At 65.4% G+C, this 49,087-nt stretch carries 47 protein-coding genes (1 of these 47 running past the window's edge); 15 read left to right on the top strand and 32 right to left on the bottom strand.

The genetic code is table 11. The features are described from left to right. Positions 1-499 precede the first annotated feature (499 nt). A complete protein-coding gene (locus tag Q4543_RS06910) occupies positions 500-1,612 on the bottom strand; it encodes a Gfo/Idh/MocA family protein (protein WP_303437058.1) in 1,113 nt (370 codons plus the stop codon). 315 nt (positions 1,613-1,927) lie between these two features. Here Q4543_RS06910 and Q4543_RS06905 point away from each other — a divergent pair, with 315 nt between their 5' ends. Genes Q4543_RS06905 through Q4543_RS06890 form a run of 4 tightly spaced genes read left to right on the top strand, consistent with a single transcriptional unit; the run spans position 1,928 to position 5,161 of the window. After that, positions 1,928-2,788, top strand: a complete 861-nt coding sequence (locus Q4543_RS06905; protein ID WP_303437063.1) for a formate dehydrogenase accessory sulfurtransferase FdhD — start codon at positions 1,928-1,930, stop codon at positions 2,786-2,788. Continuing rightward, the gene (mobA, locus tag Q4543_RS06900; protein WP_303437057.1) at positions 2,785-3,408 is read left to right on the top strand and encodes a molybdenum cofactor guanylyltransferase MobA; all 624 of its coding nucleotides are present in this window, start codon (positions 2,785-2,787) and stop codon (positions 3,406-3,408) included. The genes Q4543_RS06905 and mobA overlap by 4 nt, the downstream gene beginning before the upstream one ends. Further along, positions 3,405-3,896 carry a molybdopterin-guanine dinucleotide biosynthesis protein B gene (gene mobB, locus Q4543_RS06895; RefSeq protein WP_303437056.1) on the top strand — a complete coding sequence of 164 codons (492 nt, stop codon included), beginning with the start codon at positions 3,405-3,407 and terminating at the stop codon, positions 3,894-3,896. The genes mobA and mobB overlap by 4 nt, the downstream gene beginning before the upstream one ends. Continuing rightward, on the top strand, positions 3,893-5,161 hold the full coding sequence (locus Q4543_RS06890; RefSeq protein ID WP_303437055.1) for a molybdopterin-binding protein: 1,269 nt from the start codon (positions 3,893-3,895) through the stop codon (positions 5,159-5,161). The genes mobB and Q4543_RS06890 overlap by 4 nt, the downstream gene beginning before the upstream one ends. Here the strand turns inward: Q4543_RS06890 and Q4543_RS06885 are convergent. Continuing rightward, positions 5,158-5,385, bottom strand: a complete 228-nt coding sequence (locus Q4543_RS06885) for a sulfurtransferase TusA family protein (RefSeq protein ID WP_216001753.1) — start codon at positions 5,383-5,385, stop codon at positions 5,158-5,160. The two genes, Q4543_RS06890 and Q4543_RS06885, sit on opposite strands and share 4 nt — an antisense overlap. A gap of 9 nt (positions 5,386-5,394) precedes the next feature. After that, a complete protein-coding gene (locus tag Q4543_RS06880; protein WP_303437054.1) occupies positions 5,395-7,365 on the bottom strand; it encodes a cache domain-containing protein in 1,971 nt (656 codons plus the stop codon). Positions 7,366-7,590: 225 nt separating this feature from the next. Between Q4543_RS06880 and Q4543_RS06875 the strand changes: the two genes are divergently transcribed. The 4 genes from Q4543_RS06875 (at position 7,591) to Q4543_RS06860 (ending at position 13,224) form a co-directional block, all read left to right on the top strand. Further along, on the top strand, positions 7,591-8,295 hold the full coding sequence (locus Q4543_RS06875) for an ABC transporter permease (RefSeq protein WP_303437053.1): 705 nt from the start codon (positions 7,591-7,593) through the stop codon (positions 8,293-8,295). Between the two features lie 32 nt (positions 8,296-8,327). Continuing rightward, the gene (locus Q4543_RS06870; protein ID WP_303437062.1) at positions 8,328-9,005 is read left to right on the top strand and encodes an ATP-binding cassette domain-containing protein; all 678 of its coding nucleotides are present in this window, start codon (positions 8,328-8,330) and stop codon (positions 9,003-9,005) included. Beyond that, positions 9,002-9,808: a substrate-binding domain-containing protein gene (locus Q4543_RS06865; protein ID WP_216001756.1), complete on the top strand. Its 807-nt coding sequence runs from the start codon at positions 9,002-9,004 to the stop codon at positions 9,806-9,808. Before Q4543_RS06870 ends, Q4543_RS06865 begins: the two co-directional genes overlap by 4 nt. A gap of 389 nt (positions 9,809-10,197) precedes the next feature. Next, complete coding sequence (locus Q4543_RS06860; protein ID WP_303437052.1) at positions 10,198-13,224, top strand: transporter substrate-binding domain-containing protein; 3,027 nt, start codon at positions 10,198-10,200, stop codon at positions 13,222-13,224. Positions 13,225-13,353: 129 nt separating this feature from the next. Here the strand turns inward: Q4543_RS06860 and Q4543_RS06855 are convergent, their stop codons facing one another. From Q4543_RS06855 to Q4543_RS06785, 15 genes are all read right to left on the bottom strand, one after another. Beyond that, a complete protein-coding gene (locus tag Q4543_RS06855; protein ID WP_303437051.1) occupies positions 13,354-13,620 on the bottom strand; it encodes a hypothetical protein in 267 nt (88 codons plus the stop codon). 557 nt (positions 13,621-14,177) lie between these two features. After that, a complete protein-coding gene (locus tag Q4543_RS06850) occupies positions 14,178-15,134 on the bottom strand; it encodes an NAD(P)-dependent oxidoreductase (RefSeq protein ID WP_303437049.1) in 957 nt (318 codons plus the stop codon). A gap of 91 nt (positions 15,135-15,225) precedes the next feature. Beyond that, complete coding sequence (locus tag Q4543_RS06845) at positions 15,226-16,224, bottom strand: NAD(P)-dependent alcohol dehydrogenase (RefSeq protein ID WP_303437061.1); 999 nt, start codon at positions 16,222-16,224, stop codon at positions 15,226-15,228. Positions 16,225-16,324: 100 nt separating this feature from the next. Then, a complete protein-coding gene (locus tag Q4543_RS06840) occupies positions 16,325-17,065 on the bottom strand; it encodes a class II aldolase/adducin family protein (RefSeq protein WP_303437047.1) in 741 nt (246 codons plus the stop codon). Between the two features lie 14 nt (positions 17,066-17,079). After that, positions 17,080-18,501, bottom strand: a complete 1,422-nt coding sequence (locus Q4543_RS06835; RefSeq protein ID WP_303437046.1) for a carnitine 3-dehydrogenase — start codon at positions 18,499-18,501, stop codon at positions 17,080-17,082. Then, on the bottom strand, positions 18,498-19,421 hold the full coding sequence (locus Q4543_RS06830) for a 3-keto-5-aminohexanoate cleavage protein (protein WP_216001763.1): 924 nt from the start codon (positions 19,419-19,421) through the stop codon (positions 18,498-18,500). The genes Q4543_RS06835 and Q4543_RS06830 overlap by 4 nt, the downstream gene beginning before the upstream one ends. Positions 19,422-19,435: 14 nt before the next feature. Beyond that, on the bottom strand, positions 19,436-20,221 hold the full coding sequence (locus Q4543_RS06825; protein WP_303437045.1) for a carnitinyl-CoA dehydratase: 786 nt from the start codon (positions 20,219-20,221) through the stop codon (positions 19,436-19,438). Further along, on the bottom strand, positions 20,218-22,260 hold the full coding sequence (locus Q4543_RS06820; protein ID WP_303437044.1) for an acetate--CoA ligase family protein: 2,043 nt from the start codon (positions 22,258-22,260) through the stop codon (positions 20,218-20,220). The genes Q4543_RS06825 and Q4543_RS06820 overlap by 4 nt, the downstream gene beginning before the upstream one ends. A 3-nt stretch (positions 22,261-22,263) precedes the next feature. Then, on the bottom strand, positions 22,264-23,424 hold the full coding sequence (locus tag Q4543_RS06815) for an acyl-CoA dehydrogenase family protein (protein WP_303437043.1): 1,161 nt from the start codon (positions 23,422-23,424) through the stop codon (positions 22,264-22,266). Between the two features lie 82 nt (positions 23,425-23,506). After that, positions 23,507-24,319, bottom strand: coding sequence for an ABC transporter permease (locus Q4543_RS06810; RefSeq protein ID WP_216001767.1), 813 nt, complete (start codon positions 24,317-24,319; stop codon positions 23,507-23,509). Beyond that, on the bottom strand, positions 24,316-25,125 hold the full coding sequence (locus Q4543_RS06805; RefSeq protein ID WP_303437042.1) for an ABC transporter permease: 810 nt from the start codon (positions 25,123-25,125) through the stop codon (positions 24,316-24,318). The genes Q4543_RS06810 and Q4543_RS06805 overlap by 4 nt, the downstream gene beginning before the upstream one ends. A gap of 53 nt (positions 25,126-25,178) precedes the next feature. After that, positions 25,179-26,291: an ABC transporter substrate-binding protein gene (locus tag Q4543_RS06800; protein ID WP_303437041.1), complete on the bottom strand. Its 1,113-nt coding sequence runs from the start codon at positions 26,289-26,291 to the stop codon at positions 25,179-25,181. 49 nt (positions 26,292-26,340) lie between these two features. Beyond that, positions 26,341-27,369 carry an ABC transporter ATP-binding protein gene (locus Q4543_RS06795; RefSeq protein WP_303437039.1) on the bottom strand — a complete coding sequence of 343 codons (1,029 nt, stop codon included), beginning with the start codon at positions 27,367-27,369 and terminating at the stop codon, positions 26,341-26,343. Positions 27,370-27,471: 102 nt separating this feature from the next. Next, the gene (locus Q4543_RS06790; protein ID WP_303437060.1) at positions 27,472-28,344 is read right to left on the bottom strand and encodes a LysR substrate-binding domain-containing protein; all 873 of its coding nucleotides are present in this window, start codon (positions 28,342-28,344) and stop codon (positions 27,472-27,474) included. Positions 28,345-28,453: 109 nt separating this feature from the next. Further along, positions 28,454-29,107, bottom strand: a complete 654-nt coding sequence (locus Q4543_RS06785; RefSeq protein ID WP_303437038.1) for a TetR family transcriptional regulator C-terminal domain-containing protein — start codon at positions 29,105-29,107, stop codon at positions 28,454-28,456. Positions 29,108-29,243: 136 nt separating this feature from the next. Here Q4543_RS06785 and Q4543_RS06780 point away from each other — a divergent pair, with 136 nt between their 5' ends. Next, on the top strand, positions 29,244-30,428 hold the full coding sequence (locus Q4543_RS06780) for a pyridoxal phosphate-dependent aminotransferase (protein ID WP_303437037.1): 1,185 nt from the start codon (positions 29,244-29,246) through the stop codon (positions 30,426-30,428). Between the two features lie 16 nt (positions 30,429-30,444). On the opposite strand, the gene Q4543_RS06775 is transcribed toward Q4543_RS06780, so the two are convergent. From Q4543_RS06775 to Q4543_RS06755, 5 genes are all read right to left on the bottom strand, one after another. After that, positions 30,445-31,215 carry an ABC transporter permease gene (locus Q4543_RS06775; RefSeq protein WP_303437036.1) on the bottom strand — a complete coding sequence of 257 codons (771 nt, stop codon included), beginning with the start codon at positions 31,213-31,215 and terminating at the stop codon, positions 30,445-30,447. Then, on the bottom strand, positions 31,212-31,964 hold the full coding sequence (locus Q4543_RS06770; RefSeq protein WP_216001774.1) for an ABC transporter permease: 753 nt from the start codon (positions 31,962-31,964) through the stop codon (positions 31,212-31,214). The genes Q4543_RS06775 and Q4543_RS06770 overlap by 4 nt, the downstream gene beginning before the upstream one ends. Before the next feature lie 11 nt (positions 31,965-31,975). After that, on the bottom strand, positions 31,976-32,728 hold the full coding sequence (locus Q4543_RS06765) for a transporter substrate-binding domain-containing protein (protein ID WP_303437035.1): 753 nt from the start codon (positions 32,726-32,728) through the stop codon (positions 31,976-31,978). A gap of 34 nt (positions 32,729-32,762) precedes the next feature. Then, complete coding sequence (locus tag Q4543_RS06760; RefSeq protein ID WP_303437034.1) at positions 32,763-33,515, bottom strand: ABC transporter ATP-binding protein; 753 nt, start codon at positions 33,513-33,515, stop codon at positions 32,763-32,765. 149 nt (positions 33,516-33,664) lie between these two features. Then, positions 33,665-35,638, bottom strand: a complete 1,974-nt coding sequence (locus tag Q4543_RS06755) for a CocE/NonD family hydrolase (RefSeq protein WP_303437033.1) — start codon at positions 35,636-35,638, stop codon at positions 33,665-33,667. 486 nt (positions 35,639-36,124) lie between these two features. Between Q4543_RS06755 and Q4543_RS06750 the strand changes: the two genes are divergently transcribed. The 6 genes from Q4543_RS06750 (at position 36,125) to Q4543_RS06725 (ending at position 41,149) form a co-directional block, all read left to right on the top strand. After that, positions 36,125-37,309 carry a zinc-binding dehydrogenase gene (locus Q4543_RS06750; RefSeq protein WP_303437032.1) on the top strand — a complete coding sequence of 395 codons (1,185 nt, stop codon included), beginning with the start codon at positions 36,125-36,127 and terminating at the stop codon, positions 37,307-37,309. 29 nt (positions 37,310-37,338) lie between these two features. Beyond that, complete coding sequence (locus tag Q4543_RS06745) at positions 37,339-38,265, top strand: dihydrodipicolinate synthase family protein (protein ID WP_303437031.1); 927 nt, start codon at positions 37,339-37,341, stop codon at positions 38,263-38,265. Positions 38,266-38,277: 12 nt separating this feature from the next. Continuing rightward, the gene (locus tag Q4543_RS06740; protein WP_303437030.1) at positions 38,278-38,748 is read left to right on the top strand and encodes a hypothetical protein; all 471 of its coding nucleotides are present in this window, start codon (positions 38,278-38,280) and stop codon (positions 38,746-38,748) included. A 198-nt stretch (positions 38,749-38,946) separates the two neighbouring features. After that, positions 38,947-39,960 (top strand): Gfo/Idh/MocA family protein, encoded by a 1,014-nt coding sequence (locus tag Q4543_RS06735; RefSeq protein WP_303437028.1) that lies wholly within the window; start codon positions 38,947-38,949, stop codon positions 39,958-39,960. Further along, a complete protein-coding gene (locus Q4543_RS06730) occupies positions 39,953-40,621 on the top strand; it encodes a glutathione S-transferase family protein (protein WP_303437026.1) in 669 nt (222 codons plus the stop codon). Before Q4543_RS06735 ends, Q4543_RS06730 begins: the two co-directional genes overlap by 8 nt. A gap of 3 nt (positions 40,622-40,624) precedes the next feature. Next, the gene (locus tag Q4543_RS06725; RefSeq protein ID WP_303437025.1) at positions 40,625-41,149 is read left to right on the top strand and encodes a redoxin domain-containing protein; all 525 of its coding nucleotides are present in this window, start codon (positions 40,625-40,627) and stop codon (positions 41,147-41,149) included. A 135-nt stretch (positions 41,150-41,284) separates the two neighbouring features. Here Q4543_RS06725 and Q4543_RS06720 read toward each other — a convergent pair whose 3' ends face one another. The 9 genes from Q4543_RS06720 to Q4543_RS06680 all read right to left on the bottom strand — a co-directional run. Further along, positions 41,285-41,923: a glutathione S-transferase family protein gene (locus tag Q4543_RS06720; RefSeq protein ID WP_303437024.1), complete on the bottom strand. Its 639-nt coding sequence runs from the start codon at positions 41,921-41,923 to the stop codon at positions 41,285-41,287. Between the two features lie 13 nt (positions 41,924-41,936). Then, positions 41,937-42,791 carry an NAD(P)-dependent oxidoreductase gene (locus tag Q4543_RS06715; protein ID WP_303437022.1) on the bottom strand — a complete coding sequence of 285 codons (855 nt, stop codon included), beginning with the start codon at positions 42,789-42,791 and terminating at the stop codon, positions 41,937-41,939. Then, positions 42,784-43,644 carry an NAD(P)-dependent oxidoreductase gene (locus Q4543_RS06710; RefSeq protein ID WP_303437021.1) on the bottom strand — a complete coding sequence of 287 codons (861 nt, stop codon included), beginning with the start codon at positions 43,642-43,644 and terminating at the stop codon, positions 42,784-42,786. The genes Q4543_RS06715 and Q4543_RS06710 overlap by 8 nt, the downstream gene beginning before the upstream one ends. After that, positions 43,641-44,714: a Gfo/Idh/MocA family protein gene (locus Q4543_RS06705; protein WP_216001786.1), complete on the bottom strand. Its 1,074-nt coding sequence runs from the start codon at positions 44,712-44,714 to the stop codon at positions 43,641-43,643. Before Q4543_RS06705 ends, Q4543_RS06710 begins: the two co-directional genes overlap by 4 nt. Before the next feature lie 65 nt (positions 44,715-44,779). Next, positions 44,780-45,487 (bottom strand): FadR/GntR family transcriptional regulator, encoded by a 708-nt coding sequence (locus tag Q4543_RS06700; protein ID WP_216001787.1) that lies wholly within the window; start codon positions 45,485-45,487, stop codon positions 44,780-44,782. 175 nt (positions 45,488-45,662) lie between these two features. Next, a complete protein-coding gene (locus Q4543_RS06695; RefSeq protein WP_303437020.1) occupies positions 45,663-46,637 on the bottom strand; it encodes a tripartite tricarboxylate transporter substrate binding protein in 975 nt (324 codons plus the stop codon). Positions 46,638-46,681: 44 nt separating this feature from the next. Next, positions 46,682-48,166, bottom strand: a complete 1,485-nt coding sequence (locus Q4543_RS06690) for a tripartite tricarboxylate transporter permease (RefSeq protein ID WP_216001789.1) — start codon at positions 48,164-48,166, stop codon at positions 46,682-46,684. A gap of 51 nt (positions 48,167-48,217) precedes the next feature. Continuing rightward, positions 48,218-48,790 (bottom strand): tripartite tricarboxylate transporter TctB family protein, encoded by a 573-nt coding sequence (locus Q4543_RS06685; protein WP_216001790.1) that lies wholly within the window; start codon positions 48,788-48,790, stop codon positions 48,218-48,220. Then, a protein-coding gene (locus Q4543_RS06680; protein WP_303437019.1) for a TRAP transporter substrate-binding protein crosses the window boundary here: on the bottom strand, positions 48,787-49,087 show its 3' portion. Its footprint extends 638 nt past the window's final position; only the last 301 of its 939 coding nucleotides appear in the window; its start codon lies beyond the right edge, outside the window; the stop codon is at positions 48,787-48,789. Before Q4543_RS06680 ends, Q4543_RS06685 begins: the two co-directional genes overlap by 4 nt.

Here is a 49,087-nt window from a genome sequence, read left to right as displayed (position 1 = left end):
TGTGAGCTTTTTTCGGAACTGGACTTTTCCCGTCCGCAGAGCACCGTGGAGCTGGAAAACATTCTTTGCCAGATCGACCCCAATCATCATATCCTTCATCTCGCCGTCCTCTCCTCCGTGTGGCTTTCAACACCACGATTTTGGCACATTGCGATGCCGTCTGGGGAGGGCGGCAACCATCCCATCTGTCTCCGTCAGAAGTGTCTGGGCTCCTATTCTGGGCGCCTTTTGCGCAGAGCATTGGCTATGAGGGCGAGCTTGCGTGCGACCGCTATGACGCTGACCTTGTGTGGCTTGCCTGCGTCGCGGAGCCGATCGGCGCAGCCTCGCGGATCAGGCTGGCAAGAGTGGCGGAGTTCTTGTCGCCGGCCAGCTCTTGCAGGGGCGACGCAAGCTTTGGCACAGCCTTGGGGTGGGTGATCGCCCCCGCGGCGGCATAGCTCTCTGCACGGGCCGCTGCTCGGCTGGCTCATGTCGGCGATGCCGCCACAGGAGCGGGTCAGCCCTGATGCACCTTGACCCAGCCACTGCCCGCGCTGGCAGAGCGGATGCAGGCGTCGATGAATTCCAGCCCCTCGACGCCATCCTTGATCCCGGGCAGCAGGGATTGCACTGCCGTGCCCGACTGGTGGGCGCGGATAAGATCCGCCGCCTCGGCATAGAGATTGGCAAAGCCTTCGAGAAAGCCCTCGGGGTGGCCGGCAGGCACACGGCTGCCGGCCATGGTCTGCGCCCCGCGCCGCAGGATCTGCGTCGGCGTGCCAAGGGGGGTAAAGCGCAGGGTTTCGGGCTGGGCATGGGTCCATTCCAGCCCGGCGCGCGCGCCGTAAAGCCTTAGTGTCAGGCCGTTTTCGGTGCCCGGCGCGACCTGACTGCACCACAGCGTGCCGCGCGCCCCCGACGCATAGCGCAGCATCACATGGGCGTTGTCATCGACCCGTCGCCCCGGCACGAAGCTGGTCAGATCGGCCGCCAGCGCTTCGGGCGCCATGCCGCTGACGAAGCGCGCGATCTGATAGGCGTGGGTGCCGATGTCGCCGATGGCGCCGCCTGCCCCCGCCCGTGCCGGATCGCCGCGCCATGCCGCCTGCTTGCTATCTGACGCTTCGGTCAGCCAATCCTGCGCATATTCCACCTGCACCAGCCGCAGCGGGCCCAGATCGCCCCGTGCCACCATCTCGCGCGCCAGCCGCAGCTGGGGATAGGCGGAATAGTTATGGGTCAGCACGAAGGGCAGGCCCGAGCTTTCGACCAACCCCGCAAGGCTGCGCGCATCCGGCAGCGTGGCGGTCATCGGCTTGTCGCAGATCACCGGGATGCCCGCCCCAAGGAACGCCTGCGCCACCGGAAAATGCAGATGGTTGGGGGTGCAGATGCTGACGGCCTCGATGCCATCGAGGCGGGCGGCTTCGGCCTGCGCCATGACCGTGTAATCGTCGTAGACGCGATCGGGCGCGATGCCGCAGGCGGCGGCGCTTTCAGCGTTGCGGGTGGTCGACAGCGCCCCCGCCACCAGCGCAAAGCGGTTGTCGAGCCGCGCCGCGATGCGGTGCACCTCGCCGATCATCGCACCAAGGCCGCCGCCGACCATTCCGAGCCTGATGGGTGTCATCTTCGTCTCCTGCTGCCGGCGCCTTGCGGGGTGCCGCTTTGCTCAAGTCGTGCGCGCGATATCTTCACAGGCGCGGAGGATGCGCGCGCGCAAGGCTGTATCGATGTCTGCAATTGAGCCTCCCAACCCCCCGATCGGCGCTGCCACCGGTGTCACAAGGTCTGGCACGGGTTGAACGGCGTTTTCAAGGCCGCTCACGTTCACGGTGCTTGCTCCTGCGCCAGAACACCGCCCCGCGCCCGAGGCGGGTTGCCACCCCCGCTGCCGCCGTACTAGGTAGAGCGCGCCAACATCAGACCGGAGGCCAGCGTGACGATCCCCCCCCTTCCCCTGCTGCCCGACCTGTCGCGCCCCGGCCTGACGCGCCGCGTCACCGGCCGCGACCAGACCGGCGCGCCGATCGAGATCTCCGTCGTCGAAGAGCGCCCGCTGACCATCTATCTCAACCGGCAAGAAGTGGTCACCGCGATGACCATCGGCGATTACCCCGATTATCTGGCGCTGGGGTTCCTGCGCAATCAGGGGATGCTGCGGGACGATGACGTGCTGACCGGCATCGACTACGACGAGGAAATCGACACCGTGGTGGTGCGCACGCAGCGCCAGACCAGCTACGAAGACAAGATGCAGAAAAAGACCCGCACCTCGGGCTGCGCGGTCGGCACGGTGTTCGGCGACATGATGGAGGGGCTCGAAGGGCTGACCCTGCCGCAAACCCCGGTGCGCAGCAGCTGGCTTTACGCGCTGGCGCGGCAGATCAACACCACGCCCTCGCTGTATCTCGAGGCGGGGGCGATCCATGGCACGGTGCTGTGTCAACAGGACAAGCCATTGGTTTACATGGAAGATGTCGGACGGCACAACGCCGTCGACAAGATCTCGGGGTTCATGTTCCGCCATGGCATTCCAGCCGAGGACAAGATCCTCTACACCACCGGGCGGCTGACCTCCGAGATGGTGATCAAGACCGCCCTGATGGGCATTCCGGTGCTGGCCTCGCGCTCGGGGTTCACCGCATGGGGGGTGGAAATCGCGCGGCAGGTCGGCCTTACGGTGATTGGCCGGATGCGCGGGCAACGCTTTGTCTGCCTTGCGGGCGAAGACCGGCTGATCCGCGACGCCGACCCGGCCAGCATCCCCGACGACGGCGGCAAGCGCGCAAAGGGCACATCATGAAACAACCTCTGGGCGTGATCCTTGCCGGTGGGCTGGCGACCCGCATGGGCGGCGGCGACAAGACCTTGCTGCGCATCGGCGGGCAGACCCTGCTGTCGCGCGTGATTGATCGGATCGAACCGCAGGTGGCGGGGCTGGCGCTCAATGCCAATGGCGATGCGGCGCGGTTCGGGACGGCGCTGCCGGTGCTGCCCGACAGCGTCGGCGGCTTTGTCGGGCCGCTGGCCGGGGTGCTGGCCGGGCTGGACTGGGCGGCCGAGCAGGGCGCCGACAGCATCGTGACCGTGGCGGGCGACACGCCGTTTTTCCCCTGCGATCTGGTGCCGCAGCTGTTGCTCGCCGCCGAGGGGCAGGATTATCCGCTGGCGCTTGCCGCAACCCCGCGCGACGGCGACGCGCTGAAATCCGGCGGGCGGGCCAACCGGCACCCGACTTTTGGCCTGTGGCCGGTCGCGCTGCGGGAGGATCTGCGCGCGGCATTGCAAGGCGGGCTGCGCAAGGTCGTGCTGTGGACAGACCGGCATGGCGCGGGCGAGGCTCTGTTCCCCGTAGGCCCGTTCGATCCGTTCTTCAACGTCAACACCCCCGAAGATCTGGCCCGCGCCGAGGCGCTGGCATGATCGTCTACGGCATCACCGGCTGGAAGAACTCCGGCAAGACCGGACTGATGGAACGGCTGGTGGCGGAGTTCACCGCGCGCGGGCTGAGCGTTTCGACCGTCAAGCACGCCCATCACAACACCGATGTCGACCAGCAAGGCACCGACAGCTTTCGCCACCGGGCCGCGGGGGCGCGGCAGGTCATGCTGGCCTCGCCCAACCGCTGGGCGCTGATGAGCGAGCTGCGCGGCGAGGCTGAGCCGCCGCTTGACACCCTGCTGGCGCAGATGGCGCCGGTCGATCTGGTGCTGGTCGAGGGCTACAAGGCCGCGCCCCACCCCAAGATCGAAGCGCACCGGGCCGCCACCGGCAAGCCGCCCACCGGCAGCCCGAATGTGCGGGCGCTGGCCTGCGATGCGCCGCTGCAATCCCCCCTGCCCCGCTTTGATCTCAACGATACCAAGGCCATCGCCGATTTCATCGCCGCCGATACGGGGCTGGCAGAATGAGCGCCCCGCTAATCCCGCCCCGCCTGCGCGACGATTGCTTTGCCATGCCGCAGGGCGTGGCCTGGGTGCCGGTCGACGAGGCGCTGCGCCGCCTGCGCGCTGTCCTGCGCCCGGTGACCGGGGTTGAAACCGTGCCCAGCCATGCCGCACGCGGGCGCATCCTTGCCAGCGATGCGCTGGCGCAACGGTCGAACCCGCCGCGCGCCAATGCGGCGGTGGATGGCTACGGCTTCGCCCAGGCTGCCACCGGGGCCGGTATCCAGCGCCTGCCGCTGGTGTCCGGGCGCGCCGCCGCCGGGCAACCGTTTCAGGGGGCGGTGCCGCCCGGCCACGCGGTGCGCATCCTGACCGGCGCGATGCTGCCCGAGGGCGTCGATACCGTGGTGCTCTTAGAGGACTGCGCCCTCGGCGAGGGCCTTGTCGCCTTTGACGGGCCGATCAAGCCGCGCGCCAACACCCGCAAGGCGGGCGAGGATGTCGTGCAAGGCGCGCTGGCCCTGCCCGCCGGACAGCGGCTGCGCGCGCCGGATCTGGCCTTGCTTTCGGCGCTGGGGCTGGGCGAGGTGCAGGTCCAGCGCAAGCTGCGCGTCGGCGTGCTGTCGACCGGCGACGAAATCATCGCAGAGGCCGGGGCCCCCGCCCTGCCGCACCAGATCTGGGATGCCAACCGCCCGATGCTGCTGGCGCTGGCCGAGGCATGGGATTGCGCGCCGGTGGACCTTGGCCATGTGAGGGATGATCGCACCGCCATCGCCGCGCGACTGGACGCGGGCGCGCGCGATTGCGACGTGATCCTGACCTCCGGCGGCGCATCGGCGGGGGATGAAGACCATGTCTCAGCCCTGCTCAAGGCGCGCGGCACCCTGTCGAGCTGGCGCATCGCGCTCAAACCCGGTCGGCCTCTGGCGCTGGCAACATGGGACGGCGCGGCGGTGTTCGGCCTGCCGGGCAACCCGGTGGCGGCGCTGGTCTGCGCGCTGATTTTTGCCCGCCCGGCGCTGTCGCTGATGGCGGGCGCAGGCTGGCAAGAGCCGCAGGGTTTTACCGTTCCCGCCGCGTTTTCCAAACGCAAGAAACCGGGGCGGCGCGAATATCTGCGCGCCCGGCTGGTGGATGGCGCGGCGCAAGTGTTCGCCTCGGAAGGTTCGGGGCGGATCAGCGGGCTAAGCTGGGCCGACGGGCTGGTCGAACTGCCCGACGAGGCCATCGACGTGGCCCCCGGCAGCCTGGTGCGCTTTCTGCCCTATGCTGGGTTCGGGATCTAGCGGCAGCGCAGCAGATAGACCTGCACCGCGCCGTCGTCTTGCGAACTGACCAGCTCATGGCCGGACTCGACACAGAAATGCGGAATGTCGATCACGGCCGCCGGATCGTCGGCGCGGATGCGCAGCACCTCGCCCGTCGCCATCTGCGAGAGCCGCTTGCGCGCCTTGAGCACCGGCAGCGGGCAGAGCAGCCCCACCGCATCCAGATCCTGTGTCACATCCATGCGCCCTGATTACCCCGCCATTTCGGGGCTGTCCATTGCATCGGGATCGGCGGCGGGCAGCCAGACGGTAAACTCGGCCCCGCCGACATTGCGCACGCTGATCAGCCCGCCCGCCCGCTGCACAAGGCTTTGCGAGATCGACAGGCCAAGACCGGTGCCCTCGACCTGTTTGGTGGTGAAGAACGGGGCGAACACCGCCGAAAGCTTGTCTTCGGGTACGCCCGGCCCGCTGTCGCGCACCCTGAGGGCGACGCCAGCGCGCCCGTCGCGGGGCTCTGGCGCAAGGGCCAGATGCAGCTGCCCCTGCTCGCCCATCGCCTGCACCGCGTTGACGATCAGGTTCACCACCACCTGCTGAAGCTCGCCGGGATCGATGCGCACCGGAGGCACCTCGGCGATGTCGGTGGTCAGCGTGATGTCGGTGCGGGTGATGACGTGGTCCACCAGCACAAGGCAATCGCGCAGCACCGGCCCCGGCGCGACGCTATGGGCATCGGTGCCGTAATCGCCGGGGCGGGCAAATTTCAGCAACCGCCCGACGATGCCGTCGATGCGGTGGACCTGCGCATCGACCAGATCAAGCTCGGTGCGGACGGTCTCGGCCTCTGGCCCCAGCACCTCGCGGATCACGTCGACATTGCCCTGAATCACCGCCACCGGGTTGCCGATCTCATGCGCGACCCCGGCGGTGATCTCGCCGATGGCGGCCAGCTTTTCGCGCATCACCAGCTGATGAAAGGCTTGTTCCAGCTTGTCGTTGGTGTCGCGCAATTCGGCGGTGCGCTGATCGACGCGGGCGTTCAGCTCATCGGCCCAGGCACGCAGGCGGCGGTCGCGGTCCTGCACCTGTTCGAGCAATTCGTTCAGATGCGCGCCGACCTGCGCCACCTCGTCGCGCTTGGCGCTGGGGCGGATGCGCGCGGCCAGATCGCCGCGCCGCACACGATCCATCACCTGTGTCATCGCCTCGAGCGGGGCAAAGACGCCGCGCGCCAGCAGCAGGAACACCGGGGCCGACAGCATCAGCACCGCCGCGAAGGCCCCCAGCATCCACAGGAACGCCGCCCGTTTGGCCGCATCGAACGGTGCCTCCAGAAAGCCAACATACAGCATCCCGACCCGCTGCCCGAAACTGTCGCGCAGCGGCACATAGCCCGAGATATACCAGTCATTGACCACGAAAGCGCGATCGAGCCATGTCTCGCCCTGCCCGAGCACCTGCGCGCGCACCGCCTGCGAGACCCGCGTGCCGATGGCCCGCTGGCCTTCGAACAGGCTGACATTGGTCGAGATCCGCAGATCGTCAAGGAACACCGTCACCGTACCCTGCCGGTCTCCACCCACCATCGGATTGAGAAACACCAGCGCGTTCAGCCTGTCGATGAACGCAAGGTTGCGGTTGAGCAGAACGCCCCCCACCAGCACCCCCGCCAGCGCCCCGTCGATCCGCACCGGCGCGGCGGCATGCAGCACCATGCCGCGCGTCTCGGGCGCCCCGTCGCCGATCGGCTGGATGCGGGCGCGGGCGGCAAGGCCGGGGCCAAGCGCGTCCAGCTGGGCGGCGTCCATTATGTCGATCCCGGCATCGGCGCGCCCCTGCAGGGCCTGAGCGATCACCGGCCACTGTGCATCAGCCTGCGCCACCGGCACGTAGCGCAGGAAATCCAGCCCAAGGCGCGCCTGCGCATAGGGAAGGTAGTCGCGCCGGAGCGCCTCGGCGTCGCTCAGCATATCCAGCAGCCCGGCCGAGCGCGCCTCGGAAGCGACATCGCGGCCCGCGTCGCCGGTCATGCGTTCAAGGTACTGCTGGGCAATGCGCAGATCGCTTTCGACATTGGAAATCAACAGCGCGTCGTAGTCGGCGGTCCAGCGGGCCATGCCGATGGTCAACAGCAGCGGCATCAGGATAATCAATGGCACCAGTGCCAGTATCAGAAGCCGCAGCCGCACCGAGTGCAGCACCCGCGCCGTTCTGCCCATCTGCCGCCCCCCCGTGCCGTGAATTGGCAGGCTATCAACGCCGCTCCGCCGGGTCCAGCCGGACAGATTGTCTCGGTCGCGGCGCCCGCACCGGGCGCAGAGGGTCAGGCTGACCCCGGCGCGCAGATTCCCGGCACGAGGGCTGGCGGCGGCATGCGCGCTTTGACATGGTGCGCGCGGATCGAAAGACATGCCCCCGAGGGGCATGAGGGGAGGGATCGGCCCATGGTCGATATCTGGAACGGTATGACACAGGCGGTCTGGCTGATGCTGACGCTTGATCCCGAACTTGTCGAAATCTCGCTGCGCTCGCTGCGGGTGACGCTGAGCGCGCTTCTGGTCGCCTGCACCATCGCACTGCCGCTTGCCGCGCTGCTGGCGGTGCGCCGGTTTCGCTGGCGGCGGGGTATCATCGCGCTGCTGAATGCGTTGATGGGCTTGCCACCGGTGGTGGTGGGCCTTGTGGTCTATGTGATCCTGTCACGCTCGGGGCCATTGGGGGTGCTGGGGCTGCTGTTCACCCCCACCGCGATGATCGTGGCGCAGACGGTGATCATCGTGCCGCTGATCGCCTCGGTCGCGCATCAGTCGATCCGCGAGCTTTGGGCGGAATATCACGACCTGCTGATCTCGATGAACGTCAGCGAAGCGCAGAAGATCCGCACCTTGCTCTGGGATTCCCGCCGCGCCCTGCTCACCGCCGCGCTGGCGGGCTTTGGCCGCGCCATCGGCGAGGTCGGCGCGATCATGATCGTCGGCGGCAACATCGACCATGCCACGCGGGTGCTGACCACGGCCATCGCGCTGGAAACCGGCAAGGGCGATTTCGGGTTGGCACTGGCGCTTGGCTTTGTGCTGATCGCACTGGCGGTTGCGGTGAACCTGTCGATCCACTGGCTGGGCCGTACCGAACGCGGAGACCGCTGGTGAGCGCGCTTCTTCCCCTCGTGGCGCACGGCGCCATGTCGCGGCGCGGCGGGCGGGTGCTGGTCGGGCCGATCGATCTGCGCCTTGACGGGCCGGGCATCACCGTGCTCATCGGCCCCAATGGCGCGGGCAAGACCAGCCTTCTCAGCCTGCTGCACGGCACCGCGCGGCTGTCCTCGGGCAGCATCACATGGGCCTGCCCACTGGACGAGGCGCGCCATGCGCAGGCCTTCGTGTTTCAGCGCCCCGTCATGCTGCGCCGCAGTGTGATCGAGAACATCGCCTATCCGCTGCGCATCCGTAAGGTGCCCCGCCGCGAGGCGCTGGCCCGCGCCGAGACCGCCGCCCGCCGGGTCGGCCTTGGCGAGATGCTGAACCGTTACGCGCCGCTGCTCTCGGGCGGCGAGCAGCAGAAGCTGGCCCTTGCCCGCGCCCTGATCACCGAGCCGCAGGTGCTGTTCCTTGACGAACCCTGCGCCTCGCTCGACGGGCGGGCAATGCGCGAGATCGAAGCCATCCTGACCGCCGCCCGCGCGTCCGGCACACGGCTGGTGCTGTCGACCCATGACATGGGGCAGGCGCGCAGGCTGGCCGATGACGTGCTGTTCCTTTTGCGCGGCCGCCTGCACGACAGCGGCCCGGCGACGACATTTTTCACCCGGCCCGAAACGCCGCAGGCACGGGCTTTTCTGCAAGGAGATATCGTGGAATGAAACGCATACTGCTGGGCGCGGCCCTGATCGCCGCCGCCACCACCGCACAGGCCGCCGACGTGATGAAGATGGCGGTGACCACCTCGTTCAACAACTCGGGCCTTGCCGAGGTGCTGCTGCCCGAGATCCTCAAGGATCTCGACCTCGAGGTGCAATTGCTGGTCGTGGGCACTGGGCAGGCGATCAAACTGGGCGAGGCGGGCGACGTCGATGCCATTCTGGTGCATTCGCGCCCGGCCGAAGACGCCTATCTTGCCGGGGGCTACGGCACCCATCGCACCGAAATCATGTATAATGATTTCGTCTTCATCGGCCCGTCGGATGATCCCGCTGGTATCAAGGGTGACGACAGCGCGGTTGCTGCGTTGCAGGACATCGCCTCTGCCGAGGCGGCCTTTGTCAGCCGCGGCGACGATAGCGGCACCCACAAGAAAGAGCTGGAGCTGTGGACCGAGGCCGGGCTTGACGCAGCGGGCTTTGGCGATTGGTACAACGCGGTCGGCGCGGGCATGGGCGCTGCGCTCAACACTGCGGCTGGCATGAACGCCTATATCCTGTCGGACCGTGCAAGCTGGCTGAACTTTGGCAACAAGGCCGACCTTGCGCTGCTGTATTCCGGCGATCCGGTCCTGTTCAACCAATACGCCTATCTGCCGGTGAATCCCGAAAAGCACCCGCATGTGCAATCCGAGCTTGTCGACAAGCTCGAGGCATGGCTGGTGTCGGACCGCGCCAAGACGCTGATCGACGGCTACCAGATCAATGGCGAGCAATTGTTCGTCTTCAACGCGGGCGTCAACTGACGTCGCAGGCGGCACCCGCCCTAGGATGCTGTGATTAAGGTGCAAGGCCGCTGCGGCCTTGCACAACATGCCGCGCAGGGCGGCTTTGCAAAGCAACGGTTTCGGGTTTGTCCGATGATGTGACTTGAGCGGGATCACGCCCCCCGAAAGACATGATACAGCACAACCTTTCCTTGCAATGCGCCGGATGAACTGGAATGTTTGCAGTCGTTTGATCCGCCGACTGGAGACCCCGCCGCGTGATTTATGTCTCTGCAAACACGCAGCGGTTCTGCCGCGACGCGCGGTGTCTTCCCGCCATGCTTCTGGTTTGTCTGTCGCTGGTCTTGCAGTCGTGGGCGCAGCCCGCATCCGCCCAATCCGAGCGCGCAACGCTGACAACGCCCTGGATGTTGGCGCCCCCGTTCTGGAGCTATGGGCCGGACGGCGAAAAAACCGGCTTCATGATCGAGCTGGCCCAACTGATTGCCGATCAGCTTGATCACGCGTTGATCGTTCAAAGCTTTGACAAACCCGAAGACATGATCGCCGCGCAGAATGCCGGGCAGACGGATCTGATCGCCGGGCTGCTCGCGCGCGAGGTGTTTCAGGAAAACAACCTCTTTTCCAATCCCGTCGCACGGACCCGCGTCCGCCTGTTTGTCCGCAAGGAAAACCTTGCGAGTTTTGATATGAACACGGCCCGGGGGCTGGCGGTCGGGACGATGGGACCCGCCTTTCCGCCAGCGTTCAAGCCGTTTCTGGATCGCAATATCCAGCTTGATCCAACCTCGACAGGACAGGCGGTGATCGGGCTGTTGTCCGGCGAATTCGATGCCATCCTCTATCCCGAAGAAGCGGTTTTCGACTGGACCATACGTGCGAAGATCGACCATCTGATCCTGCCGGCGGGCAGGGCCTTCGGCCAACAGGAAAGAGCGGTGGTCCTGCATCGCTCTCGCGCAGATCTGCTTGATCCCATCAACGCTGCCATCGCGCGGCTCGAGGACAGCGGCGCGCTGAAGGCCCTGCGAGAAAAATACCGGATGAATCTGTACGAGCCAGCGCCAGAGGTGCTGACCGTCGGGTTTCCCCTGACGCTGGGGTACGGTGCGCTCGCGCCCGATGGCACGCCGTCGGGCTTTGCCGTCGAACTGGTGGCGGACCTTGCCGACCGCATTGGGCTGACGGTGGCATTCGTGCCCATGGCGCTGCCGGAACTGACCGATGCAAAGGCGTGGGAGGGCAAGGACATGATCGCCTTTACGTCGCAGCCCGACAAGCTGCGACAGTCGATGGACGTAACCGTCCCGGTCGAAGGTGTCCTGCTCTCATTGGTCGTGCGCGCTTCGGATCGGCACAGGTTTCAAAACCCGGAGGATCTGACAGGGCGGTCCTTGGGCGTGGTCCGGAATGCCGCCACGGACGACTGGGCCCGCGCACAGCAATGGCCCGATCTTGTTCGCTATGGCTCGCCCCAGGACCTGTTTTCCGGGCTCTTGCGCCAAGAGGTCGACGCGATCGTGATGCCGAAGTCGACGATCCAGCGGCTTACCGACGCGATGGATCTGGCGGGCGAAATCCACGTGGTCGAGCCGCATGTTCACGAATACCAGCGCTCGATCGCGCTGCGGCGGGGCCTTGGTGAAATCCGCGAGCGGCTGAACGACGAGATACCGCTTTATCTGGTGTCTCAGGAACACGCCGCCTTGCAACAGAAGTATTTCGGCGCACCTGTGTTCTGGACACAGGCAAGGCTGCGCGTCGCCTATGCCGCGCTGGCCGGGCTGTTCGCGCTTTTTGTCGGGTTGCTGCTGGCCTTTCTGCTGAGCGATCGCGCCCGGCGCAAGGCCACGACCGCCCATGCCGAGGCAGACAGGCAACGCAGCGCAACGCTTGGGCTCAGCAGCCGGTTGCAGGCGGTGATGGATGCGGCGAGCAGTGGCATCCTCGCGCTGGATCGCAAGGGGCAGATCGCGATCGCCAACCCTCAGGCGCACGAGCTGCTGGGCCTCACCGGCGCGTCAGGCACCCCCCGCGAGGCATTCGGGGCCGTGTTCTGCAAGCCGGACAGCACCGAGCCGCTTATCGGCGACGATGCCCCGTTTCGCCGGGCCATGGGCGGCGCCCGGCTGGAGGGGCAGCTGTTCCAGCTTTGCGCAGGCGATGGCGGCGAGCCAAGATCCGTGCGCCTGTCAACCTCGCCGCTGCCCGCCGAGCTGTCACCGCACATCGGCACGGTCATCATCCTTGATGACGTTTCCGAACAGGAGCGGCACCGCAAGGAGGCCGAGCGCGCCGGACGGTTGAGCGCGGTCGGTCAGCTGACCGGCGGTATCGCGCATGATTTCAACAATCTTCTTGCTGTCATCATGGGCAATCTCGAACTGCTTCAGGATGATGAAGACGACCCCCAAAGGCGCCGGTTCATCGATGCCGGGCTGGCGGCGACGAAACGCGGGGCCGATCTGACGCACAGCCTGCTGGCCTTTTCGCTTCAGGCGCGGCTGGACCCCGAAGAGCTGGACCTGAATGCGGTGGTGCTGGAGGCGCGCAACTGGATGAGCCGCGCCCTTCCGGAATCGGTGTCGCTCGAAACCTCCCTGCCGCCGGGATTGTGGCCGGTCAGCCTTGACCGAACCTCGCTTGAAAGCGCGCTGCTGAACCTGATCCTGAACGCGCGGGATGCGATGGGCGGGCAAGGCAGCCTGACGATAGAAACCGCCAATCTGCGCGTCGACGAGGCGCATGCGGATGCCCGCAATCAAGAGCTTGCGGTGGGGCGCTACGTCATGCTTGCGGTCAGTGACACCGGAACCGGCATTGCTCAAGGAACGCTCGAGCGCCTGTTCGAACCGTTCTTCACCACCAAGGGGCCGGGGGCCGGATCGGGGCTTGGCTTGTCGATGGTGCTGGGCTTCGTGAAGCAATCCGGCGGGACGGTGCATGTTTATACCGAGCTGGGCGTCGGCACGACGTTCAAACTGTATTTCCCGACCTGCGACACCGGGACAATGCCCGTTGCCGACGACAGCCCGCTTAGCGCCAGCATCGCGCCCGTCGGCAAGAGGATTCTGCTGGCCGAAGACGAACAGAGCGTTCGCGAGTTGCTGGTGACCATGCTCAGCGGTGCCGGGTATCATGTCAGCGCCGCGCCGTCGGGCGATGCCGCCTTGGCGCTGTTCCATGCAGAGCCGCGTTTTGATCTTTTGATCACCGATATCGTGATGCCGGGCGATTTGCAGGGCCCCAGCCTCGCCAAGGCGATCCGCCCGCTGCAACCGGACCTGCCGATGATCTTTATGTCGGGCTATGCGTCGGAATCCACGGTGCATGGCAACGGATTGCGGCCCGAAGACATACGGCTGATGAAACCTGTGCCAAAGCAAATCCTGCTTGCCGCCATCCTGCGGGCTCTGTCGGGCGCGCAGGACTGACCGTGCCCCGGACTGCCGCGCGCAATCAGCGCTGCAGACATCCGGGCAAACGCTGCGGCAACAGGGATCTTTCCAGCCACGTTCAACAATCCCGCCCGCCGTTAACAATCCCACGGCGCGGGCGGCGCGTCAGTCGTCTTGCCGAGGAGGCCCTGCCGCCACGAGTTTTCGGATTTCCTGAAACTCTTCGGCGATGCTCAGCGGCAGAACCGACAGCTCTGTGGGCAGCGATCCCGGGTCCTCCTGACCGTCGTGCAGGATTTCGCGGTCTTCGATCCAGCCGAGCAGGTCGACCTGAAGGTCCGGCGCAAGCCGCAGCACAAGCCGTGCCAGCAGCCGCCTGTGGGCGATCATCCGGCCTTCGATCTGCGTCAGTCTGGTGTCTAGGTCGTGCATTGGCGCCTCCTTTCAGACGGGTAGCCTGCCGGGAGGCAATTCAGGCGGAATGTCCGGCGTGGGGTCTTCGTCCGGGGTGCCGGGCGGGATGTCGGGCTCTGGCTGGGGCGGCACCGCAGGGGGCAGGTCCGGCTCCGGGGGCACTTCGCGCGGCGGCTCCTGAGGCGGAAGATCCGGCGGCGGGGTGCCTGGCGGCTCGTTAGGGACTGCGGGAATGGGCATCAAGGCCTCCTTGTCGTTGCCAGAGCAACGCATGAGGATGCCAAAGGGTTCCCGACCGGCTGCTGCGCGCGTCGCATCCGTTGGGGCGCAGGCCGCTGAAGCCCTCTGGCCTTCAGGCGGCTTGCGGCACAGGTTCCAGTATCGCCAAGGAGACGCGGAAGAGGCGCGAGATCGCCGATCTGCCCGAACCCTTGATTTCAAGCGTCCAGAAAAAGCCGGGGGCGGACAGGGCATACCGCATCTGTCCGGTCAGGCAGAACGTCGGCGCTGCCCACCTCGCCCGCGCCCCCGTCTGGCAGGGGGTCATGACGCGGAGGCGAGGCCTTGGGCGCGCCTCAATACCCGCGCGCCCGGTCCACCGCATAAGCCATGGGCTGCCCGCCGCGCAGCGCGCGCGCGGTGTCGATGACCTGCCTGGCCACCACCTCGGGCAGCGAGTCACTCGCCACATGCGGCGTGATCCGCAGCCGCGCGTCCTGCCAGAACCGATGGCTCGGCGGCAGAGGTTCTTCGCGGAACACGTCCAACGTCGCCGCTGCCAATTGCCCGGCGTCGAGCGCCGCCATCATGTCGGCCTCGCAAAGATGCTCTCCGCGGCCAATCTGCACCAGCACCGCCCCCGGCGACAGCCGCGCGAACAGATCGCCGTCCAACAGGTTTTCGGTTTCAGCGGTCAGCGGCAGGACATTCACCAGGTAATCCGCGCCCTCGGCGGCGCGCAACACCGCGTCCGGCCCTGATAGATAGCTCACCCCCGGCAGCTGGTCTTGCGGCGCGCTGCGGCAGGCCACCCGAACCGCAAAGCCGACGGCGCGCAGCCCGCCCACCACCGCGCGGCCCATGGTGCCATGGCCCAGCACCGCCACCTGCACCGAGGCCGGCGCGCGCATCGCCAGCGGCGCCCAATGGGCCGCTGCCGCGTTTCGCGCCATGTCGGCAAAGCGGCGTTCATGGTGCAGCACCTCGTGCACCGCATATCCCGCCATCAGGTCCGCCTGATGCGGATCGCGCACCCGCGCCACGGCGACGTGATCCGGCAGGCCGGGATGCGCCAGCAGCGCGTCGACCCCTGCCGCAACCGACATCGCCAGCCCAAGATTGGGATAGGGCGCAAAGGCGTCTGCGCCGGGTTGCCAGCAGATCGCAAACCGCACCTTGGCCGGGTCGCTTATTTCGCCGGGATGGCGCAGAACCACATCCGACGCGCAGCGCCGCAGCGCCGTTCCGTAAAGCGCATCAAGGTCTGCGGTCTCGCTGAGATACACGCCAAGGATCGGGGCTTGCTCTGGCATGGGGGCCTTTCGGTTCGTCATCGGCTGGGGGTGGGCCGCTCGCCCGGTCGTATCATGGCGATCCTCCCCGCCGGAGAAGACCGCCACGGGGTTACATGGTCACGCAGATCTTGCCGAAATGCGCACCGCTTTCCTGATAGCGGAACGCCTCGGCCAGATCGGCCAGCGCAAAGCTGCGGTCGATCACCGGGCGCAGGCTCAGCGTTTCGAGCGCCCGCACGAAATCGAGCTGATGGGCGCGCGAGCCGACGATCAGCCCCTGCAGCCGCTGCTGGCGGGCCATCAGCGCCGCGGTGGGTATCTCGCCCGAGCGCCCGGTCAGCACACCGATCAGCGCCAGATGCGCGCCCGGACGTCCCGCGACGATGGATTGCGCCAGCGTGGCCGGGCCACCAACCTCGACCACGATATCAACGCCGCGCCCATCGGTCAGGGCGCGCATCTCGGCGCCCCATTCCGGCGTGGTGCGATAGTTGATGACGTGATCGGCCCCGAGCGCGCGCAGACGCTCCAGCTTGGCGTCGGAAGACGAGGTGGCGATGACCCGCGCGCCCATCGCCTTGGCCAGTTGCAGCGCATAGATCGACACGCCGCCAGTGCCGAGCACCGCAACCGTGTCGCCCGCCTTGATACCGGCATCGACCACAAGCGCCCGCCAAGCGGTCAGCCCGGCGGTGGTGATGGTCGCCGCTTCGGCATGGCTCCAGCCGGCGGGCGCATGGGTGAACCATGTCGCGGGCAGCGTGACGGATTCGCGGGCATAGCCATCCCGCCCGTCGCCCGGCGTGGTCGAGAAATCGCAAGGGCGGTCATCGCCAGTTTGCCAGTCGGGGAAAAAGCACGACACCACGGACTCGCCAACCTTGAAGCCATCGACACCCGCGCCGATGGCCTCGATGACACCCGCGCCATCGGCCATCGGGATGCGCCCGTCGGGCAGCGCGCCCACGACAGCGCAGACCCGGTAATCGTGGTAATTGAGCGAGCTGGCGTGCAGACGCACGGTGATTTCGCCCGCGCCGGGGGCTGCCGGCGCCGCGGCATCCTTCAGCACAAGATTGTCCAGCCCGCCAGGGGCCTTGATCGTCACCTGTTTCAAGAGGTCACCTTTCATGGTCTCAGATCACATCCGGGGCGATCCCCCGGATGTGACAGGGATCTAGTGCGCTTGCGCAAAAATCCTCAGGGAATCAGCTGCGATAATCCGATCCGATACCGTCGATCGAGCGCAGATGCGCCTGCCATTCCAGTTCAAGATCGCCGTCTTCCTCGTTCATCTGCACATATTGCTGATGCACCCGCGATGCGATGTCATCGGACACCATGCGCAACGGCTGGCCGCTGGACGTGGCGGCAATCTGGATTTCGCAAGAGCGTTCGAGATAGAACATGTTGTTGAACATCTCGGCGGCGCTGCGCCCGGTGGCGATCAGCCCGTGATTGCGCAGCATCAGCACCGGGTGATTTCCCATGTCGGCGACGATGCTGTCACGCTCTTCGAGATCCAGCGCGATGCCTTCGAAGTCATGGTAGCCGATACGGTTGTGAAATTGCAGCGAGATCTGGTTGAGCGGCAAAAGCCCCACTTCCATGCAGGACACAGCAACGCCCGCGCGGGTGTGGGTATGCATGATCCACGCCGCATCATGCCGGTGCATGTGCACCGCGGAATGAATGGTGAACCCCGCCGGGTTCACCCGGTGCGGGCTGCCATCGACCTTGTTGCCGTCGACGTCGATCTTGACCAGCGACGAGGCGGTGATCTCTTCCCAGCGCCAGCCATAGGGGTTGATCAGGAAATGCCCATCTTCGCCCGGCACGCGGGCGGTGATGTGGGTGTAGATCAGGTCGGTGAACTTGTGCAGCGCGGCCAGCCGATAGCAGGCGGCCAGCTCTTCGCGGGTTTTGCGTTCTTCGGGGGACATGGTCATCTCTTCCGTTCTCGTCAGTTGCGATCGCCAACGGCGCCACCGGCACCCTCGGCGGGGCGCCCGGCATGGGCCGTGGCAAGGGTTTCAAGCGCCTGCGCCACATGCGGCTCCGGCGGACAGGCCCGGCGCGTGGTCAGATCGGTGTGAAGAAGCAGCGTTTCCAGCGTCGCCGCAAGGGTGCCGTCGTCTTTCATCACCCGGTGGAACAGTTTCATCGTCTTGCCCGCGCCGCTCAGCACCTGCGTGGTCACCGTCAGCATGGCGCCGCGCGCCACCTCGTCGAGATAGCGGATGCGGGTGTCGACGGTGAAATAGCTTTTGCCGGATGCGATATAGCCATCATCCGCCCCCACCAGCCGCATCAGCCCATCGGTCGCCCATGTCCCCAGTTCAAGATAGGCCGCCTCGTTCATGTGGCCGTTGTAATCGGTCCATGTCACCGGCACCGCGCGGCGCAGGGTGATCGGCAGACCGTCAATCTCGCCGCCCATGGCCAGCGTCTGTTCATGCCCAACGATGACGCCGCCCGCACCGCTGCCGGTGCGCCGCAAGCCGCGCAGGATCGCCACGAGATTGTCATCGCGCAGCCGTTCCAGTTCGCGGATCGACAGATGCCCGGATTGCGCATCGGACTGGCTGGTGATGGCCGCGATCAGCGCATCGTCAAGCTCGGGCACATCCATCAGCTTGGTCCAGGGCCAGTGCAGCGACGGGCCGAACTGTTCCAGATAGCTTTGCATTCCTGCCTCGCCGCCCGCGATGCGATAGGTTTCGAACAGGCCCATCTGCGCCCAGCGAAGGCCAAAACTCATGCGGATGGTGTCGTCGATCTCGGCGGTGGTGGCAATGCCGTCCCTGAGCATCCACAGCGCCTCGCGCCAGACCGCTTCCTGAAAGCGGTTGCCGATGAAGGCGTCGATTTCCTTTCGCAGCACCAGCGGATGCATCCCGATCGAAACCACGATCGGCAATGCCTTGTCGCAGAGCGCAGCCTCCCCCGAGATCTCGGCGAGGGGCAAAAGGTAGACCGGGTTGAACGGGTGCACCACCACCACCGGCGCGCCGCCCGAGGCCAGATCGCTGGCCTTGAACCCCGAGGTGGACGAGGCGATGAAGCCGCCCTTTGGCAGCACCTCGGTGATCTGGGCATAGACCTTGTGCTTGAGCTCCAGCCGTTCGGAGACGCTTTCCTGCACCCAGTCCGCACCGCTCACCGCTTCCTTGAGAGAGGCGCAGAATGTCAGCTTGCCCTCGGGCGGCAGCGGACGGTCATAGAGCGCGGGCAGCGAGGCGCGGGCGTTGTCCAGCACCTCGCCGATCTTGCGCGCGGCTTGCGGGTCGGGATCGAACACCGCAACGTCCCAGCCATTGAGCAAAAACCGCGCGGCCCAGCCGCCTCCGATGACGCCGCCACCAATGATCGCGGCGCGGCTCATGCGGCGGCCTCGGCGGGGGCGCGCTTGGTCAGACCCAGCAGGTCGCGCACCTCTTGCGGGCCGATCAGCGAGGCGCCCATGTTGCTCAGCAGGCTGGCCGCCTTGTCGACCAGTTGCGCGTTTGTCGCCATCACGCCGCGTTCCAGATACAGGTTGTCTTCGAGCCCAACGCGCACATTGCCCCCCGCCAGCGCGGCGGCGGCGACATAGGGCATCTGGTCGCGCCCAAGGCTGAAGGCCGACCAGTTCCAGTTCGAAGGAACGTTATTCACCATCGCCATGAAGGTGTTGAGATCATTCGGCGCGCCCCACGGAACGCCCATGCACAGCTGCACCAGCGCCGGATCTTCGAGCACGCCTTCCTTCACCAGTTGGCGCGCGAACCACAGGTGGCCGGTGTCAAAGGCCTCGATCTCGGGCTTTACACCCAGATCGGTCATCTGCTGGCCCATGGCGCGCAGCATCCCCGGCGTGTTGGTCATGACGTAAGTGTCATCGCCAAAGTTCATCGACCCGCAATCGAGCGTGCACAATTCCGGCAGGCAGGCGCGGATATGCGCCATGCGCTCGGTTGCACCGGCCATGTCGGTATTGGCCCGGTCCAGCGCCATCGGCGTTTCAGCGCCGCCAAAGGTCAGATCGCCCCCGACCCCGGCGGTCAGGTTCAGCACCACATCCACATCGGAGGCGCGGATGCGGTCGGTCAGTTCGCGATAATAGCCAAGGTCGCGGCAGGGCGCGCCGGTCTCCGGGTCGCGCACGTGGCAATGCACGATGGCGGCCCCGGCCTTGGCCGCATCAATCGCGGCCTCGGCAATTTCGGCGGGCGAGCGCGGCACGAGGCGGCTCTTGTCCTGCGTGGCCCCTGCCCCGGTGATCGCGGCGGTGAGGAACAGCTTGCGGTTCATTTCAAGAGGCATGGCGTTTCCTTTCCTTACCGGCCCTTCCAGACCGGATCGCGCTTTTCGGCAAAGGCGCGGGCGCCTTCCTTCTGATCTTCGGAGCGGTACAGCCGTTCGACGGTTTCGAACTGGCTGCGGGTGATGCGGTTGAGCGCATCCTGAAATTTCATGTCCTCGGCCTCGCGGGCGATCTCCTTGATCGCGGCGAACACCAGCGGCGGCCCGGCGGCCAGATCGTCGGCCATCTTGCGCGCCTGCGCCATCAGCTCGGCGGCGGGCACGATACGGTTGATCAGCCCCCAGCGATGCGCTTCCTCGGCATCGAACCAACGGCCCGTGAACAGCAGCTCCATCGCGATGTGATAGGGGATGCGCTTGGGCAGCTTCAGCGTTGCGGCATCGGCCACGGTGCCCGAGTTGATCTCGGGCAGGGCAAACGTGGCGTGATCGGCGGCAAGGATGATGTCGGCGCTGATCGCCAGTTCCAGCCCGCCGCCGCAGGCGATGCCGTTGACGGCAGCAATCACCGGCTTGTTGAGCCCGCGCAATTCCTGAAGGCCGCCAAAGCCGCCCTTGCCGTAATCGGCATCGGGGCCTTCGCCCTCTGCCGCCGCCTTGAGATCCCATCCGGGGCAAAAGAATTTTGCGCCCGCGCCGGTGATGATCGCCACGCGCAGCTCGGGGTCATCGCGAAACTCGGTGAAGATCTCGCCCAGTTCCTGACTGGTGGCCATGTCGATGGCGTTGGCCTTGGGCCGGTTCAGCGTAACTTCAAGCACCGCGCCGCGGCGCTCGGTGAGCACGTTGTGATATGTCATGCGCTCTCTTCCATTCTGATTAGGGCATCCGCTGCAACCGCCCCGCAGGCGCGGCAGATCAGCGGGTTGATTTCGATCTCGTGCAGCCGGTCGGCATGGGTCTGCACCATATCCTGAAGCGCCAGCACGGTGTCCAGCACCGCGTCCAGATCCGCCCCCGGACGGCCGCGATAACCGGTCAGCAGCGCGCCAGTGCGCAGCCCGCTCAGGGCGTTGCGGATCTCGTCGCGGCTGGCGGGGATCAGCAGCGAGGCGGTGTCGCGGATCAGCTCGGTCAGGATGCCGCCCAGCCCCAGCGTCAGCACGAAGCCATGCGCCGCATCGCGGGTGACCCCGATCAGCAGTTCCGCGACGGTGCCGGTGATCATCTCTTCGACCAGAAAGCTTTGCGCGGGCATATTTGCCGCCGCCTGTGTCACCGCCTGAGCGCTGCCAAGGTTCAGCGCCACGGCCCCGGCTTCGGTCTTATGGGCGATGCCTTCGCCCTTGAGCACCACCGGAAAGCCGATCTGCGCCGCGCTGGCCCCGGCGCTTTGTGCGCAAGCAGCACGGGTCGATTTCGGCACGCGGATGCCGGCCTGAGACAACAGCGCCTTGGCCTCGGCTTCGGAAAACACCCGGCTTGCCCCGTGGCCGCCCTGTGGCATCAGCACCGGGGCGGTGCCCTTCGCCCCCTTCCCAATCTGCGCCGCGGCGCGGATTGCGCGCAGCGCGTCGGCCATGCCGCACAGCGGGGTGATGCCCATCTGTATCGCCTTGGTCGCGACGGATTCGGGCAGCCCTTCGGCCAGCAGCGACACCAGCGCCATCGGCGTGCCGGTGGCCTGCCGGGTTGCGGCGACGGCGCGCAGCACCTGATCATATTCGGGCGCGGCAAAGCGATCGTCGCGCGGGTAATCCAGCACCACGCAGCCAAGCGCCAGATCGGCGTTGCACAGTGCGGTGAAGGTGGCGGTCAACGCGTCCTCGTCGCCCCAGATATAGGTGTTGTAATCCAGCGGGTTGGCCAGCGCGACCTTGGGGCCAAGCGCGGCGCGCAGGGCAGATATCCGGGTCTCGTCCAAGGCGGGATACTCTACCCCCACGACCTCGCCCATATCGGCCATCAGCGACGCTTCTCCGCCAGAACAGGAGGCCGAGGCGATGCGAACCGAGGCCAGCCCGCCGGTGACATGCAGCAGCTTGAGCGTCTCGACCAGTTCCGATGCGGTATCGACCTGCGCCATGCCAAGACGGCGCAGCAAGGCCCGCGCGCCCGCGTCACTTCCGGTGAGCGAGGCGGTGTGCGACACCGCCGCCTCCTGCGCCTGCTGCGAAGATCCAACCTTGAGCGCGACGATGGGCTTGCCCAGTTCCTGCGCGCGCCGGGCCAGCCGTTCGAACGCAGGCAGATCGCTGATGCCTTCGATATGCAGGCCAAGCGCGGTGATGCGCGGATCTTCGAGCAGGGCAATGCCCAGATCCGCCATCGAGGTCTGCGCCTGATTTCCTGCCGCGAGCACGGCGGCCAGCGGCAGGCCCCGGCGCTGCATGGTGAGGTTGATCAGCACGTTGGAGGACTGGCCGATGACGGCAACGCCGCTGTCGCAGCGCACCAGCCCGTGCCGGTCGGGCCACAGCGCCACGCCATCCAGCGCGTTGACGATTCCGTAGCAATTGGGCCCGAGGATGCGCATCTTGCCCGCCGCCGCAACCAGCTGCGCCTGCAAGGCATCGCCGTCGGACAGCTCTGAAATTGCCTCGCTGAACCCGGCGGCAAAGCACACCGCACCGCCGCAGCCCATCGCCGACAGCTCGCCCGCGATCTGCACCGACAGCTCGCGGTTGACCCCGATGAACGCCGCATCCGGCGTGCCCGGCAGCGAGGCAAGATCGGGATAGGCCGGCAAACCGCCGACCTCGGATTTCTTCGGATGCACCGGCCAGATCGGCCCGGAAAAGCCGGTATCCCGGCATTGGCGCACGACGCTTTCACACCATGTGCCGCCGCCAATGACCACGATGGCCCTTGGCGACAGGAAGCGGCTCAGCGGTTCCATCTGTCAGGCTCCGAGCGGGCGAAACAGTTCGCGGCTGATGATGTGACGCTGAATTTCCGAGGTGCCGTCCCAGATGCGTTCGACGCGGGCATCGCGCCAGAACCGTTCGATGGGCAATTCATCCATCAACCCCATGCCGCCGTGAATCTGCAACGCCGCATCGGTGACCCGCGCCAGCATTTCCGACGCATAAAGCTTGGCCGAAGCGATCTCGCGGTTGGCGGGCAGGCCCTGATCGAGCCGCCATGCCGAGGATAGCGTCAGCAGATCGGCGGCGTCGATCTCGGTGATCATGTCGGCGATCTGAAAGCTGATGCCCTGAAACTTGCCGATGGGCTGGCCGAACTGGCTCCGCTCGGCAGCGTAATTGAGCGCATAGTCGAACACCCGGCGGGCGCGGCCCACCGCCATGGTCGCCACGGTGATCCGGGTGGCATAGAGCCATTCGTTCATCACCGCGAAGCCACCGTCGATCTCGCCCAGCACCTGCGCATCGGGCAGGCGGCAATTGTCGAAATACAGAATGCAGTTCTTGTAGCCTCGATGCGAGACCGAGTTGTAGCCGTTCGCCACCTCGAACCCCGGGGTGTCGCGATCGACCAGAAAGCAGGTGATGCGCTTTTTCGGGCCGCGCGGGGTTTCATCGACACCGGTGGCGACGAAGACGATGAAGAAATCCGCGTGATCGGCGCCCGAGATGAAATGCTTCGAGCCGTTGACCACCCAGTCGCCGCCATCGCGGGTGGCGGTGCATTTCATGCCGCGCACGTCCGAACCGGCATCCGGTTCGGTCATCGCCAGCGCGTCCATCCGCTCGCCGCGCACGGCGGGCATCAGGTAGCGGTCGATCTGCTCGCCTTCACAGGCCATCAGGATATTCTGCGGGCGGCCAAAGAAATGCGTCAGCGCCATCGAACCACGGCCCAGCTCGCGTTCCACCAGCGCGAATTCCAGATGCGACAGCCCCGGCCCGCCGACGCTTTCGGGGAAGTTCGAGGCATAAAAGCCAAGGTCGATGACCTTCTGCTTGATCTCCTGCGCGATTTCGGCGGGGACTTCGCCGGTGCGTTCGACCAGCGCCTCATGGGGGTAGATCTCGTTTTCGACGAAGCTGCGGACGGTGGAGACGATCATCTCCTGTTCATCGGTCAGACCAAAATGCATGTTGCACCGTGTAGTTGAATTGAAAGGGTCAGGATGTTGCGGGCGGCGCGATACGGGTCGCGCCGCCGGGGGGTGGACTGGCTCATCGCGCGCGGGCCTCCTTGCGCATCAGCATTGCGGCGCGCAGCACCACCAACAAGGTGACCACGCCGATCAGCAGCACCGAAAGCGCAGCAATCGACGGATCGACATTGTCGCGCAGCCCCATCCACATGCGCCGCGGCAAGGTGATGGTTTCGACCGAGGTCACGAACAGCGTCACGCCGATCTCGTCCCAGCTGAGCAGGAAGCACAGGAAGAAAGCGCCCAGCAGGCCAAAACGGATGTTGGGCAGGATCACGCCAAAGATCCGCGTCGGCACCGCCGCGCCCATGGATTGCGCCGCAAGATCCATGCGCCGGTCGATTTGGCTGAGCGAGACCATGATGACCACCACCGCATAGGGCACGATCATCACCGTATGGGCCAGCACCACGCCGCCCAGCTTGTCATAGGCGATGATGTCGTTCCACTGCGTGAGCTTGGTGAGAAAGAAATACAGCGTCAGCGACGACACCACCGGCGGCGCCACCATCGGCAGCAGCACAAAGCCGGTCATCAGCCCCGCAAGGCGCGGGCGCAGCATCCAGATGCCGATGCAGAATGCCGCCGCAAGGATCACCGCCAGCGCGCTGGCGATCACCCCGACCTGCACCGAGGTCAGAATGCTGCGCAGCCATGCCGGGTCTTCGATCAGGGCTGCGTAGTGGCGCAGAGAATAATTCCCGTCGGGCAGGCTGAGATAACGGCGCGAGGTAAAGCTGACCGGCACCACCGCGATCAGCGGCATCAGCAGGAACAGCGCGACCAGCGCGGTCAGCAGGGTGGCGATGCGGCCGGGGCGCAGTGTGATCATTTCGCCATCTCCCCGTAGCGGCGCATCAGCAGCACCAGAATGCCACCCACCGCGATCATCAGGATCACGCTCATCGCGGCGGCCATGCCCCATTGCGGGATCTGGAAGATCCACAGGTAGATCAGCTCGGCGATCAGCACCGACTGCCCGCCGCCCAGCAAGGCCGGGGTGACGAAAAATCCGATGGAAAACACAAAGACCAGCAGCGTCGCGCCGATGATGCCGCTGGCGGTCATCGGCAGGAACGCCTGCCAGAAGATCCGCAGCCGCGAGGCGCCCATGCCATCGGCGGCGATCAGCACCCGCTCATCGACGTTGCGCATGGCGGTGGCCAGCGGAAACACCGCGAAGGGGATCAGGTAATGCGACATGCCGACGATCACCGCGAATTCGTTGCGGGTCATCTGAAGCGAGGTTTCGATCAGGCCCATGTCTTTCAGCCACGTGTTGAGCAGCCCTCGGTTGGACAGCATCGACAACCAGCCGAAGGCCCGGCTGAGCACGGAAATCCAGAACGGGATCATGATGCACAGCTCGGTGATGCTGCGCACCACCGGGCGGCCCCGCACCCAGAGCAGGGTGATGACATAGGCCGCCGCCACCGATACCACGGTGACGATGGTGCAGATCCGCAAGGTGCGCCAGATCACGCCCTGTGTCAGCGGATCGGACAGCACGTGGCTGTACTGGGCCAGCCCCGGATCGGGATCGGTAAAGCTTAGCTGCATGATCCCGAGAAACGGCAGCAGGTAGCTACAGCCCAGAAACAGCAGCACCGGGCAGGTCAGGAAAAGATGGGCACGCATGTCGGCTCCTTGGTGCCGCCCCGCAACCTTGCGGGGCGGTCGGGGGCAAGAGGTCAGGCCGAGATGATCTGCAGGTAAGCGTCAAGCGCCGCGCTGTAATTGGTTTCGTACCAATCCATGTCCAGCGCCACCTGCTTGGGCAGGTTGGCCGGGTCCATCGGGTTGAACCTGCGCTCGTCCTCGGGGATCAGCGAATCCGCCGCCGGGTTGCTTGGCCCGTTGCCCAGCAGCATGAACAGTTCCACCTGACGTTCGGGAACTTGCGTGCTGGCGATATATTGCATCGCCGCCTCGGTGCCGCCGGGGTTGCCCGCCAGAACCGCGATGCCGCCAGGCCCGATGATGCCATCGTCATAGGTGTAGGTGATCTCGCCCTCGGTGTCCTTGTGCAGCAGCGTGGCGCGGGTGTTCCAGATCAGCGCCATCGACACATCGCCGTTCAGCAGCAGCGACTGGCTTTCCGCGCCGCCGCCCCAGAACGCGCCGATATGGTCCTTGAAGGCTTCGATCTTCTTGTGCGCGCGGTCGAGATCCAGCGGGTACAGGTCTGCGGGCGCAACGCCATCGGCGAGCAGCGCCGCCTCCCACATGCCCGCGCCCCATTTGTACATGGCGCGCTTGCCGGGGAAGTTCTCGGCGTCGAAGAAATCGGCGAGCGAGGTCGGCGGCGTGTCGAATTGCGTCGCATCATAGGCGATGACGTAGCTGTAGAAATAGCACGAGGACGCATATTCCCAGCCAAAGCCTTCGCGTTGCTTGGCCGGATCAACGATGTCGTAATCGATCGGCGTCATCATGCCCTGACGGCCAAGCGCCTGCGCCGAGAACGGTTCCGCATCGACCAGATCCCATGTCGGGCTGCCGCTCTTGCTTTGCGCGATGATCGCGCCTTCGGTCGGGCCAGAGCCATCATACAGCACCTTGATGCCACTTTCAGCGGTAAAGGGCTGGCCAAAGGCCGCGTCCATCGCATCAAGCGCATCACCGCCCCAGTTGACGAACACCAGCTGGCCCTCTGCCGCCTGCGCGCCGCGCGCCCCCAGCCCCAGCGTGGTGGTGCCAAGCAGCGCCCCCAGCCCGGCCATCATCTGGCGACGCGAAATCTGTCCCTTGGCGTGGCGCTCGGTCAGGATCTCGGCGCAGTCTTTCTGGAAATGCTGGTTCATGTACTCACCTGTTGTTCGATTGAGGTATTTTTATTGGGGGAATTGGGGGTCAGACCACAAAGCCGTGCCGGGCATCCCAGGCAACGCAAAGCTCTGCGCCGGGGTGCGGGTCGGCGATGCCGGGGCCATTGTCGAGATAAAGCATCAGCTCTTCACCGGCCTGCGTTTCCAGCAGCAGCCGGGATTTGGCGCCAAGATACACCCGGTCGCGCAGCCGCACCGGCAGCGCGTTGGCATCGCCCGCAACGGCAAGGCGCATGTGTTCGGGGCGCACCGCCAGATGGCCCAGCCCGGCCGCGTTGCCGGAAAGCTGGATCGGCGTGCCGGCGATGCCGCCGGACTCCAGGGTCAGGACGTTGATGTCACCGAGAAATTCGGCGGTAAAGCGGTTGGCGGGCCGTTCATAGACCTCTTCGGGCGTGCCCAGCTGTTGCAGCTCGCCATGGTTGAAGATGGCAATGCGCGAGGACAGCGCCAGCGCCTCTTCCTGATCATGGGTGACAAAGACAAAGGTGGTGCCCAGCTCGCGGTGCAGGCGGCGCAGCTCTTCCTGCATCTGCCCGCGCAGGTTCTTGTCCAGCGCCGAGAACGGCTCGTCCAGCAACAGCACCTTGGGTTCATAGGCCAGCGCCCGGGCCAGCGCCACCCGCTGCTGCTGGCCACCCGACAGCGCCACCGGCTTCTTGGCTTCGTGCCCCGACAGGCCGACCATCTCGACCATCTGTGCCACGCGATCGGCGATCTGCGCCTTGCTGCGCTTTTGCACCTTGAGCGGGAAGGCGATGTTTTCGGCCACGGTCAGATGCGGGAACAGCGCGTAGCCTTGGAACACCATGCCAAAGCCGCGCTGCTTTGCGGGCCAGTTGGTCATGTCCTGCCCATCGAGCAGCAACTGCCCGGCGCTGGGGGCGTCATAGCCCCCGATCAATGTCAGAAAGGTGGTCTTGCCAGAACCCGACGGCCCTAGCAGAGACAGGAATTCGCCCTCGCCAATCCCGAGGGAAACATCACGCAGCGCGTTAAATTTCCCGTATTTTTTTCCGATCTTACGTGCTTCGATCTGCGGGTTGGATGACACGATCGCCTCGCTGTCTGGTTCCTGCCGTGGTGGGGAAACCTAGGAGCGGGCAAATATGAACCGCAAATGAAACATTTTTCGCGGCTCGACAAATGAAATTTGTCACCGGTTTCGGTTCGGGCGGAATCGGCTCATTTCCAGTTGTGTTTTCAACCAGTTGTGAAATTCCATCACAACCGGGTTTTCCAGATTTTCCTCGGGCGTGCAAAGAAAGTAACCCGTGTCGTCATGCAGCGACGATGAAAATGGCCGCATCAGCAGGCCGTCATCCAGATCCTTGCGCCACAAAACGACGTCACCGATCGCGATTCCCTCGCCCGCCAGAACGGCGGTGTGCACGACGTTCATGTCAGAATAGCAGATGCCGCGCTGCGCGTTTTCCGGCGGCAACCCGGACAGGCGCATCCAGTTCTGCCAGTCGGTGAAATCGCTCACATGCAGCAGCGTTGCCTGATCGAGCAGGCTGATGTCGTTGAAGTTCTCGAACCGGCTTAGATAGACCGGGCTGCACAGCGGGGTGAATTCGACCGACAGCAACGGTTCGATCCGCACGCGCGCCCGCGCCTCGTGGCCGAAGGTGACGAAGGTATCCACCTCGGGGTTGCTGGTGTCGATCAGGTTGCGGGCGCTGACCACGTTGAGCACGACATCGGGATGGGCCTCGGTGAAGGCACGCGCATGCAGGCACAGCCATGCCGAGACGAACCCGGGCGGCGCGCTGACCGTCAGCCGCCCCGACAGCCCTTGCTGCGACACCCGCGCCGAGGAACTGGCGATCATGCTCAGCGCGCGGCGCACATCCTCGGCATAGGCGCGGGCGCGCGGGGTGATCACCGTGCGGTTGCCGACCCGGTCGAGGATCTTGAAATCAAGATCATGTTCCAGCAGCCGCAGCTGGTGACTGATCGCGCTGCGGGTGACGTTGAGCTCTTCGGCGGCCCGCCACAGCGCGCCGTTGCGGGCCACGCTTTCAATCGCGCGCAGCGCCGGGATCGAGGGAAAGCGTTTGATGATAGGCCTCTCGTGGCTGAAACCGGTGCGGATTGGATAGCGCAGTCAGGACCGTATGGCGAGGGCCGCCCGGTCAGAACCGATTCAAAGTCACGCCCAGAAGCACCCCGATCCGGTCCTGCCCCATCGCCACCAGATCGTCCCCGGCTAAGCCGGTCGGGCAGGCCCCGCCTTCAAGCCACAGCCCGTCGATCAGCGCGTTGCAGCTGGTGGCGAGCCGGCGCAATTCATCCGCAGGCACCGCCCGGCCCTGCGCGCTCAGCGTCTCGGCGATCAGCGCCTCGAGACGGTCGCGGAACGACAGGTAGGTGCGGTCATGGGTGGTGCGGATGCCCGGCTCATTGGGGATCTGCGCGATGAAACTCGCCCATAGCGTCACGTTGCGTTCGGACATCACCGGCGGCGTCAGGTTGGCCTCGATCACCAACGCAAGCCGTTGATCGGGGGGCAGATCCTTGCGTTCGGCGGGGGCAAGGGACAGGTCGCTCATCGCGCTCATATGAGCGTCATAGGCGGCGCTGATCAGGTCTTCCTTGCTGTGGAAATGATGCCGGATCAGGCCCAGCGTCACCCCGGCGCGCTCGGCGATGGCGCGGGTGGTCGCACCGCGGTACCCCGCCTCTCCGATCAGCTCGAGCGCCGCCTGGATCAGCGCGGCGCGCCGGGTTTCGGGTGCTTCGCGGACAAAGGCGCGGCGGCTCTTACTGGGGGGAGGCTGATCGGTCATGGCGCCACTCTATTGGGCGCGGCGTAAAGGAACCAGCCCGAGAGCGGTCTTTGGCGGGACTGTTCTTGTTTTTGTTATTCAATTGTATAATAACTTGGCAACAGACATGCTCCCCGATCTGCACAGGATGACAGCGATGAGAACGACCGCGATTACCAACCGCCTGAGCGATCTTGGCGGGGCGAAATGGGGGCTGCATTTCCGTGCGGTGCGCCTTGCCGCGCAGGGCCATGACATCGTGCAGCTGACCATCGGAGAGCCCGACACCCCGCCCCCGGCGGCGCTGATCGATGCCGCCAGCGATGCCATGCGCGCCGGGCGCACCACCTATTCCAAGGGCGAAGGCGAAGACGGGCTGCGCGATGCCCTCGCCACCCGCTACGCGGCGCGCGTCGGGCGGGCGGTGACGCCCGAACAGATCATGTGCTTTCCCGGCACCCAGACGGCGCTGTTCACCGTGCTGATGGGAATCGCCGAAGCCGGCGACGAGGTGCTGGTGGGCGATCCGATGTATGCCACCTATGAAGGGGTGGTGCGCGCCAGCGGCGCCAATGTGGTGCCCGTGCCCCTGCGCGCCGAGTACGGCTTTCGCCTGAACGCCGATGACCTTGCCGCACGCATCACCCCGCGCAGCCGCGCCATCCTGATCAACACGCCGCACAACCCCACCGGCGCCGTGCTCAGCGCCGAGGATATCGCCGCGTTGGGCCGCCTCGCCCGCGCGCATGATCTGTGGATCGTCTCGGACGAGGTCTATGACGAGCTGATCCACGATGACACGCCCTTTGTCTCGCCGCTGTCCTTCCCGGAACTGGCGGAGCGCACCATCGTGGTGTCGTCGATTTCCAAATCCCACGCCGCGCCGGGGTTCCGCAGCGGCTGGTGCGTCGGCCCCGAGGCCTTCACCGCCGCGCTGCTGCCGCTATCGGAAACCATGCTGTTCGGCAACCAGCCGTTCATCGCGGACATGACCGAAAAAGCCATCCGTGACGGATCGCAGGTCGCCCCCGGCATGCGCGAGCGCTATGCGGCGCGGGCGGCCTATCTGGCGGATCGGCTGGCGGCGGAAAGCCCGCTGCGGGTGCTGCCGCCCTCGGCGGGGATGTTCGCGATGATCAACGTTGCGGGCACCGGCATGGACGGCGAGGCATATGCCAACCACCTGCTTGATCACGCCGGGGTGGCGGTGATGCCCGGTGCTTCGTTCGGCGCGACGCTGAAAGACTGGGTGCGCCTTGCGCTGACCGTGCCGGACGCCGACATCGCCCGTGCCTGTGACCGGATGGTGGCCCATGCCGCCGCGCTCATCCAGCCCGCCTGAACGCCAAGGCGCCGGGTTACCGAGGCACCCGGCGCTCCAGCCACGCAAACCCCTGCCCGATCACCAGCGCGATGACGATATAGACCACCGCCAGCAGCAGCAGCGGTTCATACACGATGAACGTGTCCGAACGCACCCGCGAGGACACCGCGTAGATGTCGATCACCGTGATGGTGGCAATCAGCGGCGTCGCCTTGAGCTGCAGGATGGTTTCTCCGCCCAGCGTCGGCAGCACGTTGCGCACCGCCTGTGGCAACCAGATGCGGCGAAAGATCGTCCGCCGAGGCATGCCGAAAGCCCGCGCTGCCTCCAGCTGGCCCTTGGCGACGCTGGAAAACGCGCCGCGCATCACCTCGCCCTCATAGCCCGCATAAGACAGGGTCAGCGCGGTCAGCGCATAGGGCCAAGCCTGCCGCAGATAGGGCCACAGCTCTGATCCGCGAATCCACGGGAATTGCGGGAACAGCGATCCCAGCCCGTAATACAGCAGCCAGATCTGCAACAGCAGCGGCGTGCCCCGGATCACCGTGCATAGCGCCTTGGCGGGCCACGCAAGATACCACGGCCCCACCGCCTGCGCCAAACCCAGCAGCATCGCCAGCGGAAAGCCAAGCGCGATAGAGGCCAGCAAAATCCACAGCGTCGTCCAGAGCCCCTGCGCCGCCAGCGGCAGGTATTGCGGAATCCAGTCCCAGCGCAGCGACACCGCGCACCACAGGACAAACCCCGCGAACAGCGCCATCAGCAGGATGCGATGGGGTTGCAACAGCTCTTTCAACGGAATCATCGCGCACCGCCCTTCAGGCTGGGCTGACCGCGCCGCGCCCATTTCTCAAGCCGGGCAAACAGCGCCCCGGACAGCAAGGTGACCATCAGGTACAACGCCCCCGCCGCCATGAAAAAGGTGAAATAGGCCCGCGTGCTGCTCGCCGCCTGCCGGGTTTCCAGCGTCAATTCGCTGAATCCGACCACCGCCAGCAGCGCCGTGTCCTTGGTGGCGATCAACCACAGGTTGGCCAGCCCCGGCACCGCAAAGGCCATCATCGCCGGGATCGTCACCCGGCGCAGGATGGTCCAGCCGGGCATGCCAAAGGCGCGCGCCGCCTCGACCTGACCGGGGGGAATAGCCTGAATCGCGCCGCGCAGGACTTCGGTGGCATAGGCGCCCTGCACCACACCCAGCACCCAGATGCCCGCCGCGATACCGCTGATTTCCACTGGCCCGCCGCCAAGCGCAGCAGAGGCTTTGTTCACGAGATCCGTGCCGACGTAATACAGGATCAGGATCAGCACCAGTTCCGGCACTGCCCGGATCACCGTGGTATAGATCGCCAGCAGATCGCGAGTGATCTTGCCGCCATGCAGCTTTCCGTAAGCGCCAAGCAGACCGATCAGCAGGCCCAGCCCAAAGGCGCCCGCCGCGATCTGCAAGGATCGCGACAGGCCAACCAGCAGGTTGCGCCCCCAGCCCGGAGGGGACAGGGACAAAAGCTCTGCCGCCTGCCCCAGCCCCAGCAGTTCAAGAAGGTCGCTCACGGATCAGACCCTCAGAAGATATCCTTGCCAAAGTACTTCTCGGTGATCGCGCTGCGGGTGCCATCGGCGATGACCGCCGCCACGCCCTTGTTGAACGCGGCCAGCAAGGCGTCGTCGCCTTTGCGCACGCCCGCGCCCACGCCAAGCCCAAGGATTGCCGGATCGTCGGCCACCGGGCCTTTGACCTCGCAGCAGGCCGCGCCTTCGACGAATTCGGCCATGGCCATCGCGTCGGCCTGCGTGGCGTCGATGCGGCCCGCGATCATGTCCTGATTGGCCTCGTCCTGGGTCTGGTAGACGCGGATTTCGGCATCGGTGAAATATTTCTGCGCATAGGCCTGATGCACGGTCGAGGCCTGCACCCCAAGGATCTTGCCCGCCAGCGAGTCGGGCGTGGGCGCGATGTCGAGCATCTTGTCGGCCACGATCACGGTGGGGGTGTTGTAATAGGGATCGCTGAAATCGATGGTCTTGAGCCGCTCTTCGGTGATCGACATCGATGCCATGATCGCGTCGATCTGCTTGGCGTTCAGCGACGGGATGATGCCATCCCATGCCACCGGCGTGACCACGCAGTCCAGCTCGGCGGCGGCGCAGATGGCGTCGATCATCTCGATTTCCCAGCCGACCCAATTGCCCGAGGAATCCGGCGAGGAAAACGGCGGATAGGGTTCGGCCGCGACGCCGATCTTGACCTCGGCGGCGCTGGCGGTGGTTGCCATCAGGGTCAGCGCGGCAATGCACAGGGATTTGAAATGGGGCATGGGGGTCTCCGTGTTGGTGGTTTTGTTATTTTTTTCAGGCGACTGTGCGCAGGAATTGCTGCAATCGCTCGGATTTGGGATCGCCGAAAAGCTCTGCGGGCGGCCCCTGTTCCTCGATCCGGCCTTGGTAAAGATAAATCACGTGTGTCGCGACTTCGCGGGCGAATTTCATCTCGTGGGTGACAAGGATCATGGTGCGCCCTTCGGCGGCAAGGTCGCGGATCACGTTCAGCACCTCGCCCACCAGTTCGGGATCGAGCGCCGAGGTCGGCTCGTCGAACAGCATCGCCTTGGGATCGACCGCCAGCGCGCGGGCAATCGCGGCACGCTGCTGCTGGCCACCCGAAAGCTGCGCCGGAAAGGATTTCATCTTGTCGCCCAGCCCGACCCGTTGCAGCAGCTCGACCGCCCGTTCGGTGGCCTGTGCCCGCGATTGGCCAAGCACATGGACCGGCACTTCGATGATGTTTTCCAGCAAGGTGCGATGGGTCCACAGGTTGAACTGCTGAAACACCATGGCCAGCTGGGTGCGGATACGTTCGATCTGGCGGCGCTCGGCCGGGCTGCCATCGGCGCGGCGCTTGATCTCTTCGCCGTCGATGATGATTTTCCCGGCGGTGGGCGTTTCGAGGTAGTTGATACAGCGCAGCATGGTCGACTTGCCCGACCCCGAGCCGCCGATGATCGCCACGACATCGCCCGTGCGCGCGGTCAGCGACACGCCCTTGAGCACCTCGAAGCGGCCAAAGCTCTTGAACAGGTTTTCAACGCGGATGGCATCTGCCACGGACAGCCCCTTCGTGCCAGTCTTGGTTGGCCTCAGGGTGCCCTCAAACCAAATTGTTATTCAACCGTATAAATTCTTCAGTAGGATGACGTAGGGGCGGATCGGGGGATTTGCCCAAGGAACAGGCAAGTCCCCCGATCCCGTTCGCGTCATCCGGCGTTGCGCTCGATCGTGTCCTCGAAAGTCCGCTCGAACAGTTTGCTGTCTCCGTCAAAGGCTTCCAGCCGCGTTTTCAGGCGAAACTGGCTGGCATCGGTTTCAAACCGGGCGGTGACGATTGTCGCGACATTGAAATCGCCGCGCGACATCTTGCGGGTCCAGACCGACAGAATGCTGGCCTTGGCGACATCCTGCGGGTCGATCGCGTATGTTTCCTCGAGCAGGCAATCCTGAAGCAAGCCGGTTTCGACGTTCTCATAGGCGCCGAAATCGGACCGGATGCGGATGACGTCATGGCCGTTTTCGCGGGCCCGCTCGACCTGTTCCAGCTCGGCGCGGTGTTCGCGCAGGATCGACTCGGGCAGGGGGCGCGGCGCATCGAAGGTGATGCTCTGAGCATCGCCGGTCAGTTCAGGCAATGATAGCGTGCCGTTCAGCAGGCTGAGCGACACCTGCCCCGGCGCGGGCCAGACAAGCGGCCAGCACGAGGTCTGAACCGCCAGCCGCAGCCGATGCCCGGCGGGCAGGCGATAGGCCATCTGGTCCAGCGTCACCGTGGCATCGACCGGCGCGCCGGGGGTCAGCGGCACCGCCTGAGCAAAGCCATCGCGGAATTGCAGGTTCAGCAGGCCATAGCAGATCAGCGTCGACGCGCCATCCGGGGCCACGTCACACAGCCGCACCACCAACTGCCCGAAGGGCTGATCGCTCGACAACCGCAGCCGCAGCACCGGCGCGCCCAGCACGGTAAAGGGCGCATCCAGCGGCTCGCTGTCGAAACAGGCGGCGCGGGCGTCGTCGTGCTGCTGGTCGCCGGGCAGTTCCAGCGCGCCGTAGGCACAGGGGAAATACCGGCCAATCGCCTCGCCCGCGCGGGCATCGGTGGTCACGCTCACCGGCGCGCTAAGCCCGTTGCCCCCGAGCGATCCGTCACCCAGCGGCATGTCACGCGTCGTGACCTGCGGCGCGGGCCAGTCGGGCAGTCCGACCCAGCGCCCGGCCCGTTCCGGATAGGTGCGCGCGGGCGCCATACTGTCCATGACATAGGCGCGCAGGGCAGGATCTGCCTCGACCCCGGTGTCGATGCCTTTCAGCCAGCGATCCCACCAGCGCAGCGACTCGCCGATGAAATCGATACGCGGCTCGGGGGTGGCGATATGCGGGTACTTGTGGTTCCACGGCCCGATGATCGCCTTGACCGGCGAATTGGTGACGCCCTCCAGCAGCTTTGCGGGGGTGTTGCGATAACCGTCATGCCAGCCAGAGATGGACAGGATGGGCGTATTGATCGCGGCGAAATCCTCACAGATCGAAGCGTGCCGCCAATAGGCGTCCCGGGTGCGATGGCGCGCCCATTCGGCAGCGGCAAAAGGCGTGTTTTCCAGCCGGTTCAGCCAGACATCGCGCCAGTTGCCGGTCTGTTCGGGATCGGGCGGCAGCGAAAACCACGACATGATATGCGTTGCCCAGTTGACGCTTTCGGTCAGCTCGCAGCCGCCCTTGTAGTGGATGTCATCGGCAAAGCGGTCGACGCTGGAACAGGCGCTGATCACCGCCTTGAGCGCATCGGGTCGGCGCGCCGCCACCTGCAAGCCGTTGAAGCCCCCCCACGAGATCCCCATGATCCCCACCGCGCCCGTGCACCACGGCTGCGCGGCGATCCAGGCGATGACGTCTTCGATATCGCAAAGTTCCTGTTCGGAATATTCGTCGTCGAACAGGCCTTCGGATTCACCCGTGCCGCGCAGATCAACCCGAAGACAGGCATAGCCATGCGCCGCATAGATCGGATGGGTGGTGGCGTCGCGCGTCTCGGTGCCGTCGCGCTTGCGATAGGGCAGGATTTCCAGAATGGCGGGCACGGGGGCGCTGTCCACCGGCTGCCAGATCCGCGCTGACAATTGGCAGCCGTCGCGCACGGGAATCGCCGTGCAGGGGGTTTCATCGATAGCATGCTGTGTCAAGGGGGCGGTCCTTTTGTCGGTGGCAAGCGGCGCTGCGTTTCGCGAACGGGCGGCTGGCCCTGTGTGGAGGCGATCCGGAGGCAGGGTCAAGCCATCCCCGGGCGATGCGCAGCTTGACGAAGGCCGACATCGGCCAGCCCGGTCACCGGGCTGGTACGAGCCGCGAAGATCGGTGTCCGAAATCAACAACCGTCTGACAGGAGGGGAACTCAAGGCAGTATCAAGATGGAGACAGGGCCGGGATTGCGCATCGCCCCCAATCCAATGCGCAGCCGGTCAAGGGCTGTGGCATCCCTGGTCCTGACAGAGAGGCTCGGCAGCTCTCCGGGCAGCAGCAATTGGTCACCCAATATTTCGCGCGCTTTTCCCAATTATCGTAATTAAACAAGCATCTTCCGAATTTTATTGGCGGGATTATGGGCCTGTACTTAACTGCACAAACACCAATGACCCCACATTGGTGAACCATTAGACTTGGAGAAGACCATGCCCGACGATCTTTCCCGTAACCAGAACGCCCATAGCGCCAAGACACGAACGGCGGGCCTTGGGGAACAGGTGCCCGAAACCATGCAGGCCTGGGTGCTTGGCGATCCGGGCGAGCTGACCCTGCGCGACAAACCCGTGCCCACGCCCGGCCGGGCCGAGGTGCTGGTGCGGGTCGATGCGGTCGCCATCTGCGCCACCGATCTGGAGATCCTGCAATACGGCACCCCGGCGATGATCGAAGGCGGCAAGCCCTTCAACAAGAACTTCACCCCCGGCCATGAATACATGGGCACGGTCGCCGCGCTTGGGCCGGGCGTCGATCAGTTCGCCGTGGGCGATCGCGTGACGGTCGAGGTTCACGCCGGCTGCGGGCAGTGCAAGCGCTGCCGGATGGGCATGTATACCTCGTGCCACAACTACGGCCAGAACTACGGCGATCACGACAAGGGCCACCGCGCCAACGGCTTCACCACCGACGGCGGCTTTGCGCAATATGTGGTGAACAACGTCAACACCATGATCCCCGTGCCCGACGCGATGTCCGACGAAGAGGCGACGCTGGTGGTGACGGCGGGCACCTCGATGTACGGGATGACCGAACTGGGCGGGCTCGTGGCGGGGGAAAGCGTCGTGGTGATCGGCCCGGGGCCGATCGGGCTTCTGGCGGTGGCGGTGGCGAAATCGCTCGGGGCGTCACCGGTGATCCTGATCGGCACGCGCGACAGCCGCAACGAGATCGGCCGCAAGCTGGGCGCCGATTACATCATCAATCCGAAAAACGAAGACGCGGTCGCGCGGGTCAAGGAGCTGACCGGCAAGGGCGCCGATTACGTCGTCGATTGCGCCGGCAACGAGACCACGGTGAACCAATCCGTGCACATGACCAATCGCGGCGGGCGCATCTGCCTTGCGGCCTTCCCCAAATCGGCGGTCAATTTCGATCTGGGCGCGCTGGCGGTCAACAATATCTACCTTTACGGCATTCGCGGCGAGGGCCGGTCCGCCACGCACCGGGCCATGGCCTTCATGGCCGAGCGCCGCTTTGACGCCGGGCTGGTGCACAGCCACACCTTCCCGATGGATGAGCTTCCGACCGCGCTGAAATACGCCGCCGAACGCATCGACGATGCGCTCAAGGTGGTGGTCTCGATGCACAAGACCACCTCGGGCGGCGACAAGTGACACCAAATCCGATCAGACAGGATACTTCCATGACCAAAGCCATCAGAGGCATCTACGCCGCTGCCATCTCGCCGTTCCACGCCGATGGCAGTCTCGATCACGCCCGGCTGACCGCCTATTGCCAGCACCTGCTGAGCGATGGCGGCTGCGACGGCGTCGCGCCCACCGGCACCACCGGCGAAGGCACATCCGTTGCCATGGCCGACCGGCTGGCCCTGCCCGAACAATTCGCCGCCGCCGGTATCGCGCCTGAACGGGTGATCTTTGGCACCGGCGCGCCCTCGGCCCGCGATTGTCAGGCGCTGACGCGGGCCTGCGTCGAGGCCGGCTATACCAACGTGCTGGTTCTGCCGCCCTACTACTACAAAAACCCCAGTGATGACGGGCTGTTCGCCTATTACGCCGATCTGGTGGAAAGCATCGGGCGCGACGATCTGCGCATCTACCTGTACCATTTCCCGCAGATGTCGCAGGTGCCGCTGTCGACCGATCTGGTGAACCGTCTACGCGCCGCCTTCGGGCCGGTGATTGCCGGGCTCAAGGACAGCAGCGGTGATTTCGAACAATCGCGCGCCTTCATCGAGGCAACCGGCGGCGTGGCCGAGAATTTCGATGTCTACCCTTCGTCCGAGGCGTTCCTGTGGCAGGGGCTGGACATCGGCTCTGCCGGGATCATCTCTGGCTCGACCAATATCTTCGCCAATCTGGTGCAGGCCGCGCGCCGTGCCCCCGAGGGCGCCGAGCGTGACGCCGCGATGGACCGGGTCCGAGAGGCGCGCGCCAGCGCCGGAAAATACCCGATGATGGCCGCGATGAAGACCGCCGAGGCTTGGCGCAGCGGCGATGATGCCTGGCTGCGCATGGCCCCGCCCCTGCGCCCGCTGCCCGCCGATGTCGCCGTGCAGATGCGCGCCGATCTGGACGCGCTGGCCGCCATCCGCGAACCCGCAAATTAAGGAGGACACAAAATGAGCGACACCCAACTGCACGGCCCCGACCATGTCGAGATGAACCCCGATCCGGCGGCCTTTGCCCATTGGCCCGAAGGCCTTTACGAAGAAATGCTGCAAAGCCGCGACAACGGCTGCGTCGGCTCGGTGCTGGTCTCTGAAACGCCGGGAATGCGGGTGTGGCACCTGCATATCGCGCCGGGCAAGCGCTGCGGCTTCCACCGCCACGTGAACCGCTATTTCTGGACGGCGATGGTGCCGGGCAAGGCGCGGGGGTATTTTTCCTCGGGAGAGATCCGCGATGTCGAGCATTTCAAGGGCGAGACCCGGCATTTCGACTATGGCGAAGGCGACGAGATGCTGCATGCCGTCGAGAACATCGGCGACACCGAGCTGATCTTTACCACCGTCGAATTCATCGATGGGCCGAACGCGCCGCTGCCCATCCCCGACGAGATGCGCCTGACCCCGCCGCACACCGCGCATTGATGCGCCAAGCGCGCGCAGGCGGTGGCCTTTGGACCGGCCATCGCCTGCGCGCATTTTATTGCGATGCATATCAGGTTTCCTGATACATAACATCGACATAGATCAATTGCGATTGTGCCACATCGCCCGCTAGGGTCGGTTCAAAAGTAGATGAATCGATGGGAGGTCGCGTCAAGCGACCCGGAGGAGACGATGGAAATGACGAGCAAGCAGTTCACGGTTGCCGTGGCGGGTTTCGGCTGGTGGGGCAAACACATCACCACCCGTCTGCAAGACCACCCTTGGCTGAAGATCGCCGGGATCATCGAGCCCGCGACCGCCAATCATCCGCAGATCCAGAAGCTTGGCCTTGAGGTCTGGGAGGATTTCGACGCGGCGCTGGCGCGCAGCGATATCGATGCGGTGATCCTGACCACCCCCAACACCCTGCACGAAGAGCAGATCTGCAGGGTGGCGGCGGCGGGCAAACATGTGTTCTGCGAAAAACCGCTGGGGCTGACGGCGCAAAGCGCGCGCAATTCCATGAAGGCCTGCGAAGACGCCGGCGTGCAGCTGGGCATCGGCCACGAGCGGCGCTACGAGCCCGCGATGCTGATGCTGCGCGAGCTGCTCGAAAAGGGCGATCTTGGAACGGTGATGCACGCCGAAGCGGCGTTCAGCCATGACAAGCTGAGCAACGTTCCCGCCGATGACTGGCGTACCAAAAAGGCCGTGTGCCCGGCGGCGGGCATGACCGCCATGGGCATCCACCTGTCGGACCTGATGATCTCGTTCTTCGGCCCGGTCGAAAGCCTGCACGCCTTTACCGCCGACCGCGCTCTTGGCTGGGAAACCGGTGATGTCGTCACCGTGCAGATGAAATTCGAGGCCGGCATGACCGCCACTTTCAGCGCGGTTCTGAAAACGCCGCATTTCATCCGCATGCATGTGTTCGGCACCGACAAATGGGTCGAGGTGCTCAACGACAGCCACCCCGATACGCCGGACGGCAAGGTGCGGGTGCTGACCGCGCAGACCGGCAAGGATCTGCAGCAGCAGAGCTTTGACTGGGAAGACAGCGTGACCGCCAACCTCGAAGCCTTTGCGCGGGCCGCCATGGGCGAGGCGCCCTATCCGATCACCCCGCGCGAGATGGTGCACAATATCGAGGTGCTCGAAGCCATCGAACGCTCGTCGGAAACCGGGCAGGCCGTCAAGCTGGCCGATGTCTGATCCCACGCGCAACGCGCCCGGCCTGACGCTGATCGGGCGGAAAACCTCGATCAACGTGCAAAAGGTGCGCTGGCTGCTGCTGGAACTGGGACAGGACCACGCGCATGAGGAGCTGGGCGGGGCCTTTGGCGGGCTTCAAACCGACGAATTCGCCGCGCTCAACCCCAACCGGCTGGTGCCGGTGCTGATCGACGGCGATCTGGTGCTTTGGGAATCCAACGCCATCCTGCGTTATCTTGCGCGGCGCTATTCCCCCGGCGGCATCGAAGGCGCGAACCCGGCGCAGATCGCGCAGGCGGACATGTGGATGGAGTGGTTCCAGAACCGCCCGCTGCCGCAGCTGACGACGCTGTTCTACCAGACCGTGCGCCTGCCCCTGGCCGAGCGCGACGCCGGGCTTCGCGACGCCGCCGCCGCCCGGCTGAACGAGGCCTATTCTCTGCTGGATCGTCACCTTGACGGGCGCGACTTTCTGGTCGGCGATACTCTTAGTCTGGGTGATATCGTTGTGGGCACCAGCTTGTTCCGCTATTTCACACTGGCATTCGAGCGCCCGGCCCTACCGGCGCTCGAAACCTATTACGACCGACTGCAAACCCGTGCAGCCTATCGGAAGGGGGCGATGGTCTCGTTCGAAAGCCTGCGCGCCAAGGAAAGCTGAGCCATGAGCCACAAACTTGCCCCCGACCAACCGACCCCGCCGCTGTCGCTTCCGCTTGTCGGCGGCGGGCGCTTCGAGCTGGATCAGGAGGCCCCCGAGGCCTTTACCATGATCGTGGTCTATCGCGGCCACCACTGCCCGATGTGCAAAAGCTACCTGACCCAACTGGCCGCGCTGCGCGAGCGCTTCGAAGACGCCGGGTTCAGCATCGTCGCGGTGTCGATGAACGACGAGGATCTTGCCACCCAATCCCACCGCGAATGGGCGCTTGACGGGCTGCGTGTGGCCTATGGGCTGACGCCGCAGATGGCGCGGGACTGGGGGCTGTGGGTCTCCAAGGCGTTCAAGCCAAGCGAACAGGAGATCTTTGCCGAACCGGGCCTGTTCTGGGTGCGGCCCGACGGGCGGCTGTACCTTGTGGATATCGCCAACATGCCCTGGCCCCGGCCCGATCTGGAATTCCTGCTGTCAAAGGCGCCCTACGCACTGGCAAACGACTACCCCGCCCGCGGCACTTACGACGGGTGATCGCTCGCGGGGGACGTGCCCCGCAGCCAATGCCGCAGGTCGGCCACCGACTGAGGTCGCCGGGCAGCAGCACAGACATCACGGGCGCGGCGCTTGCCGCGCCCGACTTTATCGCGACCGGGCGCGGCCCTGTCGTCATCCCTCGGGGATGTCATTGACCTTTTTGGGCAGGTGATAGCCGGCCTGCACTGCGGGCCGCGCGCGCAGCCGCTGGTACCAGGCGCGCAGATTGGGATAATCCGCCAGATCGATCTGCTGCCAGTCATGGCGCGAAATCCATGGCCACATGGCCATGTCGGCGATGGTGTAGTCGCCGCGCCCGTCCCCGGCGACGTAATCGCGCCCCTCAAGACGGGTGTCGAGCACCTTGTACAGCCGCTTTGCCTCGTTCAGATAGCGCTCTTCGGCATAGGCCGACTTGCCTTGGTTGTACTTCACGAAGTGATGCACCTGCCCAAGCATCGGCCCCAGCCCGCCCATCTGCCACATCAGCCATTCGACCATATGCCAGTATTCATTGCCCTTGACGGTGAAGCGGTCGTATTTCTGGGCGAGATACAGCATGATCGCGCCGGTCTCCATCAGATGCACCCCGGTGTCGTGATCGACAATCGCGGGAATGCGGTTGTTGGGCGCGATGGCAAGAAACGCCGGATCGAATTGCTCGCCCTTCGAGATGTCGATCGGCTTGATCCTGTAGGGCACGCCAAGCTCTTCGAGCAGGATGGAGACCTTGCGCCCGTTGGGCGTGGTCCAGGTATATAGATCGATCATGTTTTCTCCGGTGTCAGGGGCGTGCCCGTTCAATTGGCAGTAGCACGGCCGCATTGTCGAGATCGCCTTCGCCCCGCGCCACTGCATCGCGCATCATCTCGAGATAGCGATTGGCAAAGGGCAACCCCTGCCCCCGCGCAGCGCCGCGCTCGGCGATCAGGGTGAAATCCTTTAGCGATTGCGCGATGCGCCCTTGCGGCGTGAAATCGCGGGCGACCATCAGCGGGCCCTTGGCGTCCATCACCTCGGAGCGCGCGGCCGAGACGCGGGCCATGTCGAGAAATTCCTGCGAGGACAGGCCAAGGGCATTGGCAAAGACCATGCCCTCGGCCAGCGCCGCGCGATTGAGGCCCAGCACCAGATTGATCGCCAGCTTGGCACGGTTGCCATTGCCGATGCCGCCCACGTGCAGGCGGTTGGCGCAGATCGCGCTCAGGATCGGGTCGATCCGCGCGGCGGTGTCCTTGCATCCCGCGATCAGCAGCAGCGCGCTGCCATTTGCCAGCGCGCGCGAGGTGCCGGAAACCGGCATTTCGATCAGGGTGATGCCCTTCTGCGCGGCCTTGTCCGCGAGGCCCTGCATCCGGTCCGGATCGCAAGTGCTGAGCGACACGAGGGTACAGCCTGCCTGCGGCGCGGCGTCGATCAGCCTTTCCAGCTGGTCGGTGTCAAAGACGCAGGAAAACACCACATCCGCCTGCCAGACCTCGGGCGCGGTGCAGACCGTGCCGCCCGCGCGCTCCAGATCCAAGCCGCGCGCCGCGTCCGGGTCGCAGCCGCGCAGCGCATAGCCCGCCGCCAGCAAGCGCCCCGCCACGGCAGAGCCGATCAGCCCAAGGCCAAAGAGTCCGATCGCCGGTTCAGCCATTGGCGATGTCCTTGTCGAGCGCATCGCTCATGGCGAACAGATGCGAGAAATCCGTCTCGCCATCACCGTTGGCCACCGCGCGGGCCAGAATGGCATGGGTCAGGCGCGTGTAGCTGGCCGGGCCGCCCAGCCCGTCGGCAAAATGGCTGGCCAGCCCCAGATCCTTTTCCAGATTAGCGATGCGCGAGCGCGCGCTCATTGTCCCGCTGAGGATGTCGCGGGGAAAGCGCACCTCGGTGACAAAACTGCGGGCATTGCCAGCGTTGAGCACCTCGACCGCGCGATCCACATTCAGCCCGGCCTTTTGCGCCAGCGTCAGCCCTTCGCAGGTGGCCATAAAGGCGCTGTGCAGGATCAGGTTGTGCACCAGTTTCATGGCGTGCCCCGCCCCCACCGGCCCCATGTGGAAGCGCTGCGTGGAAATCTGCGCCAGCACCGGCGCGATGCGGGCGATGACCTCGGCCTCGCCGCCCAGCATCAGCGTCAGCGCGCCCGCATCGGCGCCCGCCGCACCGCCGGTCATCGCCGCATCGACATAGGCACAGCCGCGCGCCGCCAGATCCTGTGCAAGCCGGGAGCTGGCCTCGGGGGCAGAGGTGGTCAGATCGACGATGACGGTACCCTCGCGCAGCGCCATGCCGTCCAGCGCCGCCGCCACCTGCGCCGTGGAGGGCACCACGAACAGCAGCACATCCGCCGCGGCGCAGTCATCCTGCACGCCGCCCGACAGCCCGGCAGCGGCAACCGCGCCGGGCACCGCATCGCGTGCGGCGACAAGCATCCCGGCGGCATCAAGGCGGCGCGCAATGCCCCGCCCCATCTGCCCCAGCCCGATCACGCCGCAAGCGGTCATTGCGCCGCCTTCAGATCCGCCAGCGTCGCCATGGCGCTGTTGGACAGCGGCAGGCGGACGACCTCGCCGGTTGCCGCCGACACATCGGCGCCAAGATAGGTTTCCATCACCATGCGCGCATGTTCCGGCGCCACCAGCGGCGGGCGATCCAGCAGCACCGATTCAAGGAAATGCAGCGTTTCCGGCCCCATCTGCCCGGCATACATGTGATCGACATGTTCGCCCGGCATGGTGGACATGGGGAATTGCGTGCCACCCTCGACCGTATTCAGCCAGTGATCACGCGCCGTGTCATCCAGCACCAGCGAGCCTTCGGTGCCGGTGATCTCGATCCAGGTGGAGCAATAGTTGGGATAGCTTGGCGGCAAGTTCCAGCCGCCGCCAACCACCACAAGGCTGCCGTCGCTCATGTTGACGGTGTTCCACATGCAATCATACGAGCCGTTGAGCTCTTTCATGAAGCCATAAGCCCCCTGAGAATAGATCTTTTCGGGCTTCGCCGGGGCCAGCAGCCAGAACACGAAATCAAGGTCATGGGTGCTTTCCATAGCCGCCGGAGACAGCTTGACCCGGTTGGCGATGCGCGAGCCAAGGCTGCGCGACAAATGCCGCGAGACCATCACGTTGACGATCTTGCCCAGCTTGCCCTCGGCAATCGCCTTGCGGGCATAGGCGATCTTGGGGTTGAAGCGCTGCGAATAGCCGATGGTGAACTTGACCCCTTTGCTGCGCGCGATGTTGATCAGATCATCGGCTTCGGACAGGTCCATCGCGATGGGCTTTTCCAGCAACACATGCTTGCCCGCCTTCAGGCAATCGCGCGCGATGGGGTAATGGGTCGGCTCTGGCGTGGTCGAGATATAGACCACTTCGATGGCGTCATTGGCGACGATCTCGTGATAATTGTCGGTGGCAGAGGCCGGATTGGTCAGCGCCTTGACCTCGGCCAGCCGCTCGGGCTTGATCTCGCAAATGTGCAGCTTGTCGACCAACGCCGATTTTGCCAGCGATTCCGCGCGCATGCCGCCGCACCACCCGGTCCCGATGACCGCTACTTCGACCTGTCGCATCCTGTTTTCCTCCCATGGATAGGTTGCGGAAAACATAGGCAGTTCAGAGCGTTGCCGAAAGAAAGTTAATCTGATGGCCGGTATGAGAAATCACGATCACGCCGCGCCATCATGGTGTTCAGCGTCGAATTAATATGGCGCAGCATGGCAGAGCGCGCCTCGTCAGGCTTGCGCCGTTCGATCGCGGCAAGGATCGCATCGTGTTCGGCAAAGGAATGGTAATCGCTCTCGGGCCCCCGGTCAGGGGTTTCGAGCCGGCGCCAGACCACCACCAGCCGCACGCCGTTCAGGATGCGGTGCATCGCCTGCAACAGCGCGTTGCCGGACGCCTCGGCGATGGTTTCGTGGAAGCGGCTGTCAAGATTTTCGTAACTTGCCCAGCTGCTGGCCACCGGCATCGCCTGACACAGGCGGCGCAGCTCGCGCATCTGCGCCGGGGTTGCGTGCAGGGCGGCCAGCGCCGCTGTTTCGGGCTCCAGCGCAAGGCGGGCGGCCATCGCCTCGATCGGGCCGGTGGATTCCGAGAGCGCGGCAATCGCCGCTTCGATGCCCGCGCTTCCGGCGCCCTTGGGCAGCCGCGCAAGATAGGTGCCGCGCCCGACATGGCGGGTCAGAAGGCCTTCGGACTCAAGCAGCAGCAGGGATTTGCGCAGCTCGGAGCGGGTGACGCCCAGCTCGGTGCACAGGCTGCGTTCGGGCGGCAGGCGGTCGCCCTCGGACAAGCCCGAGTTCACGATCCAGCTGCGCGTTCGCGTCACAATCTTGTCGCTCATCCCGCCCCGCCGTTTCGCCTGTGTGTTCCCTGATGTGCCATGCCGGCCCCGATGTGATCAACCGTTGCCCCGGATGTTTCGCGCCATCGCGCAGGCAGAGCACAAAAAAGACAATGCGCCCCGGACGAGGCGCATTGCCGGGTTCCAGATCGTGGCGCAAGCGCCAGACCCGGACTTATTGCGAGGCGGTCAGATCGGACACCAGCTCCTGATAGGCCGTGGCCTGGCCTTCGCGCAGCGCCTGATAGTCAGGGCCGGACATCGGATCGACGCTTTCCCCCAGCCGCGCCATCAGCTTGGCAAAGGTCGGGTCTTCGAACATCTTGCTGAACGCTTCGGACAGCGTGTCGATCGCCTCTTGCGGGGTGCCCGCGGGCGCCAGCACAAAGCGGTGCATGAAGCCGATGTCGCCATCGACGCCCACTTCGGAAAAGGTCGGCACGTCGTCATAGATCCGCTCTTCGCCAGCGGTCGCCAGCACGCGGATCTCGCCCGCGCGGAGCATTTCGCCCAAGGCGGACGGGAAGGCCATGGTCACATCGGCATCGCCCGAAAGAAGCGCCTGCAGGGCGGGGCCACCGCCCTGATAGGGCACGAGGTTCAGCGATATATTCAGCTTCTGCATCATCTGCGCCGCCGGCACGAAGAAGGCGCCCCAGTTGCCCGAATGCGCCATCTGTACGTCGCCCGGGTGGGCCTTGGCGTCGGCGACCAGATCTTCGAAGGTCTCATAGGGGCTGTCGGCGCGCACGATCACCGAGGTGGGCGCAAAGTTGACCCGCGCGATGGGCACGAAATCGGCCATCGGATCGTAGGGCAGGTTTTCGACATATTGCTGCAGCATGTCGATGTAGTTGTGCGTGAACAGCAGCTTGTAGCCGTCGGCCTTGGCGCGGGCCACCTCTTGCGTGCCCTTCTGACCGCCGGCGCCCGGGGTCAGCTGCACGATCACCGGCTGGTTGAGGTAGGTCGGCAGGATCGAGGTGATCACCCGCGCGTTCAGATCGTGCGAGCCGCCCGCCCCCAGCGGGATCACCATCGTCACCGGCTTTTCCGGGTATTCCGCCACGGCGCTGCCGGTGGCTGCGGCAAGCGCCGTTGCCGCCAGCGCAAAGGCCGTCAGCGTCGCCTTGAAAGCTGTCTTCATCATCGTAAGGTTCCTCCCTTGTGTGATTGATGTCTGCGCCGACCCGGTCAGGCCGGCACGGTGCGCGCGTTGAGCCGCTTCCAGAGCAGGAAGCCGATCACCGGTGTCACGACCAGCACGCAGAGCGCGCCGATGCGTTCGGTCATGAAAAAGCCAACGGTGTCGCCGCCCGACATGGCCATGGTCTGGCCAAAGGCGTATTCCATCGACGGCCCGAGGATGAAGCCCATCACCATCGGCATCACATCGAATTTCGCCGAGCGGGCGATGATGCCGAAGATGCCGAAACCCACCAGCATCAGCAGATCGACGGGGTCCGAGCGGTACACATAGGTGCCGGCAAAGGCGAACATGATCACCAGCGGAATAAGCACCGATGTCCGGATCGTCACCAGCCGCGAAAAGAACGGGATCGACAGGTAGCCGATGACGAGGAACAGCAGGTTGGCGATCACCATCGCCACGAGGATGGCGAAGACCGTGGCGCCCTGTTCCTCGAACAGCTGCGGGCCGGGGCGCAGACCCTGCGCCACAAAGGCGCCCAGCAGGATTGCGGTGACGTTGTCGCCCGGAATGCCCAGCGTCAGCAGCGGCACCATGGTCGGCCCGTTCACCGCGTTGTTGGCGGCTTCGGCGGCGGCGACGCCTTCCAGTTCGCCCTCGCCAAAGGTTTCGGGGTGCTTGGAGGCGTTCTTGGCCGCAGAATAGCCCATCATCGCCGCGACGATCTGACCAAGGCCCGGCACGATGCCAATCATGGTGCCGATCACCGTCGAGCGGCCGATGGTGGGGATGCAGCGGCGCAGTTCGGGCCACTTCAGCCGCTCGCCCACCAGCGAGGACAGCTTGCGGGCCTTTTCGTTGCGGATCACCACCGAGGCCACTTCGGGCAGGGCAAACACGCCGATCAGCATCGGCAGCAGCGGAATCCCGGATTTCAGGTCGAACAGGCCGAAGGTAAAGCGTTCGACCCCGCCCAGCGGGTCGGTGCCGATGAACGACAGCCACAGCCCCAGCATGATCATCATCAGGCTCTTGACCGGGTTGGAGCCGGAGGTTGCGGCGATGACGACAAGGCTCATGAGCAGCACGGCGAACAACTCTGGCGGGCCGAACTGCATGACCAGAAAGGCGATGGGAAAGATCATCGCGATGGTGAAGATGTCGCTGGCGGTGTCGCCGAACACCGAGGACACCAGCGCCATGTCCAGCGCCTTGCGGGACTGGCCCTTCTGCGTCAGCTTGTAGCCGTCTCGGGATGTGGCCACCGAGGCGCCAGTGCCCGGCATCGAAATCAGGATGGCCGGAACGCTGCCGCCAAAGATGCCGCCCTTGTAGATGCCCAGCAGGAACGGGATGCCGACGACCGGTTCAAGGAAGAACGAAATCGGCAGCAGGATGGCCATCGCCATCAGCGTGGTAAAGCCTGGCAGCGCGCCGACCAGCATGCCAGCAAACAGGCCGAAACTCATGAGCGCGACGGTGTCGAGGCGCATGGCCATCGCGAAACCTTCGGTGAATTGATCTAGCATGCGAGCCTCTTGGCGGTGTTATCGGTCAGGGAAATCAAGGGCATGCGCGTGTCAAAGCCCCGGAATGGCGGCGTAGATCGATTCGATCACGTCAAGTTCGGGCAGCGACACCGCCAGCAGGCGGGTCGATGCAAGGTACAGCAGAACCGGGCCGGTGATCGCCACCGCCGCGATCTGCAGGACCGATCTTGCGCCCATCAGGAGCGAGATCAGCGAGACCGCGATGATGGTCGAGATCAGGAACCCGACCGAGGTCATGATCAGCGCGTACAGCAGCATGATGCCGAACAGCGCCGCGGCGCGGGCCCATTGCTGCGCGCTCATCGGGATGCCTTCGTCCGGGACCATGCCGCGCAGTTGCAGGATCAGCGCAATCGCGCTCAGCACCACCAGCGCGCTCAGCACCAGCATCGGAAACAGGCTTGGCGGGATCGCCGACAGCGATCGGCCGAACAGTGCCTTGGGCTCGGCCACCAGCGCGCCGAGAAACAGCAGCGACAAGGCGGAAGCGATCAGCAGGGCGGCGAGGGTCAGCGTCTCGGGGCTGCGCAGACGGTCACGATGCGTCAGCGGCGCGCCATGCACCGAGGACTGCTCGTTGGAAACAGGACTGTCGTGCATCATGCCGTGATCTCCTGAGGCTGCTCGAAAAGTTGAAGGGCGCCGGGGTCGATCCGGGCCCGGGTTTGCGCGTTCTGTGCCGAAACCGCATCGCGGAACGCAGAGGACTGGCTGTCGGTCAGGCTGTGCAGACGTGCGCCCGCCGCCCGCAGGCTTTTGGCGCAGGCGGTGTCGTCGGAAAGCGCGTAACCGCGCTGTGCGTCGCTGGCCTCGCGCAGCGCGGCGCGCACGGCGCGGCGCAGATCGTCCGGCCAGCCCGCCACGGTGTCGCGATGGAACCAGACCGGCGCCACCCCTTGC

The organism is Salipiger sp. 1_MG-2023 (assembly GCF_030547555.1).
Classification (GTDB): Bacteria; Pseudomonadota; Alphaproteobacteria; order Rhodobacterales; family Rhodobacteraceae; genus Salipiger.
Note: the sequence above shows the minus strand (reverse complement) of the source record. Positions and strands in the feature narration are given on the sequence as shown.

Excerpts from the sequence above, each read along its gene's own strand:
- Q4543_RS06800 (WP_303437041.1), bottom strand. The coding sequence starts at position 26,291 with ATGAACCAGCATTTCCAGAAAGACTGCGCCGAGATCCTGACCGAGCGC.
- Q4543_RS06805 (WP_303437042.1), bottom strand. The coding sequence starts at position 25,125 with ATGCGTGCCCATCTTTTCCTGACCTGCCCGGTGCTGCTGTTTCTGGGC.
- Q4543_RS06740 (WP_303437030.1), top strand. The coding sequence starts at position 38,278 with ATGAGCGACACCCAACTGCACGGCCCCGACCATGTCGAGATGAACCCC.
- mobA (WP_303437057.1), top strand. The coding sequence starts at position 2,785 with ATGAAACAACCTCTGGGCGTGATCCTTGCCGGTGGGCTGGCGACCCGC.
- Q4543_RS06865 (WP_216001756.1), top strand. The coding sequence starts at position 9,002 with ATGAAACGCATACTGCTGGGCGCGGCCCTGATCGCCGCCGCCACCACC.
- Q4543_RS06725 (WP_303437025.1), top strand. The coding sequence starts at position 40,625 with ATGAGCCACAAACTTGCCCCCGACCAACCGACCCCGCCGCTGTCGCTT.
- mobB (WP_303437056.1), top strand. The coding sequence starts at position 3,405 with ATGATCGTCTACGGCATCACCGGCTGGAAGAACTCCGGCAAGACCGGA.
- Q4543_RS06765 (WP_303437035.1), bottom strand. The coding sequence starts at position 32,728 with ATGCCCCATTTCAAATCCCTGTGCATTGCCGCGCTGACCCTGATGGCA.
- Q4543_RS06890 (WP_303437055.1), top strand. The coding sequence starts at position 3,893 with ATGAGCGCCCCGCTAATCCCGCCCCGCCTGCGCGACGATTGCTTTGCC.
- Q4543_RS06840 (WP_303437047.1), bottom strand. The coding sequence starts at position 17,065 with ATGACCATGTCCCCCGAAGAACGCAAAACCCGCGAAGAGCTGGCCGCC.
- Q4543_RS06695 (WP_303437020.1), bottom strand. The coding sequence starts at position 46,637 with ATGATGAAGACAGCTTTCAAGGCGACGCTGACGGCCTTTGCGCTGGCG.
- Q4543_RS06855 (WP_303437051.1), bottom strand. The coding sequence starts at position 13,620 with ATGCACGACCTAGACACCAGACTGACGCAGATCGAAGGCCGGATGATC.
- Q4543_RS06705 (WP_216001786.1), bottom strand. The coding sequence starts at position 44,714 with ATGCGACAGGTCGAAGTAGCGGTCATCGGGACCGGGTGGTGCGGCGGC.
- Q4543_RS06720 (WP_303437024.1), bottom strand. The coding sequence starts at position 41,923 with ATGATCGATCTATATACCTGGACCACGCCCAACGGGCGCAAGGTCTCC.
- Q4543_RS06710 (WP_303437021.1), bottom strand. The coding sequence starts at position 43,644 with ATGACCGCTTGCGGCGTGATCGGGCTGGGGCAGATGGGGCGGGGCATT.
- Q4543_RS06780 (WP_303437037.1), top strand. The coding sequence starts at position 29,244 with ATGAGAACGACCGCGATTACCAACCGCCTGAGCGATCTTGGCGGGGCG.
- Q4543_RS06875 (WP_303437053.1), top strand. The coding sequence starts at position 7,591 with ATGGTCGATATCTGGAACGGTATGACACAGGCGGTCTGGCTGATGCTG.
- Q4543_RS06860 (WP_303437052.1), top strand. The coding sequence starts at position 10,198 with ATGTTGGCGCCCCCGTTCTGGAGCTATGGGCCGGACGGCGAAAAAACC.
- Q4543_RS06820 (WP_303437044.1), bottom strand. The coding sequence starts at position 22,260 with ATGGAACCGCTGAGCCGCTTCCTGTCGCCAAGGGCCATCGTGGTCATT.
- Q4543_RS06870 (WP_303437062.1), top strand. The coding sequence starts at position 8,328 with ATGTCGCGGCGCGGCGGGCGGGTGCTGGTCGGGCCGATCGATCTGCGC.
- Q4543_RS06885 (WP_216001753.1), bottom strand. The coding sequence starts at position 5,385 with ATGGATGTGACACAGGATCTGGATGCGGTGGGGCTGCTCTGCCCGCTG.
- Q4543_RS06880 (WP_303437054.1), bottom strand. The coding sequence starts at position 7,365 with ATGGGCAGAACGGCGCGGGTGCTGCACTCGGTGCGGCTGCGGCTTCTG.
- Q4543_RS06785 (WP_303437038.1), bottom strand. The coding sequence starts at position 29,107 with ATGACCGATCAGCCTCCCCCCAGTAAGAGCCGCCGCGCCTTTGTCCGC.
- Q4543_RS06825 (WP_303437045.1), bottom strand. The coding sequence starts at position 20,221 with ATGACATATCACAACGTGCTCACCGAGCGCCGCGGCGCGGTGCTTGAA.
- Q4543_RS06685 (WP_216001790.1), bottom strand. The coding sequence starts at position 48,790 with ATGATGCACGACAGTCCTGTTTCCAACGAGCAGTCCTCGGTGCATGGC.
- Q4543_RS06700 (WP_216001787.1), bottom strand. The coding sequence starts at position 45,487 with ATGAGCGACAAGATTGTGACGCGAACGCGCAGCTGGATCGTGAACTCG.
- Q4543_RS06715 (WP_303437022.1), bottom strand. The coding sequence starts at position 42,791 with ATGGCTGAACCGGCGATCGGACTCTTTGGCCTTGGGCTGATCGGCTCT.
- Q4543_RS06815 (WP_303437043.1), bottom strand. The coding sequence starts at position 23,424 with ATGCATTTTGGTCTGACCGATGAACAGGAGATGATCGTCTCCACCGTC.
- Q4543_RS06910 (WP_303437058.1), bottom strand. The coding sequence starts at position 1,612 with ATGACACCCATCAGGCTCGGAATGGTCGGCGGCGGCCTTGGTGCGATG.
- Q4543_RS06730 (WP_303437026.1), top strand. The coding sequence starts at position 39,953 with ATGTCTGATCCCACGCGCAACGCGCCCGGCCTGACGCTGATCGGGCGG.
- Q4543_RS06690 (WP_216001789.1), bottom strand. The coding sequence starts at position 48,166 with ATGCTAGATCAATTCACCGAAGGTTTCGCGATGGCCATGCGCCTCGAC.
- Q4543_RS06850 (WP_303437049.1), bottom strand. The coding sequence starts at position 15,134 with ATGCCAGAGCAAGCCCCGATCCTTGGCGTGTATCTCAGCGAGACCGCA.
- Q4543_RS06775 (WP_303437036.1), bottom strand. The coding sequence starts at position 31,215 with ATGATTCCGTTGAAAGAGCTGTTGCAACCCCATCGCATCCTGCTGATG.
- Q4543_RS06750 (WP_303437032.1), top strand. The coding sequence starts at position 36,125 with ATGCCCGACGATCTTTCCCGTAACCAGAACGCCCATAGCGCCAAGACA.
- Q4543_RS06830 (WP_216001763.1), bottom strand. The coding sequence starts at position 19,421 with ATGCCTCTTGAAATGAACCGCAAGCTGTTCCTCACCGCCGCGATCACC.
- Q4543_RS06835 (WP_303437046.1), bottom strand. The coding sequence starts at position 18,501 with ATGAGCCGCGCCGCGATCATTGGTGGCGGCGTCATCGGAGGCGGCTGG.
- Q4543_RS06735 (WP_303437028.1), top strand. The coding sequence starts at position 38,947 with ATGACGAGCAAGCAGTTCACGGTTGCCGTGGCGGGTTTCGGCTGGTGG.
- Q4543_RS06810 (WP_216001767.1), bottom strand. The coding sequence starts at position 24,319 with ATGATCACACTGCGCCCCGGCCGCATCGCCACCCTGCTGACCGCGCTG.
- Q4543_RS06745 (WP_303437031.1), top strand. The coding sequence starts at position 37,339 with ATGACCAAAGCCATCAGAGGCATCTACGCCGCTGCCATCTCGCCGTTC.